The organism is Carboxylicivirga marina, from assembly GCF_016612505.1.
Classification (GTDB): Bacteria; Bacteroidota; Bacteroidia; order Bacteroidales; family Marinilabiliaceae; genus Carboxylicivirga; species Carboxylicivirga marina.
The window spans coordinates 1-57,671 of record NZ_JAENRR010000006.1 but is presented as its reverse complement, the minus strand read 5'-3'; the positions used below and the strand labels follow the sequence as shown (position 1 = coordinate 57,671).

51 protein-coding genes (1 of these 51 running past the window's edge) are annotated in these 57,671 nt (G+C 37.9%); 26 read left to right on the top strand and 25 right to left on the bottom strand.

The annotated features are described in order from the left end of the window. The 15 genes from JIV24_RS03880 to JIV24_RS03810 form a co-directional block, all read left to right on the top strand. A protein-coding gene (locus tag JIV24_RS03880; protein ID WP_200463697.1) for a response regulator transcription factor crosses the window boundary here: on the top strand, positions 1-652 show its 3' portion. It extends 8 nt beyond the left edge of the window; the window shows 652 of its 660 coding nt (coding positions 9-660); its start codon lies off the left edge, out of view; it ends in the stop codon at positions 650-652. A gap of 599 nt (positions 653-1,251) precedes the next feature. Beyond that, a complete protein-coding gene (locus tag JIV24_RS03875; RefSeq protein WP_200463696.1) occupies positions 1,252-1,722 on the top strand; it encodes a division/cell wall cluster transcriptional repressor MraZ in 471 nt (156 codons plus the stop codon). A 5-nt stretch (positions 1,723-1,727) separates the two neighbouring features. Further along, a complete protein-coding gene (gene rsmH / locus JIV24_RS03870) occupies positions 1,728-2,636 on the top strand; it encodes a 16S rRNA (cytosine(1402)-N(4))-methyltransferase RsmH (protein WP_200463695.1) in 909 nt (302 codons plus the stop codon). An 8-nt stretch (positions 2,637-2,644) separates the two neighbouring features. Further along, entirely contained in the window at positions 2,645-3,013 is a 369-nt protein-coding gene (locus JIV24_RS03865; RefSeq protein WP_200463694.1) for an FtsL-like putative cell division protein, read from the top strand. Next, complete coding sequence (locus JIV24_RS03860; protein ID WP_200463693.1) at positions 3,014-5,116, top strand: penicillin-binding protein; 2,103 nt, start codon at positions 3,014-3,016, stop codon at positions 5,114-5,116. A gap of 3 nt (positions 5,117-5,119) precedes the next feature. Next, complete coding sequence (locus tag JIV24_RS03855) at positions 5,120-6,577, top strand: UDP-N-acetylmuramoyl-L-alanyl-D-glutamate--2,6-diaminopimelate ligase (protein ID WP_200463692.1); 1,458 nt, start codon at positions 5,120-5,122, stop codon at positions 6,575-6,577. Positions 6,578-6,587: 10 nt separating this feature from the next. Beyond that, positions 6,588-7,820, top strand: coding sequence for a phospho-N-acetylmuramoyl-pentapeptide-transferase (gene mraY / locus JIV24_RS03850; RefSeq protein WP_200463691.1), 1,233 nt, complete (start codon positions 6,588-6,590; stop codon positions 7,818-7,820). Between the two features lie 5 nt (positions 7,821-7,825). Then, a complete protein-coding gene (gene murD, locus JIV24_RS03845) occupies positions 7,826-9,163 on the top strand; it encodes a UDP-N-acetylmuramoyl-L-alanine--D-glutamate ligase (protein ID WP_200463690.1) in 1,338 nt (445 codons plus the stop codon). A gap of 15 nt (positions 9,164-9,178) precedes the next feature. Beyond that, positions 9,179-10,363 carry an FtsW/RodA/SpoVE family cell cycle protein gene (locus JIV24_RS03840; RefSeq protein WP_200463689.1) on the top strand — a complete coding sequence of 395 codons (1,185 nt, stop codon included), beginning with the start codon at positions 9,179-9,181 and terminating at the stop codon, positions 10,361-10,363. Between the two features lie 4 nt (positions 10,364-10,367). Next, positions 10,368-11,465, top strand: coding sequence for an undecaprenyldiphospho-muramoylpentapeptide beta-N-acetylglucosaminyltransferase (murG, locus tag JIV24_RS03835; RefSeq protein ID WP_200463688.1), 1,098 nt, complete (start codon positions 10,368-10,370; stop codon positions 11,463-11,465). 1 nt (position 11,466) lies between these two features. Next, the gene (gene murC, locus JIV24_RS03830) at positions 11,467-12,855 is read left to right on the top strand and encodes a UDP-N-acetylmuramate--L-alanine ligase (protein ID WP_200463687.1); all 1,389 of its coding nucleotides are present in this window, start codon (positions 11,467-11,469) and stop codon (positions 12,853-12,855) included. A 95-nt stretch (positions 12,856-12,950) separates the two neighbouring features. Next, positions 12,951-13,679, top strand: coding sequence for a cell division protein FtsQ/DivIB (locus JIV24_RS03825; RefSeq protein WP_200463686.1), 729 nt, complete (start codon positions 12,951-12,953; stop codon positions 13,677-13,679). A 5-nt stretch (positions 13,680-13,684) separates the two neighbouring features. Further along, positions 13,685-15,025, top strand: a complete 1,341-nt coding sequence (gene ftsA / locus JIV24_RS03820; protein ID WP_200463685.1) for a cell division protein FtsA — start codon at positions 13,685-13,687, stop codon at positions 15,023-15,025. A gap of 19 nt (positions 15,026-15,044) precedes the next feature. Then, positions 15,045-16,538, top strand: a complete 1,494-nt coding sequence (gene ftsZ, locus JIV24_RS03815) for a cell division protein FtsZ (protein ID WP_200463684.1) — start codon at positions 15,045-15,047, stop codon at positions 16,536-16,538. Between the two features lie 44 nt (positions 16,539-16,582). Beyond that, on the top strand, positions 16,583-17,032 hold the full coding sequence (locus tag JIV24_RS03810) for a GatB/YqeY domain-containing protein (protein WP_200463683.1): 450 nt from the start codon (positions 16,583-16,585) through the stop codon (positions 17,030-17,032). 186 nt (positions 17,033-17,218) lie between these two features. Here JIV24_RS03810 and JIV24_RS03805 read toward each other — a convergent pair whose 3' ends face one another. The 7 genes from JIV24_RS03805 to JIV24_RS03775 all read right to left on the bottom strand — a co-directional run bounded on the left by JIV24_RS03805 (position 17,219) and on the right by JIV24_RS03775 (position 22,765). After that, a complete protein-coding gene (locus JIV24_RS03805; protein WP_200463682.1) occupies positions 17,219-18,082 on the bottom strand; it encodes a protoheme IX farnesyltransferase in 864 nt (287 codons plus the stop codon). Next, entirely contained in the window at positions 18,079-19,032 is a 954-nt protein-coding gene (coxB, locus tag JIV24_RS03800) for a cytochrome c oxidase subunit II (protein WP_200463681.1), read from the bottom strand. The genes JIV24_RS03805 and coxB overlap by 4 nt, the downstream gene beginning before the upstream one ends. Before the next feature lie 2 nt (positions 19,033-19,034). Beyond that, positions 19,035-19,322 (bottom strand): cytochrome C oxidase subunit IV family protein, encoded by a 288-nt coding sequence (locus tag JIV24_RS22840; RefSeq protein WP_200463680.1) that lies wholly within the window; start codon positions 19,320-19,322, stop codon positions 19,035-19,037. 10 nt (positions 19,323-19,332) lie between these two features. Continuing rightward, positions 19,333-19,941, bottom strand: coding sequence for a cytochrome c oxidase subunit 3 (locus JIV24_RS03790; RefSeq protein WP_200463679.1), 609 nt, complete (start codon positions 19,939-19,941; stop codon positions 19,333-19,335). Further along, positions 19,938-21,551: a cytochrome c oxidase subunit I gene (locus tag JIV24_RS03785; RefSeq protein ID WP_200463678.1), complete on the bottom strand. Its 1,614-nt coding sequence runs from the start codon at positions 21,549-21,551 to the stop codon at positions 19,938-19,940. The genes JIV24_RS03790 and JIV24_RS03785 overlap by 4 nt, the downstream gene beginning before the upstream one ends. An 11-nt stretch (positions 21,552-21,562) precedes the next feature. Further along, entirely contained in the window at positions 21,563-22,327 is a 765-nt protein-coding gene (locus JIV24_RS03780; protein ID WP_200463677.1) for an SCO family protein, read from the bottom strand. Between the two features lie 165 nt (positions 22,328-22,492). Then, positions 22,493-22,765, bottom strand: a complete 273-nt coding sequence (locus JIV24_RS03775) for a DUF493 family protein (protein ID WP_200463676.1) — start codon at positions 22,763-22,765, stop codon at positions 22,493-22,495. A gap of 106 nt (positions 22,766-22,871) precedes the next feature. Here JIV24_RS03775 and JIV24_RS03770 point away from each other — a divergent pair, with 106 nt between their 5' ends. Next, positions 22,872-23,327, top strand: coding sequence for a nuclear transport factor 2 family protein (locus tag JIV24_RS03770; protein ID WP_200463675.1), 456 nt, complete (start codon positions 22,872-22,874; stop codon positions 23,325-23,327). Here JIV24_RS03770 and JIV24_RS03765 read toward each other — a convergent pair. The 6 genes from JIV24_RS03765 to JIV24_RS03740 all read right to left on the bottom strand — a co-directional run bounded on the left by JIV24_RS03765 (position 23,324) and on the right by JIV24_RS03740 (position 29,276). Continuing rightward, positions 23,324-23,713 (bottom strand): YchJ family protein, encoded by a 390-nt coding sequence (locus tag JIV24_RS03765; protein WP_200463674.1) that lies wholly within the window; start codon positions 23,711-23,713, stop codon positions 23,324-23,326. The two genes, JIV24_RS03770 and JIV24_RS03765, sit on opposite strands and share 4 nt — an antisense overlap. A 2-nt stretch (positions 23,714-23,715) precedes the next feature. Further along, positions 23,716-24,330: a DEAD/DEAH box helicase gene (locus tag JIV24_RS03760; protein ID WP_200463673.1), complete on the bottom strand. Its 615-nt coding sequence runs from the start codon at positions 24,328-24,330 to the stop codon at positions 23,716-23,718. Positions 24,331-24,451: 121 nt separating this feature from the next. Continuing rightward, positions 24,452-24,676, bottom strand: a complete 225-nt coding sequence (locus JIV24_RS03755) for a hypothetical protein (RefSeq protein ID WP_200463672.1) — start codon at positions 24,674-24,676, stop codon at positions 24,452-24,454. A 255-nt stretch (positions 24,677-24,931) separates the two neighbouring features. Further along, positions 24,932-26,548, bottom strand: coding sequence for a phosphoenolpyruvate carboxykinase (ATP) (gene pckA, locus JIV24_RS03750; protein WP_234445698.1), 1,617 nt, complete (start codon positions 26,546-26,548; stop codon positions 24,932-24,934). A gap of 479 nt (positions 26,549-27,027) precedes the next feature. Beyond that, positions 27,028-27,561 (bottom strand): methylated-DNA--[protein]-cysteine S-methyltransferase, encoded by a 534-nt coding sequence (locus JIV24_RS03745; RefSeq protein ID WP_200463671.1) that lies wholly within the window; start codon positions 27,559-27,561, stop codon positions 27,028-27,030. 110 nt (positions 27,562-27,671) lie between these two features. Next, on the bottom strand, positions 27,672-29,276 hold the full coding sequence (locus JIV24_RS03740; protein WP_200463670.1) for a fumarate hydratase: 1,605 nt from the start codon (positions 29,274-29,276) through the stop codon (positions 27,672-27,674). Between the two features lie 255 nt (positions 29,277-29,531). Between JIV24_RS03740 and JIV24_RS03735 the strand changes: the two genes are divergently transcribed. The 4 genes from JIV24_RS03735 to JIV24_RS03720 all read left to right on the top strand — a co-directional run bounded on the left by JIV24_RS03735 (position 29,532) and on the right by JIV24_RS03720 (position 35,610). Further along, the gene (locus tag JIV24_RS03735) at positions 29,532-30,890 is read left to right on the top strand and encodes an alanine/glycine:cation symporter family protein (RefSeq protein ID WP_234445697.1); all 1,359 of its coding nucleotides are present in this window, start codon (positions 29,532-29,534) and stop codon (positions 30,888-30,890) included. A gap of 63 nt (positions 30,891-30,953) precedes the next feature. Continuing rightward, positions 30,954-31,643: a head GIN domain-containing protein gene (locus JIV24_RS03730; RefSeq protein WP_200463669.1), complete on the top strand. Its 690-nt coding sequence runs from the start codon at positions 30,954-30,956 to the stop codon at positions 31,641-31,643. A gap of 170 nt (positions 31,644-31,813) precedes the next feature. Continuing rightward, positions 31,814-33,622 (top strand): DUF3857 domain-containing protein, encoded by a 1,809-nt coding sequence (locus tag JIV24_RS03725; protein WP_200463668.1) that lies wholly within the window; start codon positions 31,814-31,816, stop codon positions 33,620-33,622. 20 nt (positions 33,623-33,642) lie between these two features. Further along, positions 33,643-35,610 (top strand): DUF3857 domain-containing protein, encoded by a 1,968-nt coding sequence (locus JIV24_RS03720; protein ID WP_200463667.1) that lies wholly within the window; start codon positions 33,643-33,645, stop codon positions 35,608-35,610. Positions 35,611-35,891: 281 nt separating this feature from the next. Here the strand turns inward: JIV24_RS03720 and JIV24_RS03715 are convergent, their stop codons facing one another. Further along, entirely contained in the window at positions 35,892-36,704 is an 813-nt protein-coding gene (locus tag JIV24_RS03715) for a CPBP family intramembrane glutamic endopeptidase (protein ID WP_200463666.1), read from the bottom strand. A gap of 664 nt (positions 36,705-37,368) precedes the next feature. On the opposite strand from JIV24_RS03715, the gene JIV24_RS03710 reads away from it, so the two are divergent. Continuing rightward, positions 37,369-37,752, top strand: a complete 384-nt coding sequence (locus JIV24_RS03710; RefSeq protein WP_200463665.1) for a hypothetical protein — start codon at positions 37,369-37,371, stop codon at positions 37,750-37,752. 111 nt (positions 37,753-37,863) lie between these two features. On the opposite strand, the gene recG is transcribed toward JIV24_RS03710, so the two are convergent. The 8 genes from recG to JIV24_RS03670 form a co-directional block, all read right to left on the bottom strand. Next, entirely contained in the window at positions 37,864-39,963 is a 2,100-nt protein-coding gene (gene recG, locus JIV24_RS03705; protein WP_200463664.1) for an ATP-dependent DNA helicase RecG, read from the bottom strand. 69 nt (positions 39,964-40,032) lie between these two features. Next, positions 40,033-41,334, bottom strand: coding sequence for a BatD family protein (locus tag JIV24_RS03700; RefSeq protein ID WP_200463663.1), 1,302 nt, complete (start codon positions 41,332-41,334; stop codon positions 40,033-40,035). Positions 41,335-41,337: 3 nt separating this feature from the next. Further along, positions 41,338-43,077 (bottom strand): VWA domain-containing protein, encoded by a 1,740-nt coding sequence (locus JIV24_RS03695; RefSeq protein WP_200463662.1) that lies wholly within the window; start codon positions 43,075-43,077, stop codon positions 41,338-41,340. Then, positions 43,067-44,062, bottom strand: coding sequence for a VWA domain-containing protein (locus JIV24_RS03690; RefSeq protein ID WP_200463661.1), 996 nt, complete (start codon positions 44,060-44,062; stop codon positions 43,067-43,069). Before JIV24_RS03690 ends, JIV24_RS03695 begins: the two co-directional genes overlap by 11 nt. Continuing rightward, a complete protein-coding gene (locus JIV24_RS03685; protein ID WP_200463660.1) occupies positions 44,052-44,513 on the bottom strand; it encodes a DUF4381 domain-containing protein in 462 nt (153 codons plus the stop codon). The genes JIV24_RS03690 and JIV24_RS03685 overlap by 11 nt, the downstream gene beginning before the upstream one ends. A gap of 4 nt (positions 44,514-44,517) precedes the next feature. Next, positions 44,518-45,426 (bottom strand): DUF58 domain-containing protein, encoded by a 909-nt coding sequence (locus tag JIV24_RS03680; protein WP_200463659.1) that lies wholly within the window; start codon positions 45,424-45,426, stop codon positions 44,518-44,520. A gap of 7 nt (positions 45,427-45,433) precedes the next feature. Beyond that, positions 45,434-46,390, bottom strand: a complete 957-nt coding sequence (locus tag JIV24_RS03675; protein ID WP_200463658.1) for an AAA family ATPase — start codon at positions 46,388-46,390, stop codon at positions 45,434-45,436. Between the two features lie 159 nt (positions 46,391-46,549). Next, positions 46,550-48,124 carry an arylsulfatase gene (locus tag JIV24_RS03670; RefSeq protein WP_200463657.1) on the bottom strand — a complete coding sequence of 525 codons (1,575 nt, stop codon included), beginning with the start codon at positions 48,122-48,124 and terminating at the stop codon, positions 46,550-46,552. Between the two features lie 422 nt (positions 48,125-48,546). On the opposite strand from JIV24_RS03670, the gene JIV24_RS03665 reads away from it, so the two are divergent. Both JIV24_RS03665 and JIV24_RS03660 read left to right on the top strand, forming a co-directional pair. Next, a complete protein-coding gene (locus tag JIV24_RS03665; RefSeq protein ID WP_200463656.1) occupies positions 48,547-49,671 on the top strand; it encodes a hypothetical protein in 1,125 nt (374 codons plus the stop codon). Between the two features lie 10 nt (positions 49,672-49,681). Beyond that, positions 49,682-50,860 carry a tetratricopeptide repeat protein gene (locus JIV24_RS03660; protein WP_200463655.1) on the top strand — a complete coding sequence of 393 codons (1,179 nt, stop codon included), beginning with the start codon at positions 49,682-49,684 and terminating at the stop codon, positions 50,858-50,860. Positions 50,861-51,187: 327 nt separating this feature from the next. Here the strand turns inward: JIV24_RS03660 and JIV24_RS03655 are convergent, their stop codons facing one another. Together JIV24_RS03655 and JIV24_RS03650 are read right to left on the bottom strand one after the other, a co-directional pair. Beyond that, positions 51,188-52,450, bottom strand: a complete 1,263-nt coding sequence (locus JIV24_RS03655; protein ID WP_200463654.1) for a hypothetical protein — start codon at positions 52,448-52,450, stop codon at positions 51,188-51,190. A gap of 84 nt (positions 52,451-52,534) precedes the next feature. Beyond that, a complete protein-coding gene (locus JIV24_RS03650) occupies positions 52,535-52,969 on the bottom strand; it encodes an FKBP-type peptidyl-prolyl cis-trans isomerase (protein ID WP_200463653.1) in 435 nt (144 codons plus the stop codon). An 86-nt stretch (positions 52,970-53,055) separates the two neighbouring features. Between JIV24_RS03650 and JIV24_RS03645 the strand changes: the two genes are divergently transcribed. From JIV24_RS03645 to JIV24_RS03635, 3 genes are all read left to right on the top strand, one after another. Continuing rightward, on the top strand, positions 53,056-53,844 hold the full coding sequence (locus tag JIV24_RS03645; protein WP_200463652.1) for an O-methyltransferase: 789 nt from the start codon (positions 53,056-53,058) through the stop codon (positions 53,842-53,844). A 104-nt stretch (positions 53,845-53,948) separates the two neighbouring features. Further along, positions 53,949-54,653: an ABC transporter ATP-binding protein gene (locus tag JIV24_RS03640; RefSeq protein WP_200463651.1), complete on the top strand. Its 705-nt coding sequence runs from the start codon at positions 53,949-53,951 to the stop codon at positions 54,651-54,653. Positions 54,654-54,879: 226 nt separating this feature from the next. Then, on the top strand, positions 54,880-55,101 hold the full coding sequence (locus JIV24_RS03635) for a DUF2795 domain-containing protein (protein WP_143304314.1): 222 nt from the start codon (positions 54,880-54,882) through the stop codon (positions 55,099-55,101). Between the two features lie 35 nt (positions 55,102-55,136). Here JIV24_RS03635 and JIV24_RS03630 read toward each other — a convergent pair whose 3' ends face one another. Next, the gene (locus tag JIV24_RS03630; RefSeq protein ID WP_200463650.1) at positions 55,137-56,732 is read right to left on the bottom strand and encodes an OstA-like protein; all 1,596 of its coding nucleotides are present in this window, start codon (positions 56,730-56,732) and stop codon (positions 55,137-55,139) included. Positions 56,733-57,671: the final 939 nt, after the last annotated feature.

The following is a 57,671-nucleotide window of genomic DNA, read 5'->3' as shown; positions in this document are numbered from 1 at the left end:
CATAGTTATAGTAGAGGATTTACCCATGATTCAGGAAGGCATTAAATTACTGATTAATGCGGTAGGTGATTTTGAAATTGTGGCTGAATACAGCAATGGAAAAGAATTTACAGATGATGTGCGTAATTTAGATGTTGATATCGTTCTAATGGATATTGGAATGCCTGTTATGGACGGCATTGATGCTACAAAGCTTGCAGTTAGCCTTTGTCCGGATATCAAAATTATTGCACTGAGTGTTTATTCCGATCGAAAATACTATTACAGTATGGTTACTGCCGGAGCAAGAGGTTTTGTATTAAAGCAATCAACGCCTGAAGAATTAGAGGGGGCCATTCGTGAGGTGAATAATGATGGCAATTTCTTTTCACCTGATTTATTACACTCTATTATTGTGAATATACACGGACTGGAAGAAGAAATCACACAGGATAATCAAGCTAAGAAGGAGCTACTCAACCTAACCGACCATCAGGTGCGCTTACTTGAATTTATTTGCCAAGGTTTAACCAATCAAGAATTGGCAAAAAAAATGTTTGTAACCCTCGCTACAATCGAGTCCAATAAGAGAAGATTGATGCAAAAAACAAATACTAAAAACAATGCAGGTTTGATTATTTGGGCTATTAAGAATAAGGTTGTTGAGATATAATTCATAATAAAAAGCATCGAGTTATTGTACCTGTAACCTTTTACTTATATCTGGTGTAGTACTTCATCAAACTTATATTATCTATGACTAAAAGGTAAATTGATTAGCTTAATTATATTTTGAGTTTGGCTAATTCGCTATAGTTGTTTTTAGCATTACTACAAAGGTATATGCGATAATTAAATTTGATTTTTATTGATCAACAAAGAATAAAATCAATTTAAAGGATTTAGCACGCCTATAGTTTATTCAAACAATTTCTGATATTTCTTTACTGAAGACTTGTTGCCTCAAGAACGATAAAGGATTAAATTATTATCGTCCCTTATAGAGGTAGTATGATTAGTAATTAAACGATCGTTTTATTCGATAAAATATTATGCATAATTATGCGGTTTTATTTTTTTCAAAAAAATCGCATTTTAACTTCCAAAACATCTACAATTTAACTTACGGCCTACAACATAGTCTTCGCACATTATCCTCTTCTTAGTATCAAAATAATCAAAAAGTTATCAACAAGTGTCATAAAGTGGGTTAATGTGGTTGCAAGTGGTTTTAAAGTTTTATACTTTTACCATTGAAAATTATATTTTGTAATGGCCACATTTATAGGTGATTTTGCTTGTAAGCCCGACGCAAAAGGGCGGGTTGTCTTGCCTTCACTCTTCAAAAAAGAGATGAGTGATAAGGGGCAGACTGCTTTTGTGGTGCGCAAAAACCTCTTTGATAATTGTCTTGATTTAATTCCACAAAGTGAATGGCAAAAGGAGGTTCAGTTGATTGAGAGTAAACTGAGTAGTTTTCGTCAGAAAGATCAGCGATTGAAAAGAGCATTATTTCGTTCTACTGCTGAAGTGAATTTAGATGGCAATGGTCGATTTCTGGTGCCTAAACGCTTAATGGAAATGATTGCCATTAATAGCGAGGTGGTATTGTTAGGTGTTGGTGAGAAGATAGAAATGTGGAGTAAGCAACAGTTGGAGGATGATGGTTTGCCTGGCGATGAAGTTGGAGAGTTGGCAGAAGCGTTGCTAGGCACTAACTTTGGCGGTGAAGAAGAAAAGTAAAGGATATGGAACAAGGGTATCACATACCGGTATTGCTCAATGAATCAATTGATGGTTTAAATATAAGGCCCAATGGTGTTTATGTTGATTTGACCTTCGGAGGGGGAGGGCATTCTCGCGAAATATTGAGCCGTTTAGATGACGAAGGTAGGTTGGTTGTCTTTGATCAGGATGAGGATGCATATAAGAATCGACCTGAAGATGAACGTTTGTTGTTTGTTCGTCATAATTTTCAGTACCTGTCTCACTTCCTAAAGTATTTGAAAATCGATAAGGTAGATGGTATACTTGGCGATTTGGGAGTGTCGTCTCATCATTTTGATGCTGCAGAGCGTGGGTTCTCATTCCGTTTTGATGGGAAATTAGATATGCGAATGGGGCAAGGTCTAAAAATGACGGCAGCTGATTTGGTTAATACATACGCGTTAGATGATTTGAAGCGTATCTTTTGGCAGTATGGTGAAATAAAGTCATCGTATAAGCTGGCATCGGAAATTATTAATCAACGTGCAAGTCGGCCATTTGAAACCACAACGGATTTAAAAGAATTAGCTGAGAAAATTGGGCCAAAAAAAGAAAATTCAAAGTTTCTGGCACAAGTGTTTCAGGCGTTACGTATTGAAGTTAATAAGGAAATGGACGTGCTTAAGTCGGTACTAATGCAAAGTACTGATTCGATAAAGCAAGGAGGTCGATTGTCTGTTATTTCCTACCATAGCTTAGAAGATAGGTTGGTGAAGAATTTTATTCGCTCAGGAGATTGTGATAAAACGCAAGCTGACAAAGATATTTACGGACGATCAGATGTGCCGTTTAAAGCGGTGAATAGAAAAATTATCATTCCCGATGATGAAGAGATTGAGCGCAATAACAGGGCGCGAAGCGCAAAACTTAGAGTGGCAGAAAGATTATGAAGTGGCGAATGAAAAAAATACCCGAGTTTATCCTTTCTAAAGAGGATGTTGATGAACTGAAAAACATCTCAATGCGAGATGTGATTAACGGTCGTCTTTTTACTCGTTCTTTGATTGCCAATCAATTGCCATTTGCGTTGTTTTTGGCATTTTTTGCTTTTTTATATATCGGTAATCATTATCGCATGGAAGAGCAAATGCGCGAAATTGCTCTATTGAATAAAGAACTGAAATCATTACGTTATGAGGCTATTACAACATCTTCGGAGTTGATGTATATGAGTAAGCAAAGTGAAGTGCTGAAAAAGATCAGGTCCAAACAGTTGGATTTAGAGGAGTTGACTGAGCCGCCACGTCGATTAAAAGTGAAAAAATAAATGCAGATTAAGAAGAGCATCATACTACGTTTTGGCCTATTGTACATAGGTGTTGCAGCTTTGGCGGTTGTGATACTTGGTAAGGCCTTGTATTTGCGTATTGTTGATGGTGATAAGTGGGAAGAGGTTGTGGAGAAGCACAATAATAAAGACATAGTTATTGATGCAAACCGGGGTGATATTCTGGCTTCCGATTTCAGGAAACTGGCCTGTTCCGTTCCAACTTATCGCATTTATATGGATATGCGGGCGCACGGATTATCAGATGAAGTGTTTGATGGTAATATTGATAGTTTATCGTATTTATTGTCGCGTTTTTTTGGCGATCGCTCCAAGGCTTCTTTCAAAACAGGATTAACCAAAGCTCGTGCCCAAGGGAAAAGATATTATCGTGTGCATACACGCCGTATTTCTTTTACTGAATTAAAGAAGGTGAAAGAGTTTCCTTTATTTCGTTTAGGTGCCAATAAGGGAGGTTTTATTCCGAAGAAATATGAAAATAGGCGATTGCCATTTGGAGAGTTGGCGGCACGAACAGTTGGTAGTTTGTATGCAGAAAAAGATCTGGGTGGCCGATTTGGATTAGAGATGGCTTATAATAATAGTCTTAAAGGAATTTCAGGTGTGAGTACGCGCACGCGTGTGAGTGGTAATTGGGTGGTTGAAGAGCAGGTTGAGCCTGTAGATGGTCATGATATCGTAACTACAATAGATATTGGTTTGCAGGATGTAGCTGAATCGGCTTTGTTGCAACAACTGCAAAAGCATAAAGCAGATCATGGTTGCGCTGTATTGATGGAGGTTGAAACAGGGAAAATACGCGCCATTGCTAATCTTGGTCGCGCTTCAACTGGTAAGTACATCGAAAAATATAATTATGCCATTGGTGAAGCTACCGAGCCTGGTTCAACTTTTAAGCTTGCTTCCATGATTGTAGCACTCGAAGATGGTGTCGTTCAGTTGGGTGATAGCATTGAAACCGGAAAAGGGTATTGTTATTTCTATGATAGAAAAATGACGGATAGTCACCATGGTGGTTATGGGACTTTATCTGTGAGGGAAGTTTTTGAGAAATCGTCTAATGTTGGTGTTTCAAAAATTATCTTTGATAATTATCGCGATAATCCTCGTCGTTTTGTTGATCGATTGTATGCAATGGGTCTTAACAAACCATTAGGAATTGAAATAAAAGGAGAGGCAATTCCGAAGTTAAAGTATCCAGGCGAGAAAGACTGGTGGGGAACTACTTTGCCCTGGATGTCCATCGGGTATGAAATTCAGCAAACCCCGCTTCAGGTCTTAACATTTTATAATGCAGTAGCTAATAATGGGCGTATGGTTAAGCCAATGTTTGTTGAGTCTATTCAACATCATGGCGAGCTTATTAAAGAAATAACACCTACTGTTATTAATCCATCCATTTGTTCCTTAGAGACAATTGAAAAGGTGCACGAAATGATGGTGGGTGTTGTTGAAAGAGGAACAACTAAGAATATCAAAAACAATCGCTATCAAATTGCTGGTAAAACAGGTACGGCTCAAATATCTAACGAAACAACTTCATATAAAGATAAAAAGCATCAGGCTTCTTTTGTTGGTTACTTCCCGGCAGATAAGCCTTTGTACTCGTGTATTGTGGTGGTGCATGCTCCTTCAAATAATGTGTATTACGCTAACGTGGTAGCAGGATCGGTGTTTAAAGAAATTTCTGATAGAGTGTATGCACAAAGTTATCAGCACTCAGAAATAGAGACAGAATTTGAAGTGGAATTAGCTAAGCATCAGCCGTATTCTAAAGGAGGTAAAAAGGAGGATTTGGTAACTGTGCTCGAAGAAGTTGGCATTCTGTTTCAGGGCAAGGAGCTTGAGGCTGATTGGATTTCAACTTCGGCCCGTGAGCATGATATAAGCCTGAAGCGTAAAAATTTCCCGGCTGGTATTGTGCCAAATGTGAAGGGCTTGGGTGCTAAAGATGCGGTTGCCATTCTAGAGAATATGGGAATTAAAGTTGTGTTAAGCGGAGTTGGTCGTGTTAAGCAGCAATCAATGACCGCTGGTCAGAATTACCGAAAGGGTTCAACTATTTATTTGAAAATGGGCTAAGCAATGAAGAAATTATCCGATATAATTAAAGGTATAACAGTCGTAGAACGCATCAATGACAATGATTGTGAAGTTGAGCAAATTGTGTTTGATTCGAGAAAGGCTGCCAGAAATAATGTGTTTGTGGCAATGCCGGGGACGGTAGTTGATGGTCATCAATTTATACCTCAGGTAATTGAAGCAGGTTGTCGTTGTGTTGTATGCGAGGTGGTTCCTGTAGATTATCCTGATGATGTGGTCATTCTTAAAGTAGATGATGCTTCCCTTGTACTGGGGCAGATGGCTGCTGCTTTTTACAATCATCCATCACAAAAAATACAACTGGTTGGCGTAACCGGCACCAACGGTAAGACGACAACTGCAACCCTATTGTATCATTTAGTGATGAACATGGGCTATAAGGCCGGATTGTTTTCTACTGTTGCTAATTATATTGGTAAAACGAAGATTGATGCTACTCATACAACGCCTGATGCGCTAACATTGAATAAAACAATGGCTGAGATGGTGGAGGCTGGTTGTGAATATTGTTTTATGGAAGTTAGTTCACATGCCTTGGTTCAAAACCGAGTGGCTGGCTTGGATTTTAAAGGAGGCCTGTTTACGAATATTACACATGATCATCTTGATTATCATAAAACTTTTAAAGCCTACATTGACGCAAAAAAATCATTTTTCGATGGATTGAGTAAGTCATCATTTGCATTGACTAATGGAGATGACAAGAATGGACAGATCATGCTTCAAAATACGAAAGCTGAAAAATATAGCTATTCCTTACGGGGAATGGGTGATTTTAGAGGTCGCATCATTGAAAGTATGTTTGAAGGGATGCAATTAGATATTGATGGGCAGGAAATTTGGACACAGTTTGTGGGTGATTTTAATGCGCAAAACCTTCTGAATGTTTATGGTGCTGCATGTTTGCTTGGTTTTGAGAAGCAGGATGTACAGGTGGCTTTGAGTCAATTGAAGCCGGTTGACGGGCGTTTTGAGACGATTCGCTCGGCATCAGGAAAAACCGCCATTGTTGATTATGCGCACACACCAGATGCGCTTAAGAATGTGGTGGAAACAATTAACCTTGTACGTCAGGCTAAGCAACAATTGATAACCGTTGTAGGAGCAGGTGGCGATCGAGATCCTCTCAAGCGACCAGAAATGGCGAGAGAAGCTGTTTCAGGAAGTTCAAAAGTAATTCTAACATCGGATAATCCACGAAGTGAAGATCCTGAGGTAATTATTTCTCAAATGATGGAGGGAGTTTCTTTTAAGGAGCGAATTAAAGTTTTGTCTATTGTCAATCGTCGGGAGGCAATTCGTACGGCATGTATGGTTGCCGGACCGGGCGATATTATTTTAATAGCTGGAAAGGGGCACGAAACCTACCAGGAAATAAAAGGCGTGCGCAATCATTTTGATGATAGAGAAATTGTAAACGAAGTATTTAACGAAGAATAAAACCTAAATCATGTTGTATTATCTATTTGAATACCTTGAAAAAATGAATATTCCGGGAGCCGGGATGTTTCAATACATCACCTTTAGGGCTGGCTTGTCTGTGATTGTTGCGCTGGTTACGGCTACTATCTTTGGTAAGATGGCTATTCGTTTGTTGCAGCGACAGCAGATTGGTGAGGTAGTGCGTGATTTAGGGCTGGAAGGGCAGTACGAGAAAAAAGGAACGCCTACCATGGGAGGTGTTATTATTATTGCTTCTATTCTAATTCCGGTTTTGTTATTAACAAAGCTTGATAATATATATATCATTTTGATGATTGTATCAACCTTGTGGTTGGGTGCAATTGGTTTTATCGATGATTATATTAAGGTTTTTAAAAAGGATAAAGAGGGCTTGGCAGGTCGCTTTAAAATTGCAGGTCAGGTGGGTATCGGATTGATAGTAGCTATTACATTGTTTTCAAGTGGAGATGTCGTTATTCGAGAAAAGATACCTGGTGAAACGGTTAATGTGCAGCTAGATAATGGCGCTGAAGTTGAGCGTGCAGCAACGCGTGAAGTGAAATCAACAATCACCAATGTGCCTTTTCTAAAGAATCATCGCTTTGATTATTCATCGGTGCTATGGTTTTTAGGCGATCAGGCTAAGAAGTGGGGGTGGTTGATTTTTGCAATGGCTGTTATCTTTATTATAACGGCAGTGTCAAACGGGGCAAATATTACAGATGGATTGGATGGCTTGGCTACGGGTACATCTGCCATCATAGGTGTTACCTTAGGTATTTTTGCTTATCTGTCGAGTAATGTAATTTATGCTGATTATCTGAATATCATGTACATTCCGCATTCGCAGGAATTGGTGGTGTTTATGGCGGCTTTTATTGGAGCTACAGTTGGCTTTCTGTGGTACAATTCTTTTCCTGCTCAGGTTTTTATGGGCGATACGGGTAGTTTAACACTGGGCGGAATTATTGCAGTCTTCGCCATCTTGCTTCGTATTGAATTATTGATTCCAATATTGTGTGGAATCTTCCTCGTGGAGAATTTGTCGGTGATGATTCAGGTTTCGTGGTTTAAATACACCAAAAAAAGATATGGAGTTGGGCGCCGGGTGTTTAAGATGGCTCCGCTTCACCATCATTACCAAAAGATTGGATATACCGAATCTAAAATTGTGACGCGATTCTGGATTATTGGAATCATACTGGCTGTTTTAACAATAGTAACACTTAAAGTACGATAAGAGGTATGCAGAGACTGGTTGTATTAGGAGCAGGCGAAAGTGGTGTTGGGGCAGCTTTATTAGCAAAGCAGCAAGGCTGGGATGTGTTTGTATCTGATAGTGGCATTATTAAAGAAGGTTTTCAAAAGGAGCTTGACCAGGCTAATATAAAATGGGAGCAAGGTGTGCATACGCTCGATCTTATTTTTAATGCTGATGAAGTGGTGAAGAGCCCTGGTATTCCTGATGCAGTGCCGTTGATACAACAATTGCATTCACGCAGTATTCCTGTGATATCTGAGATTGAATTTGCCGGTCGTTATACACAGTCTAAAACTATTTGCATAACTGGTAGTAATGGTAAAACCACTACTACTATGTTAATTCATTATTTGCTAAAGCATTCGGGTGTTAATGTTGAGATGGCCGGTAATGTGGGTACAAGTTTAGCGCGTCAGATTGCTGATGGAAAAACGCCGGAGTGGTTTGTGATAGAGTTAAGCAGTTTTCAATTGGATGGTATGTATCAATTTAAAGCTGATATTGCTGTTCTGTTGAATATTACGCCTGATCATCTTGACCGCTACGAATACAAAATGCAAAAATACATCAATAGTAAGTTTAGGATTGTTCAAAATCAAACTGAAGAAGATGTTTTTGTGTATTGTCAGGATGATGATTTGATAGCAGGTGAGTTGCCAAAACGGATATTCAAATCTGAGCTGTTGCCGTTTACTCAAAATGATATATTAAAGCAGGGGGCATACTCTACGCTAGATGAGTTGATTATTAACTATAACGATGAAACTATGAGTATATTTTCACAAGACTTATCGTTGCAAGGACGTCATAATTTGTATAATTCAATGGCGGCCGGAATTGTTGCAAAAGTCTTAAAAATTCGGAAAAAGTTAATACGAGAAAGTCTGTCGAGTTTTAAAGGCGTGGCGCATCGATTAGAAAAAGTGGCTGCTGTACGTGGAATTGAGTTTATTAATGATTCAAAAGCCACAAATGTTAATGCAACATGGTATGCTCTTGAGTGCATGACGAAACCTGTCATTTGGATAGCCGGTGGTGTTGATAAGGGTAATGAATACGATGAATTAATGCCGTTAGTCGAGAAAAAAGTTAAGTCAATTATCTGTCTTGGCGTTGATAATGAAAAGTTATTGAAAGCGTTCGGTGGTAAGGTAAAATCTATTCGTGAAGTACAATCGATGGATGATGCTGTAGCGATAGCATACAATCAGGGGAAGAAGAACGAAGTCGTATTGCTGTCTCCGGCCTGTGCTAGTTTTGATTTGTTTGATAATTATATACAACGCGGAGAGCAATTTAAAGAAAGTGTGAGAAATTTGTAGTGCACAAACTAAATTATGAACGAATTAATTAAGAAATATATTAAAGGTGATCGTATTATTTGGTACGTCATATTACTGTTGTCAGTATTTTCCTGCCTGGTGGTTTATAGTGCTACGGGTAATTTGGCCTATAAGCATCAGGATGGTAATGCGGTATATTACCTTTTTCGCCATGCGAAATTCTTATTGGTTGGTCTCGCTATAATCATAGCCGTACATCACATTAATTACAAGTGGTTTGCGAGGTTTGCAACGGTATTTCTTTATATATCCATTGCTTTATTGATAGTAACTGCGGTATCAGGTGTAAGTCTCAACCAGGCCAGTAGGTGGTTAACTGTACCTGTTGTGGGTATTTCTTTTCAGCCATCTGAAATTGCTAAGTTGGCTTTAATGATGTACATCGCTAAGGTGTTGGCTCAATTTCAAGCGAATGATCGTACGGCAGATGAAGCGTTTAAGCCAATAATGATTCATGTTGCCATCGTTTGTGGATTGATATTTAAAGATGACTTCTCAACTGCGGCATTAATTGGATTTACCAGTTGGCTGGTAATGATGATAGGCCGAGTATCCATGAGATATCTGTTTGGAACGGTTGCTGCTGTTCTTATATTTGTGTCGGTTGTTATTTGGCTTTCCGATTATGTTCCTTTTTTACATCGTGCCAGTACCTGGAAAGCCCGTGTTGAGCGCTTTGTGGGAGGTGGTGATGATTCTGAAGATGGTAGTACTACGGTTGATTATCAATCGCAACGATCGCAGATGGCTATTGCAACAAGCGGCGTTTTTATGGGGCGTGGTCCTGGAAATAGTCAGCAACGATATTTCTTACCTCATCCATACAGTGATTTTGTTTATGCTATCATTATTGAGGAATGGGGGATACTGATAGGTGGCTTTCTAATTATGTTTGCGTATTTAATTTTATTATTTCGAGCAGGTGTGATCGTGAGAGCGAGTAGTCGCACTTTTCCGGCATTCTTAGTTGTAGGCTTATCTACTTTGTTAGTGGTGCAGGCCTTTATAAATATGGGCGTGGCGGTAGGTGTTATGCCTGTAACAGGGCAGCCATTGCCATTGGTGAGTATGGGTGGTACTTCCACTTTGTTTACGTGCCTGGCTTTTGGTGCCATTTTAAGTGTGAGTCGTAATAATATTGAAGAAAAAGAATTGGAAACCAATACTGAAAATCAATAAAGCTATGCGCTCAATTAAAGTGATAATTAGCGGAGGAGGAACTGGAGGTCATATTTTTCCTGCCATTTCAATTGCTAATGCGGTAAAATCAATACAGCCCGATGCCGAAATATTATTTGTTGGTGCTCAGGGTAAGATGGAAATGGAAAAAGTGCCTGCTGCAGGTTATGAAATTGTGGGATTACCTGTTGCTGGATTTCATCGCAAATTAACCCTTCGTAATCTGGCTTTTCCTTTTAAGTTGATCAGAAGTATGCTAAAGGCTCGTAGTGTTATTAAGTCATTTAAACCTGATGTGGCTGTTGGCGTAGGTGGTTATGCAAGTGGGCCTGTGTTGCGAATTGCTTCTCAGTCAGGGATTCCAAGTTTAATACAGGAACAAAATTCTTTTCCGGGTGTGACTAACCGAATATTGGCGAAGAAAGCACATAAGATATGTGTTGCTTACGAAAATATGCAGCGCTTCTTTCCTGAAGATAAGATTACCATAACTGGAAACCCGGTGCGTAACGATTTGTTGAATGATGTCAAGAAAGATGAGGCACTTAAGTTTTGGAATTTAGATATCGACAAGAAAACAATACTTGTTATTGGTGGGAGTTTAGGTGCTCGCTCTGTTAATAATGGGATTATTGAAACTCTTAATGAACTGCCTGATGGAGTTCAGATGATTTGGCAAACTGGTAAGTTTTATTTCGAAGAAATGAAAAAGAAGTTACCTGAACATTTAAAAGACCGAGTACTTGTGCTTGATTTTATAAGTCGTATGGATATGGCTTTTGCTGCTGCTGACCTAGTGGTTTCCCGGGCTGGTGCAAGTTCCATTTCGGAATTGGCAATTCTTGGAAAACCCACTGTTTTTGTACCATCTCCAAATGTGTCGGAAGATCATCAATCTAAAAACGCTATGGCCTTGGTTGAAAAAGAGGCAGCTGTTTTGGTGCGTGATGCTGAGGTGAATTGTCTTATTAAAGAAGCATCTGAACTCTTAAACGATGAAGCGAGGTTATTGAGCCTGGCAGAAAATGTGAAGGGCTTTGCTAAACCCAATGCTGCATTTGATATTGCTAATGAGGTAATTAAAATGGCTCAAAAGAACTAATATGTTGCAATTGAAAGATATCAAGAATGTATATTTTGTCGGTGTTGGCGGCATTGGTATGAGTGCTATCGCTCGTTTCTTTAAATATGAGGGTTTAAATGTTGCTGGCTATGATCGGGTATCGACCGTACTAACGAAGGAATTGGAGTCCGAAGGAATTGATATTCATTATGATGACGATATAAAGCAAATTGCACTGAATTATCAACATAAAGAATCGACTTTAGTGGTTTATACGCCTGCCATTCCTCAAGAGCATTCTGAATTAAAATATTTTATAGGCAAGGGCTTCGATGTTAGAAAAAGAGCTGCTGTTCTTGGGTTGATTTCACAAGGAATGCAAAGTGTTTGTGTGGCAGGTACGCATGGTAAAACTACCATTTCATCAATGACTGCACATCTATATAAGCAATCGGCTGTTGGATGTAATGCTTTTTTAGGTGGAATAGTTAATAACTATAAAACTAATTTTCTGCACGATGCACATTCGCGAGTTGTGGTGCTGGAAGCAGATGAATTCGATCGATCGTTTTTACACTTGAAGCCCCACTTGGCGCTCTTGTCTGCGATGGACGCCGATCACCTCGATATATATGGAGATGCTGAAACTATAAATGATGCGTTTTTGGAGTTTGTAGATAAAATCGAAGCTGGAGGAGTGTTGCTTCATAAGCTTGGGTTGCCCGTAGGTGAGGTAAGTGATGAGATTGAAGTGTTTACATATTCAATTACTGACAATGCTGATTTTTCTGCTCATAATATCAGATTAGTTGATGGTTTGTATCATTTCGACTTACGTTCGCCTTTTGGAATTATAAAAGGCTTGAAAATGGGGGTGCCTGCTTTGGTGAATGTCGAAAATGCCGTTGGGGCGATTGGTTTAGCACTTTTGGGTGGTGTTGAAGGGGATGAGATTAAAGCATCTTTACCCACTTTTGAAGGGATTCGTCGCCGTTTTCAATATCGAATTAAATCAGATGATTTGGTATTTATTGACGATTATGCGCATCATCCTGAAGAGATAAATGCAACCTTAAACTCTGTCAAAGCCATATATCCAGATAGTCATATAACTGTGATTTTTCAGCCGCATTTATATACTCGGACGCGTGATTTTGCTGAAGGATTTGCAGCATCGCTTGATGTGTGTGATCGGGTTTTGCTGCTTGATATTTATCCGGCACGAGAAATGCCGATTGCAGGTGTTGATTCTTCTCTGATTGTAAAATATATGAAGAATAGAGAAGTCGAATTGGTTTCTAAAGCTGATATATTTAAGGTGTTAATCGGTCGAAAAATGGAGGTTGTTTTAACGCTTGGAGCCGGTGATATTGATAAGGAGGTGCCTCTTTTAGAAGAGGAATTGAATGTGTTTATCAGCAATAAATAGCCGTTTGGCAAATTGTTAATAAATAATAATAAATACTCAATAGTTAGAGCTCGGAAAAAGTTATATTTAAGCGGATTTATGAGGAATTTGTACAAATGAAACGTTGGAAAAACATATTGTTTTTAATAATTATTGGAATGTATTTTCCGGTAACAATCTCGTTTGTGTCGGTTTATAAGAGTAATGTTGTTTGCGGTGAAATAACAACATCAATTACTGATAGTTTAGATAATCAGTTTGTTACTGCAGATGAGTTGACCGAAATTGCTTTAGATAAATATCCTGCTTTACTGGGTAGTAAGATGCAAGATGTCGATTGTCATCAAATGGAAACTTTTTTTCAGAAACATCCTGCTATCGAAAAGTGCGAGGTGTATTTGACATATGGTGGAGCTTTACATTTGGATGTTAAACAACGTGAACCTTTGGTTCGTGTTTTTGATAATAATGATACGTATTATCTCGATATGAATGGCGATAAAATGCCATTGTTTAAAAATCATGCAGCTCATGTATTAGTGGCTAGCGGATTTATTAAGCGTTTGAGTTCATTTGAGGATTTGCTTTGTATATCAAAAATGATTTATGAAGATAGCTTTTGGAAAGCGCAAATTGAACAGATATACGTTAGCGAAAAAGGAGAATTGACTTTAGTGCCAAGAGTTGGTGATCATATCATTGAATTTGGAAAAGTTGAAGATTCAGAAATGAAATTTCGAAACCTAAAGGCTCTTTACACGCAAGGGTGGGATGCCCGCGAATGGAATTTGTATAAAAAAGTAAGTTTAAAATATAAAGGACAAGTCGTTTGTACAAAAGGATAGATGCTATGAACCACGAACCTAACCTAATAGCCGCGATTGATATAGGCACAACCAAAATTGTTGCCATTGTTGGTCGTAAAATGGAAAATGGAAAATTACAACTTCTCGGTATGGAGAAGGTACCTTCAATTGGCGTAAAAAGGGGGGTAGTCTTAAATATTGATGAAACAGTAGCTTCTATTCAGCAAGCTATTGCTCGCATTGAAGAGAAACTAGATATTAAATTAAAAGATGTGTATGTTGGCATCGCTGGTCAGCATATTAAGAGTCTTAGAAATAGAGGGTATCGATTCATCGAAAGTGGTTTGGAAATCACTCAGGAAGATGTAGATAATCTATTTGATGATAATTATAAAATCCCAGTTGAGGCAGGCGAAAAAATCATGCATGTGATTCCACAGGATTACATTGTGGATAATGAAATGGGAGTTAAGAATCCTGTTGGAATGTCAGGACGCCGTTTAGAAGGGAACTTTCATATTGTACTTGGTCGTATTGCTTCAGTTAAAAACATAGAGAAGTGTATCAGGCGCGTCGCTTTGCAATTAAATGACTTAATTCTTGAACCATTAGCTTCGTCTAAAAGTGTATTAACTGAAGAGGAAAAAGAAGCTGGGGTAGTATTAGTTGATATAGGTGGTGGTACAACTGATGTAGCTGTCTTTTATGACGGTATCATTCGTCATACAGCAGTTATTCCTTTTGGAGGTAATGTGGTTACCTCTGATATCAAAGAGGGTTGTTCAGTGCTTTATAAGCAGGCCGAATCCTTAAAGGTACAATTTGGTTCAGCAATGGGTGATGCTGCTCGTGAAGATATGGTGGTTACAATTCCGGGCATAGCAGGATGGGAACCTAAAGAAATTTCTTTTAAAAGTCTGGCATATATTATTCAGGCTCGTATGGAAGAAATTATCGATTACGTCATGTACCAAATTGAAAATTCAGGTTGTTATGATAAAGTTGGGGCTGGTATTGTTTTAACTGGTGGTGGTGCTTTGTTGAAGAACTTGCCTCAGTTGATTAAATTCAGAACGGGCATGGATGTTAGAATTGGTTTGCCTGATCAGAGTTTGGTCGGCGATTTACCTCCTGAAGCCCATTTGCCAAATTACTCAACAAGTATAGGATTGGTTTTAAGTGCAATGGAGCGTCCAAAGCGTGCCATTGTAGAGCCTGAATTATTTGGTGAAGTAGAGCCGCAATGGGATGAACAGCCACGTCGAACTAATGCTAAGCGTGATAAGGTTAAGAAAGAAAAGTCAAGCTATAAAACAGGCAACCTGTTTAGTGGAATTAAAAATGGGCTTGTGAATATCTTCGATGAGAAAGATGTTGAAATGTAGATGGTAAAACTGGACGGAAATGAGTGAAGAATTGATGAACTTTGATATGCCGGAATCTGAATCTTCAATAATAAAAGTAATTGGAGTTGGTGGAGGTGGAAGTAACGCCGTCAATTACATGTATGGCCTTGGTATTAAAGATGTCAACTTTGTTGTTTGTAATACTGATGCACAAGCTTTGGCAAGTAGTCCGGTTCCTGTGAAAATACAACTTGGAGAATCATTGACCGAAGGTCGTGGAGCAGGAAATAAACCTGACAAAGGCCGCGAATCTGCGATTGAAAACCTGGAAGATGTTGTTAATGTTTTAAAACAAAATACGCGAATGGTATTCGTAACTGCCGGAATGGGTGGTGGAACGGGTACTGGAGCAGCCCCTATAATAGCCAAAACAGCTAAGGAGATGGGGATTCTTACAGTGGGAATTGTTACCATCCCTTTTAAGTTTGAAGGAAAGCTGCGTATCAATCAGGCTTTAGATGGAATCGCTGAGATGGAGAAAAACGTTGATTCATTGTTAATTATCAACAATGAGCGTCTTCGTGAGATGTTTGGTGATTTGAAGTTATCAAATGCCTTCTCAAGGGCTGATGATGTCTTAGCCACTGCTGCCAAGGGAATTGCAGAAATTATTACTGTACACGGATATATAAACGTCGATTTTGCAGATGTTGAAACGGTAATGAAAGATAGTGGTGTTGCTATTATGGGATCAGCCTATGCTGAAGGTGAAAAACGGGCGATTGACGCCATACAGGCATCATTAGAGTCGCCATTATTAAACAATAACGAAATTCGAGGAGCTCGGAATATATTATTAAATATCACCTCCGGCACCGAAGAGGTAACGATGGACGAAGTCGGAGATATTACTGACTATGTTCAGGATGTGGTGGGTGAAGATGCTTCCATTATTTGGGGAACAGGTAATGATGAGGAACTGAAAAAACAAGTTTGCGTTACTATTATTGCTACTGGTTTTGTGTCAGAGCAGTTAATTGAACATCGTGTAAAGAAGAGTCAGGATAAAGTCACACGTTTTTCATTGGATGAAGAAGGTGGAATGACTTCTGTTTCTGAGCCAGAAGAGCCTTTGGAGTTGGCTATTGAATCAGATGAAGAGTCTGGCAGAATTGTAGATTTTGAAGCTGTTGATAGAAAGAAACAAGAACGTATTGATTCGTTTTATCAGCCGGTCGTTCCGCAAAGTAGAAAGTCGGAAGTTGACCATTATAACCCATCTAATGATAATTTTATTGATGAAGGTTTCGAGACTGCAGGTGCCAGCTATTATAAAGCACAGATGAGTCAGGAAGAAATGGAAGATGAGCGCTTCATTGAGCAGATTGAGAATGTTCCGGCTTATAAACGTCGTCAAATGCCAATTGAAAATCAATCGAATAAAAGGATAAGTCAGGAAAAGAAGGTGAGTCGTTTTTCACTGTCTGATGATCCGAAAAAAGGACCACAAATAAGTAAGGATAATCCTTACTTACATGATAATGTGGATTAGCCTTTTTTTATAGTTGAATTAAATGAATTATTAAGATAGGAATTATGAGTTTAGAGGCACAAATAAATAACGATATTAAAGAGGCTATGAAAGCTAAAGATCGTATTCGATTAGAAGCTTTGCGTGGTATTAAAAAAGAAATAATTGAGGCGAAGACTTCTAAGGGAGCTGCTGATGAAGTATCTGATGCAGACGTTATGAAGATTGTGCAGAAAATGGTGAAGCAACGTAAAGATGCCGCTGAATTATTTAAGTCTCAGAATAGAGAGGACTTAGCCGAAAAAGAATTGGCCGAAATTGAAGCTATCAATGTATACCTGCCAAAGCAATTGACGCAGAAAGAATTAACGCCTATTGTTAAAGAGATTATTGAAAAAGTTGGCGCTTCTTCAATGAAAGAAATGGGTAAAGTGATGGGTATTGCATCAAAAGAATTGGCTGGAAAGGCCGATGGAAAAGATATATCGATCGTGGTTAAGCAACTGCTTGCTTAGTAACTACAAGTCAATAAAATATGGGTCGGTACTTTTGTAAGTGCCGACCTTTTTTATGCGTAATTTTATAGTTATACCAAATGTATAACATAATGATAGATAAAGCATTTTGCTTATTACATGGGTTAATGCCGAAACAGAATCACAGATTGATTTTTTATGAATCGTTTTGATTCGTAATCGGTATTAGAGCTGATCTGCCAACATTAGAAGCATTACCCATAAATAAAAAGAATTGAAGTAGATGAATTGCTTCCTAAGGTGATTGTTCGAGTTTGTTTTAATGAATTGTTGTGTGCTGTTAATGCTCCAAGCTATCATAAGGATGGCAGAAATAAGGGCGATCCAACTAACAATGTTATTTGAAAGTATTTTTAGGATTGGTAAAAATAAAACTGATATAAATGTGGCTATAAACCAAACTAAGTTTATTCGAATAACTTGTTTGCTTTTTAAATAGTCCGTTATTAAGGGGAAGCCAGCTTCTTTATATTGTTTTCTGTATTTTAAAACGAGTAACCAAAAGTGTGGCATTTGTCCAAGAAAGAAAAAGAATGCAATAAAATGAATCTGGTAATCAAGCCAGGAGCCACCAGCAGCTACCCAACCAGCAATAGGCGGAATAGCACCAACCATTGCACCGGGAAAAACGGAAAAAGCTGTTCTGGTCTTAAGTGGTGTGTATATGAGGTTGTACCATATCACGCCCATCCAACCCCATAGTACGGTATTCATTCCAAAGGAATATAGTACAAGAGAGCCCACAATCAAAAACAATGAAATAATTGCTATGGCCTGTGTTTTGTTAATTGCACCTATCGGGATAGGTCGTTGTCGTGTTCGGTTCATCAAGGTATCTCTTCTAAATTCCTGAAGTTGATTAAGCGCCGATGCCCCGGCAGACATGCAGAAAATGCCAATTGCGGCATATGCTCCCAACCAGGAAAGCTGATTGTCGAATAGAACATACGCAATGTAACATGTGAGTGCTATTGGTAAAGAAATGGTGAATTTACCTAATGTTGCCATTCTTCTAAATGCAAAAGTCATTGTCCTGATAAGTATTTAAAGTAATCCATTAATTGCATAAATTCTTCTTCTGTAACCTGGTCTTTGTATGAAAGCATTAGTCCTTTTTCGTATCCTTTTACTACTTCAATATTTGGCTCGTATATTGAGCGCCTGATATAGTCCTCATCAGCAATTACTTCAATTTCTTCATCATCCTGAATAACAACCCGACTTCGTCCCAATATGTTTTTGTATGACGGTCCAACCAGTTTTGAGCCGTCGGCAGTATGACAGGCATTACACCCATACTTTCTGGTAACGCTAATGCCTGCTTGCCTCGCATCAACAACTGTATTGTTATTAACTAATGCTGTTGAGTCAATTTGTGTCATTTTTTCAAAATCAATAAGTGGAATCACTTTTACAGTAGATGTCATGTACGAATGGCGCAAACCACAATATTCGGCACAGAAAATCTCGTATTCACCTTCTTTTTCTGATTCAAACCAGATATCTGTTTTTTTACCAGGGACCATGTCTTGCTTTACACGAAATGCCGGAATATATAAGCTATGTAATACATCAAGTGCTACCAAATCCAGCTTTACAGCCTGGTCTTTGGGGACGTACAATGTGTCTGTTATCAAGCCATTTTCATACTGAAAGGTGAAACTCCACATTCGGGCAATGGTTTTGATTGGAATGGCATCGTCCGGAATTTCAGTTTGACTCTTCCATCCCGACCAACCATAGTAGAACATTGATAAAACCAATATCGTTGGAATTACTGTCCATATAATTTCTAAAGTATTGCTTCCTTCTATATGCGTTGCTTCTGCATTTTTGCTTTTTCTGTATTTAAGAATGTAATACACCATAAAGGCAGTTATTCCTACCAGAAACAAGATGGAAATTCCGAAGATGAAGACAAAAGCTCCATCGACTTGCGATACAAAGGTTGAAGCGTCTTTGGTTGTTTGTTCTATCATAGCTATCGGTAATTATAATCTAGAAAAGTGATAAAAAGTACAAGTGCGACTAGAATGAATACAGCGGTAACAAGAATCTGTAAAATCCTATTGTCGAACTTGAGGTGCATAAAAAACACAAGCACTAAGCAGGACTTGATCGATGCCAGTAAAATTGCTGTAAAAACCGTTAGATTTGCCAATTCGATATGAGTGACCCCTACAGATAGCATTGTAAGCAGTAGGAGGCCTGCTAATACATAAATGTATAGGCTGTAAGGTACAACGTGATTTTCTGTATGTTTATTCATTATGCTCGCTTTAGGTAATAAGGTAAAATAATGGAAATAGGAATATCCATATTAAATCAACCAGGTGCCAATAAAGGCCTGAGTTATCAAGTAGAACTGGGTTCTCGTTTGTTAATGTGTTGTTGTTGACTCGATAGCATACGATTGTTATCAGTACAAAGCCAACGATAATGTGTAAAGCATGAAGGCCAGTCATGAAAAAGTATAATCCGAAAAATAGGGTATCGCCATGTCCTAATCGTAATAAATCCTCACTTCCGGGAAAAATACCGTGTTCAAACTTACCTTTCCACTCAAAGTATTTATTGGTCATAAACATAAAGGCCATAAATAAGGTGGCCAATAATAGAAGTATGGTCAGTTGTTTGTTTTTTAGTCTTATAGCTGTACTCGCCATGGCCATTGTGGCACTACTCACTAGTAGAATAATTGTATTGACAGTACCAACGGTTACACTTAATTCTTCTGCTGCCAGATGAAAAGCAACCGGGTTAAGGTAGCGATAGATGCCATAAACGATGAATAAACCCGCAAATAGTAAGAGTTCAGTGAATATGAACAGCCACATGCCTAGTTTAGAAGCTTCGTCATCGCGATGTAGATGAATTGCATCACTCATGATTCTAGGTTTTTACGATAGTCGTATGGACTACGATTAACTACTGGTATTTCATCAAAATTCTCCAACGTTGGTGGAGAGTCTACTGTCCATTCAAGGGTGCGTCCACCCCAAGGGTTTTTATCTGCTTTTTCGCCTTTGTAGGCCGAACGAATCAGGTTATAAATGATTATGATTAAACCAAGTATTAGCACCCAGGAGCCAATGGTTGATACGATATTCGGGCCATGGAATTTTTCTACATAATCGTAGTAACGCCGTGGCATACCTGTAACGCCTAAAAAGAACATTGGCAGGTAGAGTGTGCAGAAGCCAATGAAGAATATAATCCAGCCCGATGTTGCCAGTTTGCTATTGTACATTCGACCCCATATTTTTGGAAACCAATAATGAATGGCTCCCATAAAGGCAAAGCCAACACCACCAAATACAATAAAGTGAAAATGGGCTACTACAAAGGCTGTATCATGCAAATGCACATTGGTGGCTAATGCACCAAGTGCCAGTCCTGATAATCCGCCTATCATAAAAACAAAAAGGAACGATGCAGCCCAAAAGAAAGGTGTTTCCAATTGGATTGATGCCTTGTGAAGCGTGCCAACCCAATTAAATACCTTGATAGCACTTGGTATAGCGACCAGAAATGTTAATAACGAAAAAGTGTAAAGAGCTGTTCCGCTCATGCCTGAAGTAAACATGTGGTGACCCCAAACAAAATAGCCAACAAATGCAATGGCTAAAGTTGAAATGACGATGGCTTTGTATCCAAAAATTGATTTATTGGCAAATGTTGGTATTATCTCCGAAATTGCCCCCATGGCTGGCAATATCATTATATATACAGCTGGATGTGAGTATATCCAGAATAAATGTTGATAAAGAATAGGATCGCCTCCAAGTGCTGGGTCGAAAAAGCCAATGTTTAATACCCGTTCACCAACTATCATCAATAATGTAATGCCAACAATTGGTGTGGCCAGTATTTGTATCCAGCCGGTTCCATATAATGTCCAAGGAAATAGTGGCATTTTAAACCAGGTCATTCCAGGTGCTCTTAGCCTGTGTATCGTAACAATAAAGTTAATCCCTGTTAGTATAGAAGAGAAGCCTAAAATGAAAGCTCCTAATACTGCTGGTAGCATATTAGTGTTCGTTTTAAAGGCATATGGGGCATAAAAGGTCCAGCCGGTATCAGGCGGCCCACCGCCCATAAATAATGAGGATAGGGCGATAATGGCTCCAAAAACGTATATCCACCATGAGAGTAGATTTAATTTTGGAAAGGCTACATCTTTTGCGCCTATCATTATGGGTAGTAAAAAATTGCCAAATACGGCAGGTAGGCCAGGTACAACAACTAAGAAAATCATGATAACACCATGAAGGGTGAATATGGCGTTATAGGTTGCCGGATCGATAACTGTTTTACCTGGAGCCATTAATTCTAATTTCATAAGGGCACCCAGGAGTACACCGATTAAAAAGAAGCTGACAATGGCATATAGATAGAGTAGCCCGATGCGTTTATGATCGGTCGAGAATATCCAGGCAAATACGCCTTTGTACGAACCATTTTCTTCTCTAAAGCTTTTGTGTTTATGCTCTGACATATGAGTGAGATTTAGGTTTTTGCGGTTTTTTTAGGTTTGATGGTTAATACCAATAGGGCCAAACCTGCTATAACGATTATTAATATACCAGCCACTTTTGTGATATTGAGTACGTATGCTTGTCCTGCGGGGTCGTAACTGTAGCAAAATTGAAGGATGCGATTAACTGTAGGGCCCGGAATGCCTTTCGAAGCTTCTATGACTGCTAGCTTAAACTCAAAAGGGAGAAAATATGTACCATTAAGGTAGCGCGTTATTTTTCCCTCCGGACTTAAGAGTATCAAACCTGCAGTATGAATGAAGTCATTGCCTGTTTTTTTATAGCTAAAGCCAGTTGCGTTGGTGAGGCGCGATACATTCAAGCTGTCGGCAGTAAAAAAAAGCCAGCCTTCTTCCATGTCTTCTGCTTCAACTACCATTGAATAGTTGTTTCTTTTCTTTAATGCAAGTTCAGTGTTTTCGGTATAGTCAAAGCTAATGGTGATAATCTGGTACTCTTCTCCAAGTTTCATGTCAGAGAGATTAACTACTTCGGTAATTCCATCCATTAAAGGCGTGCAGATGCCGGGGCATCGATAGTACACAAAATTTAGTACGGTTGGTTTATTTTTAACGACTGACCTTAGGAGGACTGTATCTCCTTTTGTGTTGATAACTTTTATGTCGTTTGGCAAGTACTCATCCAAATGCTCTATAATGCCAATTTTATTTTCTTGTGCTGCGAGGCTTAATATCACAACAAGTGAGCAAAGAATTGTTGATGTTAATTGTTTCATATTGGCGATAATGGGGTGATAAAGTATAAAAATACCTCATTATCTGATAAAAGGCAATGGTAAAGTGTCAGGAAAGAGATAATTATTTTCGGGGTGAATAATTATCTTGCTCTCAAAGGTTTAATAAAGACGGCCCGCTAATAGCTGAAGGGAGGCTTCTGTTGCTTATAAACTCATGACGCCATCAATCTTTGCCACTTTACTGGTAATTTCTATAATGGCATCGGCACTTTTCATGCTCACACGACAAGTTACCGAAACGTATTTAAGATTTTTAGTGTGGTTGTATGTAACGTTGCCATGTTTAGGTAATAATTCAACTACTTGCTGAACTCTTCCTTCTACATTTGGTACAATGAATTTAAACATATAAGGCATTGGCCATTTCTTGTTATTTGCCAATAATTCTTTCAGTTTATCGTATTCCTGCATCGCCATCTTGATTGTTTTACGCTACAAAAATAGTTTAAAATCTGCAGGTCGAGAAGTAAAAGTGAATTGTTGTATCTTTAAATCTTTACAAACCCAATTAAGATACGTGATTATGAAAGTTGTACAGTTGTTTCTGTTATTGACGAGTTTAACATTGTTGACCAATGCACAAAATGCAAGTGAAGAGGTCGAGGTTATTAAAAAAGTTATACAAAGTGCTTATGTTGAGGGGATTCAGAATGAAGGAGACATTGAAAAAATTGATGCTGGTATTCATCCGGATTTTAACCTTCTGGGCATAGGAGAAAATGGAACCATCTGGAAATTGCCAATTTCAGAGTGGAAGGAAAGAGTAATAAAGCGAAAAAAGGAAGGTAAATTGCCAAGAACAGGAGATAATCTTGTTAGTGTGAAGTTTTTATCTGTTGATGTGACAGGTATGGCCGCAGTTGCTAAATTTGAATTTTATGTGGGAGAGGAGTTAAAATATGTTGATTATATATCACTGTACAAGTTTAGTGATAACTGGAAATTAGTTAGTAAAATTTATTACCAATTTGAAGACTAAATGTGTTCACCAGAAACATAATACCACTTCCCTTTTTCTTTTCGAAAGAGGGATTTTTCATGTATGGCCTGAAGTACTCCCTGTTCAATGTAAAGGGCTTTAAATTCGACTTTACCCATGGTATCTGTTGCAAGTCCTGCAGATGTATTCATTACTGTTAATCCCATCCATTGTACTGATGAAGCCCATTGTTTCATCTCAGCTTTGTCGTTAATTGCTCTGGTGTTTTGGTGGTGGGTTTTCATCAGGTAATCAACATTAGCGAGCGTAAATGCAGTGTATCTCGAACGCATTAGTTTCTCAGCAGTTGGAGCATTCTCTTTGCTGTTGATATACGGTTGGCAGCATTGCGAATAAAGTTGGTTCGATGCACAAGGACAGTTCATAATTATTCTACCTCAATGATATGTGGGTTCTTCATGATTCTATCTTCAACTGTATCGAAGCTTTTATGCCATTTGTTTGCAAAAAATAATACCTGCGGATTTTTAATACCGTCGGCAATGCGGTAAATAATCGCATGGTGACTATTGATGATAACCGTTTCGGCATTATCAACAACAAGCATTTTTACTTTTGTCATTGGTACTCCGTTGATGTTTACCAGCTCCATAAGTCTTTTGGGAGTGCAGAAAAGAACATCCAGTCCATCGTAAATTTCATCTTTCTGGTATTGTAAGATGCCTTGGTCAAAAGCTACGAAAGAGCGTAGTTTTGTGTTTTTGGCCAATTCTTTAAACTGCTCTTCCAGTTCAAAGGCTTTTTCGCGTGTGGAGGTGATGATTATTGCGCGTGGGGCTTCTTCAAATGCTTCTTTTAGTTGTTGGATAACCCCAATAAGAATGGCTGTTGATTTGCCTTCCTTTTCGGGTGCAATCGCGAATATATCGGCACCTGATTTTATCTTTGGTAAGCAAAGCGATTGAATTTCTTTAGGCTCTTCATTAAAGCCAAGGTCAGTGATTGCAGATGCAAGAGGTGGAATTAGTTTTTTGAGTTTCATGCTTCCAAATTTGAAAGTGCAAAGATGGTGAAAAGTATACAAACAAAAATGGCCCTTTGTGATAAAGAGCCATTAATTCCATTAAAAAGCAAGTAATTGTTCCCTGCTGTATTATTTTGTTTTATGCATAATAAGCAATAAGGCTTTTGCCAGCGTACATTTCAACACTGTTGTCAACTTCCTTAACTTTAAGGCTGAAATCAGGATTTCGTTTTTCAAGAAACTGATTAAGACGTTGCATTAACAATGATGCTTTATTGTTATTTCGCTTGGTGATGAAATTATCTAATGCAATTAAAAATGAAATTTGCTTATTCTTTGCTTTTGATGTTATACGAAGATTCATAGCTTACATTTTTAAAGTTATTTTGACAAGTGTACAGTTTTAATTGATTAAGGTTGCATTTTTAACAATTAATAACGTTCTGTCGTTTTGTGTGTATCAGTTGTTAATTATACTTAATCCATTGAAAACCAATCCTGCAATTTCAGTTACAATTTGCGTGCCAAAAATAATTTAAAGGGATCTTACGCATTGTCTAAATAATAAAGGGTGCTAACAGTTTGTCAGACACCCTTTTGTATGAAAGTATTAGGAGTTTTATAATGAGGGGCCGGCCTGTTCAAGTTCTTGTCCCTGAGGTGTATCGGTGTATTTTTTAAAATTGTTAATGAATTTTGTTCCTAAGTCTTTCGCTTTCTGTTCCCACTCAGAAGGATTCGCATATGTATTGCGAGGATCCATTATTGCGGGGTCGACATCATGAAGTTGTTTTGGTACTTCTAACTTAAAGATTGGAATTGTTGTTGTTTCGGCCTGTTCAATTGAGCCATCCAATATGGCATCTATTATCGCTCTGGTATCTTTTATAGATATGCGTTTGCCGGTGCCATTCCATCCAGTATTAACTAAATAAGCTTTTGCACCGTGTTCTTCCATTTTTTTCACTAGTTCGGCACCATATTGAGTTGGATGAAGAGATAAGAATGCTTCTCCAAAACAAGCTGAAAAAGTGGGGCGTGGTTCGGTGACGCCTAGTTCTGTTCCTGCCAACTTGGCTGTGAAACCTGATAGGAAATGGTATTGGGTTTGCTCGGGTGTTAGCTTTGAAACAGGTGGCATTACACCAAAAGCATCGGCCGTTAAAAAGATCACCTTTGTGGCATGGCCTGCTTTCGAAACCGGTTTAACAATGTTGTTAATGTGGTATATCGGGTATGAAACACGTGTGTTTTCAGTTACTGTATTATCAGTGAAATCTATAATGCCATTTGAATCAACAGTTACGTTTTCAAGCAATGCATCTCTTTTGATGGCGTTATAAATGTCTGGTTCACTTGTTTTGTCAAGATTTATGGTTTTAGCATAGCAGCCACCTTCAAAATTAAACACGCCTTCATCATCCCAGCCGTGTTCGTCATCTCCTATTAATTCTCTTTTAGGGTCGGTTGATAGGGTGGTTTTTCCTGTTCCGGATAATCCAAAGAAAACAGCAACATCACCATCTTTACCTTTGTTAGCAGAACAGTGCATCGAAGCCATTCCTTGCAACGGAAGGTAATAGTTCATCATCGCAAAAATACCCTTCTTCATCTCGCCGCCGTACCATGTTCCACCTATAATCTGCATCTTCTCAGTTAGGTTGAACATTGTAAATACTTCGGAGTTTAACCCTTGTTCTTTCCAGTTGTTGTTGGATGTTTTTGAGGCATTTAGTACAACAAAATCAGGCTCGCCGTATGTGTCTAATTCGTGTTCGTTGGGGCGAATAAACATATTTTTAACAAAGTGAGCCTGCCATGCTACTTCTGTAATGAATCTAACCTTTAATCGACTGTTTTTATTGGCGCCGCAATGTGTGTCAATAACATATAGCTTCTTGTTTGATAAGTGAGCGCATACGTTGGATTTGATATCTGTCCAGACTTCCTGACTAACTGGTTTGTTGTCGTTTTTTGAATGTTCAGACGTCCACCAGATTGTGTCTTTTGTAATTTCATCATGTACGATGTATTTATCTTTAGGGGAGCGACCGGTAAATTTTCCTGTCATAACATTGATGGCTCCGGATTCGGTTATTTGGCCTTTTTCATATCCTTTTAATTCCGTGCTTAGCTCATCTAAATATAAATCTTCATACGATGGGTTGTAGATAATTGTTTTGGGATTAACAATTCCATACTTAGTTAGGTTAACCATAGATTTTACTGCTTCCATTTTGTTTGTTGTTAATTGGGTTGCTTACAAATTGAAATTAATATTGGTTTTTGTGTGATTTAATTGTGATATAAATATGCTAATATCTTTGAAAAATTAACTAAACAATACGAAAAATAACAAATTAGTACAAATAAAAATACTGAAATAGTTCTTTATTATCAGTTAATTAAGAAGTATATCAGTAAGTGCTGTGAATTGAAGTGCTAAGATTTGTTATTTGTTATAAAATAAACAAATATATTTACTACTTTGTTTTTGTAACCGGTGTAAAGAGCAGTAAATGAGGAAGAAAAAATTAATTAAAGAAAATAATAGGCAATGAAGCTTCTAAATCGTAATTGGTGTTGGAAATATTGCTGAAAAATATCTTTTATGTGATGTTTTGACTGTTATAAAAGGCTGCTTTTTAAATAACTGATAGTTTTGGTATCTTTTGTGTAGATTGAGCATTATTGTGTCAAGCAGCCTTAACTGACTTAGAAAATTGTCAATTGTGAAGCTTGTTTCGAATAGCCTTCAAGAGTTAATAATTTCTGCTTAGCTGCTAAGCCACCAGCATAGCCAGTTAATTTACCGTCGCTTCCAATTATTCGATGACAAGGAACAATAATTGAGATGGCATTTGCACCATTGGCTGATGCAACAGCACGAATAGCCTTTTCATTTCCTAATTGTTGTGAGAGTTGCAGGTATGTGTTCGTTTGACCATATGGTATCATTAACAATGCTTGCCATACTTTCTTCTGAAATTCAGTTCCGACAAAAAGTAATGGAATATCGAAGGAGTAGTGCTTTTTTTGTGAATAAGCATCGAGTTGTTGGATGGTTTCTTTAATGATTGGAGTTGTCTCTTCTTTATATTGAGCATTTAAGCCTTTTTGCAGGCGCTTGTCAATTACTTCTCTCATTTTTCGGTAGCGCCAGTCGCAGAGGCATAGCTTATTTTCATATGAGCCAATTATTAATTCGCCAAATGTACTTTTGTAGTACTGGAAGAAGATGTGTGGCATTGGATATATTGCTAATGGTAGTTGTGCAATATATAAAAAGAAAAGATGCGATAATCCCAATGAAGGAAAAATCGCATCTCGTAATATTATAAGTTTATAATGTGAACTAATTATAGTTTTGCAAAGAAATCGTTGCCTTTATCATCAACAATTATAAATGCCGGGAAATTTTCTATTCTGATTTTGCGAACAGCTTCCATACCTAGTTCTTCAAAATCCACCACTTCAACGGATTTGATACTGTTTTTAGCCAATATTGCAGCCGGGCCTCCGATTGAGCCTAGATAAAAACCACCATTGTTCTTACATGCATCGGTTACGGCTTGCGAACGGTTACCCTTAGCCACCATAATCATTGAACCACCTTGTTTTTGGAAAACATCCACATATGGGTCCATACGACCGGCAGTTGTAGGTCCAAAGCTACCAGAAGCCATGCCTTTGGGGGTTTTAGCAGGTCCTGCGTAGTAAACCGGGTGATTCTTAAAGTACTCAGGCATTGGTTTGCCTTCATCTAGCATTTGCTTAATTTGAGCATGGGCAATGTCGCGTGCTACAATTAAGGTTCCTGAAAGGTTAAGGCGCGTTTTAATCGGATACTTGCTTAATTCCTTCAATACATCTTCCATGGGTTGATCTAAATCGATATCAACTGCTGGTGCCATGTGTGGTGCTTCTTTAGGTACAAAGCGCGAAGGATTCTTTTCCAGTTGCTCAACAAAAATGCCTTCTTCGGTAATTTTACCTTTAATATTTCGGTCGGCACTACAACTAACGCCTAAGCCAACCGGGCAAGATGCTGCATGGCGTGGCATTCTAATCACACGTACATCGTGTACAAAATATTTACCACCAAATTGAGCTCCCACAGTACTGTCTTGGCAAATTTTCTGAACCTTGGCTTCCCATTCAAGATCACGAAAAGCCTGGCCACCATCATTTCCTTCAGTAGGTAAGTGGTCGAAATAACCGGCGGATGCTTTTTTTACTGTAGCTAATGTAGCTTCGGCGGATGTACCACCAATCACCAATGCTAAGTGGTAAGGAGGGCAGGCTGATGTGCCCAGATCTTTAATTTTATCCTGAACAAACTTGCTTAGGTTTTCTTCTGTAAGAAGTGCTTTTGTTTGTTGGTACAAGAATGTTTTGTTACCTGAACCCCCACCTTTAGTCATAAACAAGAAATCGTACTGAATGCCTTGCTCAGCATAAATATCAATCTGAGCTGGTAGGTTAGAACCTGTATTTTTCTCTTCAAACATTGAGAAAGGGACAACCTGTGAGTAACGAAGGTTTCTGTCGCGATAGGTTTCGTACACACCTCTTGACAAGTGCTCGGCATCATTGGCTCCGGTGAAAACATTCTCGCCCTTTTTACCCATTACAATAGCTGTTCCGGTATCCTGACAGGTTGGTAATTCGCCCTCGGCAGTTACTACCTGGTTCATTAGCATGGTGTGAGCAACAAAACGATCGTTATCTGAAGCCTCTTCATCCTGTAGAATGTGTGCTAGTTTTTCAAGATGAGTAGGTCGTAAATAGAACGACACATCAGCAAAAGCTTCTTTGGATAATACTTCCAAACCTTTAGGGTCTACTTTAAGAATTTTTCGTCCATCCACTTCAATGGTCGAAACATAGTCTTTAGTAATTAATCTGTAAGGCGTTGTATCCTTTTGAATCGGAAAGGGTTTTTGATATTTAAAATCAGCCATAATAGAAGTTGGTTATTAAGCAGAAGTCAATAATTGTCATCGATTGAATGTTATTCCAGACGATTGACTTAAGCTGTAATTGTTTATGTATTTATAATTAATCAGAATGCTAAAGTGAACTATTTATCACCGAATTGCAAATCTAAAATTATATCACAACTCATTAAAGAAATATTGCAATATTTAGCGTTAAAAAAATATAAACTGCTGTTGTTTGGACTTTTAAAAGGCAATCAGATTTTCTATCTTTCCATTATGGAAAAAATCGAAAACCTAATCATCGAATTTAGTGAGTTCATTTGGGGAACTCCTTTGCTTATACTACTCCTTGGAGGAGGTTTCTTTTTTATGATTTATAGTAAGTTAATGCCCTTTCAATACATTGGTCATGCTGTAGATATCTTAAGGGGGAAATATGATGATCCGAATGAAGCCGGGCAAATCAATCATTTTCAGGCCTTATCAACGGCACTTGCAGCAACCGTAGGAATGGGTAATATAAGCGGAGTTGCTGTAGCAATTACGGCAGGAGGGCCCGGTGCTATTTTCTGGATGTGGGTGAGTGCTGTTCTGGGTGTCTCTACCAAATTTTTCACGGGTACACTAGCTGTGATGTTCAGAGCAAAAGACGATAAAGGGGAAATACAAGGCGGACCGATGTATATTATTACCGAAGGTTTAGGAAAAAAGTGGAAGCCAATGGCTGTGTTTTTTGCCATTGCTGCTATGTTTGCCGTCTTTCCGGTTTTTCAGAGTAATCAGTTAACACAGGTGTTTCGCGATATCGTACTCCAACCCAATGGTGTTGAAACGGGATTCACTTCCGATTTAATTACTGGTGTTGTAATTGCACTGACAATGTCCGTAGTGATTTTTGGAGGCATTAAACGTATTGGTAAAGTAACTGCCAGTGTTGTGCCCTTTATGGTATTGTTATATGTCGCTATTGTGTTGTTTATTATCTTTTCTCACCCCGATGAATTAGTTGGTGCTGTAGCCATAATATTTAAAGATGCATTTAGTGCACAATCGGTGTTGGGTGGAGCAGTTGGTATCATCATCATTACGGGAATTAAACGAGCCGCATTTTCAAATGAAGCAGGCATTGGTACGGCGCCATTGGCACATGGTGCAGCTAAAACGAACGAGCCTGTGCGTGAAGGATTGGTTGCTATGCTTGGTCCGATTGTGGATACGCTTATTGTTTGTACCATGACTGCTTTGGCAATATTAGTAACCGGAGTGTGGCAAACCAGTGATGCTGATGGTATAACCTTAACAGCACTGGCTTTTGATAAGGCTATACCAACTTACGGGCCATATTTATTGATACTTTGTGTTATGTTTTTTGCTTTGTCAACCTTGTTTGCATTTCCATATTATGGCAACAAATGTTCGTCTTATCTTTTCGGAACCAAGTCGAAAAATATATACAATGTCGTAAGTGTTATCAGTGCAGTAATTGCAGCGGTGGTTTCCATTGATGTTGTTATTGCTTTTATTGACTCGGCTTATGCCCTAATGGCATTTCCTAACATGATAGCAGCCATTTTGCTGGCACCGCATGTTAAAAGAGCTACGGTTGATTATTTTAAACGATTAAAAAATAATTAGAAATAACTGTAACTACCAGCATGGTTTAGGCGTCATACTTTCTAAACGCATAATCTTTAGACTATGAGAAAAACAATATTATTGGCATTGGTGGTGTTATCAGCCTCAATAGCCACAGCCCAAGAAAAGGAAACACGTCAGGTTGATGATTTTTCAGGCATAAGTGTTTCATCAGGTATTGACTTATACCTAACGCAATCGAGCGAAAATTCACTGGAGGTGGAGTGTCGAAAAGGGGATATCCATAAATTAATAACTGAAGTTGAAGGTTCGACCCTTAAAATATACATGAAGGGCAATAGTAGCTGGAATTGGAATAGTAAAACGGTTCCGAAAGTATATGTGTCATTTAAGCAAGTAGAAAAACTGATGGCTAGCGGTGGTTCGGATGTATATGGTCAGAACGTGATTAAACAGGACTATTTGAAACTTAGTACCAGTGGTGGTGCTGATGTGTATGTTGAGGTTAATACCAAGGTATTAAAAATGACCACTTCGGGAGGTTCTGATATAAAAATTAAAGGTACAACTGACAAGTTAACGGCCTCTTCAAGTGGTGGTTCAGATATTAGCGCCCGTGAGCTTAAAGCCCAAACAGTCAAAGTGACTACCTCGGGTGGATCTGATGCAATTGTGTGGGCCGAAAAAGAAATCGTTGCTAACGCAAGTGGTGGAAGTGATATTACCTATCTTGGTAATCCTGAGATTAAACAATTAAACGAATCGGGAGCCGGAGATATTAGTCATCGTTAAGTATATATTCAATAATATTTGTAAAGCCGTATCATTTTTTGTGATGCGGCTTTTTGTTTTATTAAGATGCTTTACAAATAGATATTAGTTTTATTGTGTTTAACTAAAAATACTATCTTCATAAAAAAAAGATAATGCGCCTACCCCTCATGCTTTTATTGTTTTTGGCAATGACTGTGACTGCATATACACAATTGCCAGATTGTCAGATAAACGATTATCGAACATATGTAAAGTTTAATGGCAACAAACTTGTTGAACGAACAGAGATTTCACTTCAGATAAATTCGGCTAAAGGAACTGATTATGCCGAAATAGAAATCCCCTATACCAAAGGGAATAGCATTAAAGAGTTGGAGGCTGGAATTTATGATTTGTTAGGTAATGAAATCAGGAGCTTAAAACGAAAGGATATCACCCATGCCAATGCTTTTTCATATGACCAGTTTCATAGTGATGACATGGTGCTTTCATTTGAATTAATACATAATCGTTATCCCTATGTATTAAAATACAGTTATCAGGAAGAAGTGAATGATTTTTTGTATTTGGCCTATTGGGTACCTCGCAGATATGAGAAAGTACCTGTTAAGAGTGCATCACTTGAGCTTGAATTACCGAAGGGAATAGATGCACAAGTGTATGAGCAAGGAGTCGATTCAGCTAATGTGCAGCATTTTTCAGATAAAGATGTTTATAAATGGGAGGTTGAAGATGCGAGTTATGTTGAACGCGAGAGGTTTGGCCCACAATATCGCGAGTTGCAAAATAAGGTCGTTATTATACCTGAGCATTTTTGTTATGGGCTGGATGGAAGTTCACATTCGTGGAAAAGTTTTGGCGAGTGGTTATCTCGACTAAAAGCCTATCAAGGAAATTTATCTGAGACAGAGAAAACAAAAGTAAGGCAGCTCACAAGTAATTGTAAAAGCGAGCTTGAGAAAATTGACGTTTTATATAAATACATGCAAGATAACACTCGCTATATCAATGTTTCGTTGGATATTGGGGGATTACAGCCTGAATCGGCGCAATCCGTATGTACTAACAAATATGGCGATTGTAAAGCCTTAAGTAATTACATGCAATCCATGTTGAATGAAGTTGGCATTCCATCGATTTACACAGCTGTATTTGCAGGTAGGAATCCAGTTAAAGTAAAAGAAGCCTATCCATCGCAGCAGTTTAACCATGTCATATTATGCGTGCCTATGGCAAACGATACCATCTGGCTCGAATGCACTGATAACACATCGCCCTTTAATCATTTGGGAACGTTTACTCAAAACCGAAAAGTACTATTAATTGATGATGAAAACAGTAAGCTCGCAATTACGCCTGCTTTAAAAATTGATGATGTATTAAATGAGTATAACACACATGTTAATGTGGCGAAAGATGGCGAGGTAACAATGTATTCAACAGCCAGGCTGCAAGGTTATTATTTTGATTACCTCAAAGGTCTTGATGACGGGCTTGCAGAAAGAGAGAAGCTGGATTATCTGGAAGAACTTGAAATGTTCGAGCAGGCCGATATTCAGGATTACGAGATTAATCGTCTTCATCGCGATTCAAGCTATTTAAACCTATCTGTTGATGCTAAGCTTAATGGTATCATCGAACCAATAGGTAGCCGTGTATTGCTTAAACCATTGCGCCCCTTCTACATAAAGCTCGACAAGCCAGAGAAGCGAACACAAGAGCTTCGTTTTAATTATCCATATAATGTAAAGGACTCTATCGCAATTGAGTTACCGCGTAATATTAAAAATGTTTCGGGTATAAAAAGTATTCATATCGAATCTGATTACGGATCTTATAAAAGAGTAATTTCCACTGAGGAAAATAAGCTAAGCATTTATCGACATATCATTATTAATGCCGGCAGTTATCAGATGGATGACTACGAAAAGGTATATCAATTCATCAAAAGCTGCTCGAATGCTGAATTACAAAAAGGCATGATCACATATCAATAACTATATCTAATCCCTCAAAAATGAAATCAATTGTTTTTACCTTACTCATTTTATGGATGGTTCCTTCTTATATGGGAGCTCAAAAAGCAGAATTCGGAGTGTTACTTCCTTCTGATATTCAACTCAAAGAGTGTAGCTTTGAGAAGGATGCTGCAGCTGTTGTAATTTTCGACAAAGGAAATTCGTGGTTTGTTAATACCGATGATGGATTTGAACTGCGCTTTGACCGACATATAAGAATTAAAATTTTTAATGAAGCAGCCTTTGACCAAGGTGAATTTGAAATACCATTGTTCCAAGATGATGATGATAAAGAAAAGGTAGGTGAAATTGAAGGCTATACGTTTAACTTTGAAGATGGGCGACTTATGCAGATTCCACTCGAGCGCAAAAATGTGTTTGAAGAGAAAATAAATAAAAACTGGTATACCAAGAAGTTTGCAATGCCCAATATTAAAAGAGGTTCTGTTATAGAAATTAAATACTCGGTTTATTCGCCTTATTATATGCATTTAAAAGATTGGGAGTTTCAAACAGATATACCAACCATGTATAGTGAGTATACGGTTAATATGATACCGTTTTATTCATATCGTTACCGTATACAGGGAGCAAGTCGTATGGATCATTTTAAGTCTTATGAGAAGAGTGGTTTCGGGAGAAAGTTTTCTGGTATTCCTTTTAACGATATGGTTTATGAATTTGGATTAAAAAATGTGCCATCTTTTAAAGATGAAAGTTTTATATCATCGCGCAACGACTATATTAAAAAGATTGATTTTCAGCTGTCTGAAATTAATTATCCACAAGGTTATTCAAAGCAGTTTATGAATACCTGGCCTGATATGGCTGAAGAGCTACTTGATTATACAAATTTTGGAAGATACCTGAGAAAAGCTGAGAAGTGGGGTGTAAAAACCTTTGCATATTTATTAGAAAAGTCAGAGGAAGACAGATTAGATGCTGTATTAAATTATATGAAAGAGGCTTATAAGTGGAACGGCTACTCTGGTAAATCTGCTCGCTCCTCTTTTAAAGAGTTTAACCAGAAGTTAGCAGGTAATTCAGGAAATATAAACCTGAGTACAATTGGTGCATTGCGTGCTGTGGGATTGAAGGCTTCTCCCGTTATTATCAGTACGCGTGATAATGGCAAGGTGAGTGATGATTTTCCTTATTCAAACCTGTTTAACTATGTATTGGCATTGGTTGAAGCAGATGGCAAAATGCGACTAGTGGATGCCACTGAAGATATGTGCCCAAATAACTTAATACCATCGCGCTGTATCAATGGTAAGGGTTTTATTGTTGAAGAGGATAGTGAGAGCTGGGTAACTATTTCTAATAGTGCAATTTCTATTGAAGAATATAATCTGGCGATAGAAATTAACTTGAAAGAAGATAAATTACAAGGTCGTTTAATGGCGAAAAGTACTGGTTATTTAGCGCTAAATGAACGTGGAGAATATCACAATGATAAGGGAAAATTGGAAAAAGAATTTATGCAAAAGGGCTTCAATCTTATAGAAAATATAAATGTTGTGAACCTGTACGAAATGGCATTGCCTTTTAAATACAACTTTGAATTTACGCATTCGTATGATCGGATAGATAATCAGTTAGTTATATCTCCTTTTATAAATTTAGCTGAACAAGAGAATCCTTTTAAACAAGAAAAGCGTGCGTTGCCTATTGATTTAATTTACCTGAAAGGTAATAGGTACATATCAACTATAAACATTCCTGAGGGCTATGAAATAGAAGAGCTGCCATCGTCACATAGCATTACCAATGAGAATGTCATGTTCAGTTATATAGCTGCGGTCAAGGGGGATCAAATTCAAATTATATCGAGTTACAGCTTTAAAAAAGCGAACTATTCGGCTGAGCAGTACAAAGACTTGAAGAACTTTATGAATACCGTGACCTCAAAAACGAACTCGAAAATTATATTAACCAAGGTTGCCGAAGAAGTAGTAGCGCTTTAGTATTTAACTGCAAAGGTTGCAGAGCAAACAGAATATTACCAGACTGTTTTTAACGAATGTATATCCATCTTCCCCTTTCAGGGGAAGTGCCGAAGGCGATGGGGGATAGTGTATGACGCTACGTTATCTAGTAAAAAAAACATCTCACCTAAATCCTCTCCTTGAAGAAGAGGAAGTGCTCAATCTGATAGATTCACACGCTATCGAACTGGTTCTCTCATGTAGTAACAAGTTTTTTTATCACGCGAAAGGAATTCACACAATAGTTGTTAGTTATTACATCAAACATGTTCTTCAAGCAGCTGAGCCTTGCTTTTAAAATGCCTGTGCAGATAAAAAAGACAAACTGCTGCGATTAAAATGGCACTGCCGGTAATGAGAATCATATTGGTCCTGCCACCATATGACTCCACCAACGATTGGTCGAGCATGGCTTCTTCATCAACTATAAACCGTAAGGAGAAACCACATGCATTAACTGCCGCATGAATAATAATGCTTATTGAAAGGCTTCGTGTGTGGTAATATACCCAGCCAATAAAGCCGCCGATTACCATGCCGGTAACAAATTGCCAGGGGTTGAGATGCACAAAAGCAAAGAGAAAGGCAGACCAGAAGATGGCCTTTCGTGCTGAATATTTTTTGAGCATGCCATCCAATATTATGCCTCTGAAAATGATTTCCTCAAATAAGGGTGCTGCAATAACCATTGTTACAAAAGCGCCAAAGCCATTCATTTCGGCCAGCTCCTTAAATAACTCCTTAAACATATCGGGCATGGGAATTAGATTACCCACTGGCGAAACGATGCCAATCAATAGTCCAATGGCTGCTAAAATGATGAATGGTAATAGTTGTGGCGATTCAATTTTGCAGTTATAGCCCCTTAAATTCGTTTCATTTTTTCTAATAAAATGGCCCATAACAAAGGCAGCGGCCATCATCACAATGTAATACACCATCATGGCATATTCTTTACCGATAATTGGTAAAAGTACCATGTTAAGAGGTGTGAAAACCAACATGCAGCCAATTACAATGCCAGTAAGTCCCCAGCTTTGTGCCAGGCTTGGGTATGATTTAGTCATATTCATTATTACGTTTTTTCTGAAGGGATTAAAGATATAATTATTCCTCAATCGCCTTGGTTGTTACTGATAAATATTAAGCTTCAATGAGTAATGCGTATTAACATGTGAGCTTTACTATTTCATCTTTTTTTTCTACTCTTCACTCTTAACTTATATGTCAGGGCTTTAATCTATAATATTTAATTAACAGAAGCCCGCTACGTTCAGGATTCTGTTTTTTTGATGATTATTCAAATAGCAGTAAATGTGAAACACGCTCGCTCGGCTTATCGCAAAACTACAAAAAGCTGAGCGAGGGTGTTTCTGCCTTTCGCAGCTCTGCAAAACACAGAAACTGACTCGCTCAGTTAATTGCAGACCTGCGAAAGACTAAAACGAGCTCGTTTCTGCTTATAACAGAGCTGCAATTTCTTGAGCGAGCGTGTTTCGAGGTTTCGCATCTTTGCAATAAGGTGAAACGAGCTCGTTTCACAACACTGTTTATCAATGGGTGGTTTTAACTAAACAACTTTACTCATGCCACTGTCAGCTTATTATTAGTAAATTTGACAAGCGAGCGTTAAAAAATGGTGGTTGAGTCTAAAAAGATATAGTTTGATAAATGACTTATAGGATTTTTTTTATTAGTGTAGATTGAGGAATATCAGTTAATTATAAACGAAAAGTTATGTTTGAACTTGAGTACATCGAGAAAGATAAAATCGCCTATCTAAAAACTAAAAGCAGTTATTCTAAGGCTGATGTTGAAGGTTTTCTTTTAAAAGCTACTGAGTTTGCCAAGAAATTTAACTGTTATAGGATTCTATTGGATCATAGAGATTGTAAATTTGAAGCCAAAATTATTGATATTCATCTTATTGCAAAATACCTCGATAAATATGGGTTCAATAAAAAATATAAAGGAGCCGTTGTTTATAACCAAGACTCTGAAAAATATGGATTTGCTAATACCGTTGCTTATAACTGGTCTTTTGGAATCATGAGATTCTTCGATGATTATGAGATGGCGAAAGAATGGTTGCTTGAGAACCAAATGGAAACTGAAGACTGATAAGAAAAGCCTGATTTGATAGAATACATATCGATTGATTGGGCAAGGATATATTTAGGATTCACTTAGTTTATAATGATTGACTATATTTTTTTTGACAGCTTATCATCACTAGCTAATCATGCTCCAGTTCATTTTTTCGCGTGCCAGTTTCTTTAGCTGTTTAATCAGTATGTAGTTCTCATCTTTTTCTAAAACCGGATCGTCGGCCAATATAGCTTCGGCTACCTGGCGGGCAAATTGCAGTATCTGACCATCGCGTCCCAGGTTGGCAATTTTAAGTGAGAAAGGCAATCCCGACTGTTGGGTACCTTCCAAATCGCCCGGACCACGCAACTTCAGATCTGCTTCGGCAATTTCAAAGCCATCGGTTGAGCGTGTCATAATATCCATACGCTTGCGGGTTTCTTCCGATAGTTTGTAGCCGGTCATTAGTATACAAAAGCTTTGGTCGGCACCACGGCCAACACGGCCTCGTAGCTGGTGCAATTGCGATAAGCCAAAGCGTTCGGCACTCTCGATGACCATCACCGATGCATTCGGCACATTTACACCTACTTCAATTACAGTGGTCGACACCAGTATCTGTGAGCGATTGGCAGCAAATTCCTGCATTTCGGCTTCTTTTTCGGCCGGCTTCATTTTACCATGTACCATGCTCACTTTATAATCCGAAAACACCTTTTGCATATAATCGTAACCCTCCGCCAGGTTTTTAAAATCCATTTTCTCCGATTCTTCAATCAGTGGATAAACCACATACACCTGACGACCTTTTTCGAGTTCACCCTTGATAAATTTGTTGAGGTTGTTTCGACGATTGTGGAAATAATGAGCTGTTTCAATAGGCTTTCGTCCGGGTGGTAACTCATCAATTATCGATACTTCCAGGTCGCCATAAATAGTCATGGCCAGCGTACGCGGAATTGGAGTTGCAGTCATCACCAATATGTGTGGTGGTTGCGTATTCTTTCGCCACAATTTAGCTCTTTGTGCTACTCCAAAACGATGCTGCTCATCAACCACTACAAGGCCTAGGTTGTTAAATATTACCTTGTTTTCGAGCAAAGCATGGGTGCCGATCAATATTTGCAATTCACCACTTTGTAAATCCTGGTCTATAATTGCACGTTCTTTCTTTTTTGATGAGCCGGTTAAGAGTGCCACTTTAATATTCAATCCTTCCACCATCTCGCTGATGGTTTCGAAATGTTGCGTAGCTAATATTTCAGTTGGTGCCATCAGGCAAGTCTGAAAGTTATTATCCAGGGCAATCAGCATCACCATTAATGCCACAAGCGTTTTGCCCGAGCCCACATCGCCTTGCAACAAGCGATTCATTTGCTTGCCTGAGCCCATGTCGCGACGTATTTCTTTAATCACGCGCTTTTGAGCATTGGTTAGTTCAAAGGGTATCTTTTGCGAATAGAATTCATTTAAATAATCACCTACAGTACCAAACAGGTAGCCTTTAATAGCTTTTGTTCGCTGATTGCGCTGCCGTAAAATGTTGAGCTGAATGTAAAACAGTTCTTCAAACTTAAGGCGAAGCTGTGCTTTTTCCAACAGCTGTGCATTGGGCGGAAAATGAATGGCCTTTAGCGATTCATGTAAGTTCAGAAACTTGTACTTTTCAATGATGCTGGCAGGCAGGCTCTCGGTAATCTTTCCCTGAAACGATAAAAAGATATTCTGCTGTAGTTTTTGAATGGTCTTGGAATTCAAAAAGCCCTTCTTCATCTTTTCGGTGGTATTGTAAAAAGCCTGAAGCGATGCACTTATCTTTGCTTGCCCCTCATTCACCTTTTCCAATTCGGGGTGCACAATGTTTATCTTTCCGTTAAAGGCCGATGGCTTGCCAAATACGATGTATTCAGCCTCTGAGTTAATGCCTTCTTTTACATATTTTTGCCCTTTAAACCACACAAGTTCAAGCACGCCCGAGCCATCTGTAAAAGTAGCAGTCAATCGGCTTTGTCGACCCGAACCCACGGTTTTGAGCGATGTAAAACGTCCCTTAACTTGTATATAGGGTAATTTAGCATTCACTTCTCTAATCTGATAAAACTTACTTCGGTCGATGTATTTATACGGAAAATAGAAGAGTAAATCTTCGTATGATGCTATTTTGAGTTCTTGTTTTAAGAGCTCAGCACGCTTTGAACCTACGCCTGGCAGGTAGGTAATATTTTGCATCGACAAATCAGACATAGATGCAAAAATAATATTTATAGCTAATAAACAGAGTTCGATAAAAATTTTAAAACTCAGGTTTATAGATTAAGGATTGAGAGGCGGGAAGAAGTGGTCTGCTTGACTGGCTTCATCTTTAAGCAGCTTTTTAATTTCCTTTATTTCCTTTTTAGAGAGTGGTTTATTGTTTTGCGATTGATAGTAATCCGCAATCAGTTCCTGAAGGTTATCTGATGATATGTTTTTTGTAGAATACTGCTTTTTGTGCTTGTTCAGCAGCCAGCTGTACATTGAATTAATTTGTTCTTTAGAAGATTTGGATGAAGTTTTTACCAGTTGATCGAAATAATATTGCTCACTACCGAGATAATGCTCACGCTTTAGTTTTATCTGCTTCATTATTTGTCGAATGGTGATAAGCATCATCCACAAACAAATTAGTATGAAGCATGTAAGCAGTATGAATTGTTTGAGGCTCAAGCCCATAATTAATAAAGGTTCTTCGGCTTCTATTTCAGAGTTTTCTACAGTGTTTGTGTTTAAAGAATCGCGCATACTTGTTAGCATACCCAAATCGGGATTAGCTTTTATGGTAATGGTTCTTGCCTTGCTTGAACGTTCATATTGTTTGTTTAAATAGGGATTCCACCAGGTAACAGTTAAAGGCTCTATCTCAAACTCACCTTCCTTTTCGAGCAGGTAGCGATATTTTTCAATTCGAAGTCCGTTGGCATCCTGACTGGTTCGTGTATCCTTTAGTTGCGCCTGACGTGGGTAAATGCTCGACCAGTTATTAGCCTCCATGGATGTTTCTGGAATAAAGGCTGGTAAGGTGCCCAGAGCCCTAATGGTGACAGTACGTTCAATTACTTCTCCCACTTTCACATCATCCAAGGAGCTGTTCCATGTATCACTGATATAGGCATTTTTTGACACCAGCCATTCCTTGCCCTTGAATTCAGCAGGTGCTTCTTTGACCCTGATGCTAAGCGGTTTTGTTTTTAATTGACGAATGACTCCTTTGTAATCTCCTTCGGGCGGTGTGGCGATGCTAATATGCATTTCTGGTATGATGATTTCGCCGCTTTCAAAAGGAAATATGAGGTAGAAGAGTTCAAGGCTTGCATATTGTTTGTTGTTAATGTACTGAATGCCGCTCACAGTTCGCTTAAAAGGCAGAACAAATGCGTTTGGAATACTCACATTGCCTAAATCAGGCGAATCGGTAAACCAGGTAGAGGTATATACTGTAACAGTTGCTTTAATGGGCTGCTGCATGTATACATTGTGTGTATTGACTTTTAAAGTAGCAAAGTATTGCGCATGAAGACTCAGGCTTAACAAACTTAGGCTGATGATATGAATGCTATGTTTAAGAAATACCTTCATTATTTAAATATCACTTGTTTCTTTAGTGTATGGATAATGCTTTTCCTTCTGGAATTTAAAACGACGCCTGAGAAATTCACTAGGATCAGCCGATATTTTTTTGAGCATAATGTTTTTGGCATCTTTTTGAGTAGCTTGTTCTTCCAGACTTTCGTCTGGCCGTTCCAGTTCTTCAGCCTTCGATATTTGAGTTTCTACTTCATCTGTTATGCGTTTACCATCTTTAGGCAATTCATCTACTTCTGTATCGGAGCTTAGTTCTTTATCTTTTGTTTTGGCTTGAAACTCTTTCAATGGCTCACTTTTTTTATTTTGGTCGAGTTGCGTTACCTGTTCTAATGGTACAGTAATCGAATCTCGCTGGAGTATCATCTGTTGAGTACGTTTAAGGTTTTGCCTGGCGACTTCCATTTCCGGATTTAAAGCTATTACTTCGTTAAATGCTTCTTGTGCTTCTTCCAGACGCCCCATTTGAATGAGCGTTATAGCTTTATTGTAATACCCTGTTTCGGTGCTGTCATGAGAGAATACTTCCAGGGCAGCTTCATAGTTTTGTGCCTTAAAATAGGCTGTGCCTTTGTGTTGCAGTGACTCAAAGGTTAGCGCGGCTTCCTCAAATAATGAATCCTTCATCATGGATTGAGCCCGATAGTCGTTGTTATACCACCACCTGGCATTTTTATCAGTAGGAGAACATGATTGTATAAGGAAAATACCCATCCACATCCAAAAGATTGACCACCCTTTTCGGAACCATGTCAGTATAAGTAATAAAACTGGCAAAATAAGCCACCAACCTTTATTGTCCCACTCTTCATCATCGACTTTATCTTTTAAAGTAAATGATTTGTTATCCCTAACTAATTTGGCAATACTCTCTACATCTGATTTATCCAGGGTGAGATGCGTGATGCTTACTTTATTGTTTAAGCCGGTATTTTGAAAAACTGACATATCGGGTTTGGCGATACGTTCTTTTCCATTTTTATCTTTTAAAGTAAGGCGTTTGTTTTTAAAAGAAGGCATGCTTCCGCCATCGGCTGTTGCTGCCGGAATGATATTAACCTTATGGATGCTATTATTACAAAAGGTCTCGATGTAAGTCGCATCCTCATTCGATAATTCATCAGTTATGAGCAACAAGGTACTAGGTGCATCGTATTTTCGTAATAGAGAATCGACAAGTTCTATCGCCAGTTGCAAGTTAGTTCCTCTTACGGGCATCATGGCTGGGTGCAGATTCTCGATATGATGCCTAATAATACTATAATCGTTACAAAATGGCACTACAATATGGGGTGTGCCAGAATAAGCAAAAAGGCCAATGTCTGTTTCTGGATTGGCATCCAGAAGGTCGCTGATTTTTAATTTCATCCGCTCTAGACGATTGGGAGAAATATCTTCGGCCAACATGCTGTGTGACAGGTCTAAACCAATTAATAAGCTTGCTGCTGCATTGCCTTGCGGAATATCTTTCATTTTCCATGCCGGACCAGCCAATGCTATAATGATGGAGCTGCAGCAGAGTACAAAGTCGAGTATGGGCAGCCAAAAAGCACTTTTTGAACCTTTTACAAACATATAAGGCCTCAGATGGGGAGCGACTAATTTTTGCCATTTCTTATTCTCCCGATTGGAAATATACACTAAAATGAGAATGGCCAACAAGGGTACAAATGCCCAAAACCAAAGTGGCTGGATAAAATGAATATGCTGAATGATATATTCGAATTTATTGAACATTCCTGTTTATTAATGATGAACTCAGTTTAATAATGGCCAATAGTAATTGGTGAATTAATGCCAGAACCAACGCTAGTATAAGTGGATAATGGTACAAGGTAATTGTTGGTTTATATTGCATTTCTTCCCATTCAATAGGTTCTAATTCGTTTAAGGCATCGTATGCTTTGCGTAGCTCTACTGGGTCAATGGCAGCAAAATATTGTCCGCCGGTTGATTCTGCTATATGTGTTAAAGTGCTTTCATCCAGATCTGAACCAGTGGCTTTAGTATCGCCAATGCCTAAAGTATAAATGGTGATGGAATCTTTTTTAGCCATATTGGCTGCGTCAATGGGAGAGATGTCACTTCCGCTATCTACGCCATCGGTCAATAGGAGCAATACTTTATTTTCGATAGTATCTTTCTCAAAAAGCTCAGAAGCATAACCAATGGCATTGCCAATGCCGGTCATTTGTCCAGCCATGCCCACGTCGGTTTCTTCAAGTTGCCATTTGATAAAATTTAAATCGGTGGTGAGTGGACTTTGCAAATAGGCATTGGAGCCAAAGAATATAAGGCCTAAGCGGTCGCCTTCGCGCTCTTCAATAAACTCGGCCATAATGAATTTAATAGCTTCCCAACGTGATAGGCGCTGCTCATTTATTACCCAATCGCGCGTATCCATGCTAAAGGAGATATCAGCCGCAATAAAAAAACTACGCGAATTTTTCACTTGCATTTCAGGTTCACCACTCAGTTGCGGATGCGCAGCAGCCCCTATTAATAAGGCCCAGGTTAGCCAAATAATCAATTCGTTAAAGATTCCTCGTCGCGATACCCAGGCAGCTTTTTTTGCTTTTAAGCCAGTTAATTCAGATTTATGCTCAAAGCGTGGGTGCAACATGGCGGTTCTCCTTTTCTTGAAAGACGGTAGTAACCATCGAACGATTAGTGGCAACGGAAGCAACAGAAAGAACCATATGTGAGCAAATTCAAACGACATGTTTATCTATCCAGGTGATACTTTGAGCGATAAAGCAATTAATAATTTCGGGTTTTAATTGTGAGTTTTTATAAAGGCCTTTTTGAAAAGATTCAAATGTTAGCATATCGAAACATGGTTTCCTCATATGAAAATTTAGAAACCCAAACCATTCTATGTCATCTAAAGAAGCTATTTCTTTTCGCGGGAATTTATGTAGGCATACTTGTTTTAGAGTATTATTGGTGAGATTTGCTTTTTGAGCCATTGATAGTGTTGTACTGTTTTTAATATCAAGTAATCGATTGATGGCAATCCTTCTGTATTTATTGCGATGGTATTGAACCAATTTATATATTAAAAAACTAATTATTAGAGCAAAGATGAGGTATAGTGATACTATCCATCCGATAGTGTCGAAGCTAAATGGAATATTTTCTGGTTCAATTAGTGTATTTAAGGTATCGTCCATTTTTCTATCTGCTCTTAAAAATGCTTTTTATTTGATCTTCTAATGTCTGTTGTGTGTTTAAATAAATAACTGGTATTCGGTATTTTCGTTGAAGCGTATTGAGTTTGTCTTTTAGTCCATCATTATCCTGTTTTTCAGATTGGATGACTTTTGACTTCGATTTCTTCCAGAACAACTGTTTTTCTCCGTCAGAAATAATCATGTTGTTTTTGTCAGTAATTAGATCTAATTCATCTTCAATGTGTACGCAAATTACATCGTTATGCTGGGCTATTTTTCTAATGAGTTTATAGCCATTTACGGTACATTGCGAAAAATCGCTGATGATTGAAAGAATATAATCGTGAGTGATGTAATTGGCTATACGTTTGAGTGAGTGCTCAAGTTGTAAACCATTATTTTTAATGTGTTTCTGATTTAATAGTATGGCATTGTGTTCACTTACTGATTTTAATAATTGGAGGACAGCTTGCCTGCTTCTTCTAGGTGAAAACCAATCCATTGTATCATCATTAAAAACCAGGCCGCCACAGCGATCACCCTTCTTAATGGTTCTAAATGCTGCTAATGCTGCAGCCTCAGCAGCAATAACAGACTTCAGGTAGTTCTGAGAGCCAAATCGCATATAAGATGATTGGTCAACAAGTACCAATGCCGGACGCTCCTTTTCTTCATTAAATACTTTAGTATGGGTTTTCTTGGTTCGGGCGGTTACTTTCCAATCAATGTTTCGAATATCATCGCCTGGTACATAGTTACGTACTTCCTCAAAATCCAATCCTCGTCCACGCATCATGCTATAATGCCTACCAGCTAATATTGAGCTCACTCGTTGCCTGGGCAATATATCAGTGCCAAGAATCAGGTGTTCCCATTTTAATAATGCTCGAAGTGTAACCGATACCTTATTCATGAAATCATTAGATAGCAACTGTTTTTAATAACTCATCAATCACCTGGTCAGGTGTGATTCCGTCCGCATTTGCTTCGTAGCTAAGTATAAGGCGGTGGCGCAATACATCATGAATCACCTCTCTGATATCATCGGAAGTAATATAATCGCGACCGTTAATCCAGGCTAAAACTCGACTGCATTTGTCCAGGGCAATCGTACCGCGAGGACTAGCTCCAAAGGCCAGCCACTCTGTGAGTTTGTTACTATACTCAGATGGGAATCGAGTCGCATTAATGAGGTCTACAATGTATTGTTCAGCTTTTTCTGATACTTCAATACCCTTAATTTCTTCACGAGCTTTAAAAATTATATCGGTATCAATGTTGGTTAAGTTTGCTGTGTTACGTTTTGATTCTTCACGAACTAAACGTAGAATGGCTTTTTCGGCATTTACATCAGGATAATCAATGAGTACCTTCATCAGGAAACGATCCATTTGTGCCTCTGGTAGTGGATAGGTTCCTTCTTGCTCAACTGGATTTTGAGTGGCCAAAACCATAAACAAAGGCGCCATCCTGTGAGTTTTGCCAGCAACAGAAATTTGTCGTTCTTCCATAGCTTCAAGCAAGGCAGACTGCACTTTAGCTGGTGCCCGGTTGATCTCATCTGCAAGAATCAGATTGCTAAATATGGGGCCTTTTTGGAATAAGAATTTTTCGTCACTGTCTGGTTGGTATATCTCTGTGCCTGTTATGTCAGATGGCAATAGGTCCGGTGTAAACTGAATTCGACTAAGTTCAGTATTAAGTTCTTTGGCCAGGCTTCTAACTGCCCGGGTTTTTGCTAACCCAGGCAAGCCTTCTAACAATATGTTGCCATCTGCCAATAAGCCAATAATTAATCGGTCGGTCAATTTTTCCTGCCCGATAATGGATTGGTTAATGCGCTCTTTTAGTTCTTGAACGACTTGGTTCGTTTCCATACAAAGAATTTTTGTGCGATCTAGAGGTAGAATATGCAGACTGTAGAATATGGCTAATTCATTAAGTTAAATGAATCGTCTCAATGACATTATGCCAGTGTCTAATGATAAAACAATAAAAGTGATGCCTGGTAAGTTAGGCATCACTTTTATCGATTATTACTTTGAACCAGAACCTGCCTGGAGTTTTTCCATTACCTGGTCAAGAGAGAAGCTTGCTGCTTTTTGACGAGGAGGATACTTTTGAAAAGTCATTAAGAAATTTCCGACATATGTTTGAGCAGGAACCAGTAGGTAGGCCCTGTCAATTAACCAATCGTAGTATGTGTTGGATGTAACAGGTGCTCTTTCATATGGGTCTCTTCTTAAGTTCAGAATAATAGGAACTCTTAAAGGAACAAACGGTTCCATCCAGGCTTGAAAAGTTGCTTCAACACGTTGTTCCATAAATATCAATTTCCACTGATCGTAGCGTAGGGCAGTTAAGTCACCATCATCTGAGAAATAGAAAATTTCTTTACGTGGACTAGGAACGTTTTGAGGATTCTTCAAGTGTTCAGTCAAATCATAACCATCCAGATGAACCTTATATTCTCTGTTTAATGTTTTTGACTTGTGCCCCTTAAGTAGTTTGTTTTTGATGTCAGTCTCCCCACCTGCAGCCAGGAATGTTGGTAACCAATCCATGTGGTGTACAATTTCGTTACTAATTGAACCTGGTTTAACTACACCAGGCCATCTTACCATACACGGAACACGCCATCCGCCTTCCCAGTTGGTGTTCTTTTCGCCTCTAAATGGAGTTGCAGCTGCGTCAGGCCATGTGTTGTAATGAGGGCCATTGTCAGTTGAATAATGAATGATTGTATTATCAGCAATGCCTAACTCATCCAGTAAATCAAGGAATTGACCAATGTGCATATCATGTTCAAGCATACCGCATGTGTATTCATCAGCATCAGGGTATTCTTTTTTGATTTGAGCCATTTTTGCATCACTCACATGTGTTCTGAAGTGCATTCGTGTGCCACTCCACCAAACAAACCATGGTATTCCGGCCTTCTCTTGTCGACGAATAAAATCCATTGCAGCAGCAACCGTTTCATCGTCAATTGACTCCATTCGTTTTTTTGTTAGAGGGCCTGTGTCCTTTATAGGGCCATCAGCGCTAGATTTTATGACACCACGTGGACCAAATTTTTCGCGAAAAGTTGTACCATCAGCAAGTACCATATCTCCAGGATAATCTTCATTTTCTGGTTCTTCCTCGGCATTCAGATGGTATAAATTACCCAGGAACTCGTCAAAGCCATGATTGGTAGGAAGGTGTTTGTCCTGATCGCCAAGGTGATTTTTACCAAATTGTCCTGTGGCATAGCCTTCATCTTTTAATAAACCTGCTATGGTTGGATCTTCTACTTGCATACCAAGTTCAGCACCTGGCAATCCTACTTTAGATAGACCGGTACGATATACACTTTGGCCCATGATGAAACTTGATCGGCCGGCAGTACAGGATTGTTCACCATAATAATCAGTGAAAATAATTCCTTCATCAGCAATGCGATCAAGGTTAGGAGTTGTATACCCCATCATTCCCATGGTGTAAGCGCTAATATTAGAACGGCCAACATCATCACCCCAAATTACCAATATGTTGGGTTTTTTGTTTTTTTGAGCACTTAATGCAATAGTAAGCATTAAAATAGCACTCATTAAAGAAAGTTTTCTCATAAGTGTTAAGTTAATTAATAATTACGTTTATGTTTGTTTGTATTTAATAGTAAACATATCCGAAATGGAATTGTTTTATTGTAAATCATTTCTTTAGGTAAAAGAGCAAGCTTCAATTTCCATTAATTTCCTGATTAATTCAAATCAAAATGGAAAGGGTTTAGAACATTCTTTTAAATAATACATGTTAAACATGCGGAGAGCATATTTTGGAAAGTTAATTTAAGGAAGTATTTAATAAAGAATTGAAGCGTAATCGTTTAAAAAGAAAACATATAGTTTTATTGTCTAAGAGTATTTATAATTTAGTGTTTAATTAAAATTGAAGTGGCTATTTTTTTATGAAATCATTTTTATATATGGGTTTCAGATTTGAAGAGTCATAGCTCAAAAAAATATTTTGAATTACCTAATGTGTATTTATGAGAAAAATAGGATTGATAAATGCGTTGTTGCTAATGTTTGTATTCAATGCTTCGGCCCAAATATTTAGCAATAAAGTAGTTGGGGAGAAAAAGCTCGAAGAACGAGATAGCCTCAAACAGGCAGTGTATCCTTATATGTTACCAATATGGGGTGAGAAAGTGACAAAACTTGGGTTTGACTTACCGTATTCGGCAGGTTTTAGTACACAGTATTTTTATCAGGAATCAGATATCTTAATCAATAATTTGTTTGTTGGTTTTAATGATGGTACCATGTACGATTTGGATGAGATTGTTCGATTTAATAAGGCCACGGCAAGAACTAACAGTATTAGCGTAAGGCCTGATGTTTGGTTGTTTCCATTCCTTAATGTTTATGGAATTTTTGCCCGTTCAAACAATGATACCAATGTTGATTTTGGTGTTTATGTACCTGGAGAATTTCATCTCGATCCGGATTTAGGTTTTCAGTGGAATTGGGTGAAAGCAATGGATTTTAAAACAGAAGCAAATTTTGAAGCAAGTACTTACGGATTTGGTTTGACGCCAACAATGGGAGTAGGTGGTGGTTTTATTGCCTTAGATATGAATTGGAGTTGGAGTGATATTCCGGAATTAAGTGAGCCAGCTCGAATTTTTGTTTTCGGACCACGCTTTGGTAAAAATTTTCAATTTGGAAAGCCAGGTCAAAGTTTAGCCGTTTGGGTAGGCGGATTTAGAGTGAAAATGAACACTGGTACGAGTGGTTCTCTGAGTATAGATGAAGTGTTACCAGGATTTGATGATCAGATTACTGGAGCCTACGAGAAGATAGAAAAAAGCCAAATGGCAGTAGATGATTGGTGGAGTGGTTTGACAATTCAAGAAAAAGCAGACCCAATTAACATTGCAAAGAGGACAGCGGCAAATAAAGGTCTATCTGTTGCAGGTTCTGTCGTTGATGCAGCATCAAGAGCTGAAACCGTCCAGTATTCGCTGGATAAACGACAGGCAAAAATGTGGAACTTTATAGTGGGCTCGCAATATCAATTGAATAAAAGCTGGGCTTTGCGTGCCGAGGTTGGTTTCTTAGGTACTAGAACTCATGTCATTTCAGGTTTGCAATATCGCTTTGGATTATAACTCGCCATATATGATAAAAGGAATGGGCTGGTTGCTACTGCTAACATTGCTGTTTTCAGTGGATGTAACTGCGCAATCTAAAATTGATTCATTGATTTTTAATGGTCAATATTTGTCAGCTTATGAGTATGTAAATAATGTTGACTCATTAAGTATTGATATGGCATTAAAAAAAGTAGATATTGCCATAAACTATCATCTCAATTGTCAATATTTTAGAGAATTTTCCTTCGTGAATTTACGAAAGGGAGAAAGCTTAAGTAATCTAAGATTGAAAGCTGGCTATGGCGCTACGCCTATCAAGTTTGATGTTGATAGCTTTTTACAACGATTGCATTCGGATTATCCAACAGATCATAGGGTGTCGAAAGTACTGGGTGATTTTTATAACAAGGTGTATTACGACTTTGGTGATAGTTGGGGAGAGCGCTCTGAAGTATTGTTAGAGAAAAGTAATAGCTACTACTTACAGGCTTTTGAAAATGGTGTTTACGATTATTATAGCTTGTATGCATTAGGATATTATCAGTCATTGAATGAAAACTATTTTGATGCGCAACGATGGTTATTGAAATCTTTAAAGCTTAAGCCAGATGAAGATTTAACAAATTATAGTTTAGCGGTTACTTATCTGTTTGATGGCTTGCCACAGAAAGGAATTCGGTATGCTGAACGTGCATATGAGCTTTATAGTGATTCATTGAGTAAATCTGATGCTGCCCGAATAACTGGTATCCTTCACTTGAAAACGCAACAATTAAATGAGGCAAAAGTTTTCTTTGAGAAAGCTAATGAGCTGCATCCACAGTACCGTCCAAATCAGATGTACTTATTAAAGGTTGCTACTGAATTAGGTGATGATTCCTTATCTGTAAAATTGGCAAAAGAGGTTTTGATGGCTGAAAAATACTCCCCGGAGTTAGCAGAAGAAATGAATAGCCTGTTTCTACAAGTTGATAAAATTGAATGGTTGTGTCAGGTTTATGATGAGGTCTTAGAAATTTATTCGGTTGATTCTGAAGTGTGTGGTAATATTCGTTTTCATTATGGTAAGTTGCTTTATAAAAATGGACAAAAACGTGAAGCCAGGAAGATGGTGAAACAATCCAGAAAAGATTTTGAGATGGTTTTTGAAAGTAATCATCAGGTTTTTGATGCCATTGAGCAAACACTGGCACGTATAAAATAATGACTTGTTTTCCGCGAATAAGTAGGGTTTAGACCTAAAGCATGATAAGTATCATGAAAAATTAAGGATTTTACACAAAAAAATACATTCTTATTATTGAACTCTCAAATAAATTAATAGTTTTACGTCGGTTAAAAAATAACCAAAACCAATGATGTCATTGGGTTACCTACAACGGAAGGTAATTTTTCGCATTGTTTTTTTGCGATAATATCTGAGAGATGCACATTAGAATTTATTCGTAATTCTTAAATTTTCCACAGAAGCTTCTCTCAGATTTTTTTATGCATATCCTTTAATCTGGTATTTGTTTTTAATGAGTTGAATTTAAAAATTCGTTTCATCAAACCCAGGTCGAACAAAAGTTCTTGCTTCAGGCACAAACTTCTCTAATTCACTTCTAAGTTTTGAAAGGTGCCTAAGTAAATTCAGAATGCTATCTTCTTTATTAGGTATAAACTTTAGAATGTTTTCCCACGCTATAAGACTTTCATCAATAGCTAATAATGCAATTTTAGCTGAGCCATGAGCATCATATGTATCTAAGTCTGAATGTTCAACTTTTGATAAGCCATTTACAGCCCTGTTTATTTTGGCTGGAATAAAAAGCTGAAACCAGGTAATCGTTTCGGTATCTTCGTTTATTTTCAAATTAGGTTGAGCTACAATCCGGCTTTCTAACTCCATTTGATTGGATTCTAACCAACGCTTTACTTTTTCGGCATATGACTCTGCTTGTTTCTCAAGCGAATGCTTCACTTTTTGCTCAGGTTCTTCATTCTCAATTTCCGAAAGTGCATCATCCATAGCGATGCCTTTTTTAGAAAGCTCTTCTTCAATCAATTCTGTAGTAGCCTTAAGAATGACTTTTATTTGCTTATCATCCTGGGGTGCTTCTGTTTTGTTGAAGCTCTCTAATTCTGAATTAAGCGAGAATGAGCTGCACTTGTCAGTAAATTCACATCTCTTGCATCTACCATCGCAATAATTGTGGATGCCGGCAATATGATGCGTATTCTTTGGTTCTTTTATTAGCTTCTTAAATTTATCAATGTCATCCCTTAAAGTTTCATCATCCTCTTCAGTGAAATCAGGTAAGAGATTTGAAAAATCAATGAGGCCTTTGTCTAGGTGATGGCTCGAATCGTTGTCACATTTGAAACTATGGCAAACATTGCAATGACCAGGAAAAGGGCAGTCGTTCTCGTCGAACTTACATGTCTCAATCTGGACCATACTTTGTTCACAATGCACATGTTCTGAGTCCCAATGGTCAATTATAAATTGATATTTGACTTTAGAGGTCACCTTCTCGGGAAACATAAACTCCCAGTTATAAGCCTCTAAAAGGCTTTCCAGTGAAGTTAGTAAGCTGGTTAGTTGTCCCGATTCTAATTTGTCACATGCAGGAAAGTTATACTTGTCAATACCAGTTATTGCCGAAATTTTACCTGGTTTTCCTTGTAAAAACTCCTCGGCAAAACACGATTCTACTTCAGCATCGTATTCGTCGGTATCGGTATTTTTTTTAGGTGCTTTTGTAATAGCATCCTCAATAAGTTCAATTAACTGCTTTATATATGTGTTCATTCAGGTTGTTCTCTTGGAAGTTTATTTATTAGCTAAACAACCGCATTCATAAAGTGTTTAATTTTACTGCAAAAAGAATTACTTCTACGATATAATCTCAATCAATGCCACATCAAATATTGTAAGGGCATATGGACCAATTCGACCACCAGAACCTTTCTTACCCCAACCTAACTCAGGAGGGATATAGAATTTATACCTGCTTCCTACTGACATCATTTTTAAACCTTCGGTATATCCTTCAATGGTATCATTTAGTGAAAATTCAAGTGGAGTAGCATCTTTGTATGTATCATCCAGGATTTTACCACCTAAGAGCATGGCTCTTTGATGTACTTTAACTGTTGAGTTTTCATTTGGTTTTACCCCCTTAGCCTCCTTTATAATTTCATACTGAAGGCCCGTTGCTGTTTCTAAAATGCCCACTTTGTTTTTATTTTGTAATAGAAACTCCTCTGTTTTTTTTCTGTTTTGACCTGAAGAACCACTATTTTGCTTCTTACCTTTGCCTTTTGCCATATAATATATAGTTTGGCACAAATATAAACGCTTTCACACTTTGATTAAATTGTGAAACGTTTTTTACACTCAATAAGCATGAATTAATGAATTGGTTTCAGGTTAAAAGTTACTCTAAATATTTACTATCGGCCAGATATAAAATGGGACATGGCTTGCACAGTCCTTTTGTGTTTAATTTAGTTAGGGAAGTTATCAATTGTCGACATCAGTATTATGCATTTCAAACAATTGATGAGCTTAGGCGCAAGCTTTCTGCATCAGAAGATGAAATTGAGGTGCTTGATTATGGCGCAGGGAGTGTTTCTTTAAATAAGAAACGCCGGAAGGTGGCTGCTTTAGTGAAGAGGTCGTCCATCTCCAAGCGATATGCTGAAATTTTATTTCGTTTAATTGCTGAAATTAAGCCTGATAATATTATCGAATTAGGTACTTCAATTGGAATAAGTACATCATATCTTGCTTTAAGTGACAAAAGGCGCGATGTGTACACAATTGAAGGGTGTCCGCAAACAGCGCAAGTGGCCAAGTCAACTATTGAACATTTGAGATGCGATAATGTAAATCACTTAGTAGGTCAGTTTAAAGATGTATTGCCTGACCTCGCGGGGAAATTACAGAAGCTTGATTTTGTGTTTTTCGATGGTCACCATACAAAAGAAGCTACCATAGATTATTTTAATGTTTGCTTACCGTATGCTGGAAATGATACCGTTTTCGTGTTTGATGATATTCACTGGTCAAAAGGTATGGAGGAAGCCTGGGATATTATATGTGCTCATCCTAAAGTGACTGTGTCAATGGATTTATTTCAGTTGGGTATCATCTTTTTTAAACGAGAATGCCAAAAGCAACACTTCATTGTACGTCTATAATTTAATAGTGAGCGAAAAGATTATATTTGTATTCAAGTGATTAAGAAAAACAATCAACTAATCATAAAAGTTTTTGAGAAACCTGAGCCATAAAAACCTGAACTATGCATAATGAAGTTATTCAAATTACTGATATAAAAAAGTTTTATCATGTAGGAACCGAAGTTGTAAAAGCTTTGCAAGGGGTTTCTTTAAGTATAAATAAAGGTGAGTATGTTGCCATAATGGGACCTTCAGGTTCTGGTAAATCTACCTTGATGAATATCATCGGAGCATTGGATACTCCAACAGGAGGTACTTATGTGCTCAATGGAACTGATGTAAGTCGCCTTACCGATGATAACCTTGCTGAAATTCGAAACAAAGAAATAGGCTTTGTTTTTCAGACTTTTAATTTGTTACCACGATATACAGCTCTAGAAAATGCCATCTTACCACTTATTTATGCTGGTGTTTCAAAAAACGATCGTGTCGCCAAAGGAAAAAAGGTTATGGAGAGTGTTGGCTTAACCGACAGGATGCAGCATAGGCCTAATGAAATGTCGGGTGGGCAACGCCAGAGAGTAGCTGTAGCCCGTGCGTTGGTTAATGATCCCTCAATTATATTAGCCGATGAACCAACCGGTAATCTGGATTCCAAAACATCGGTTGATATCATGCGCTTGTTTGATGAGATACATAAACAGGGGAATACAATCATATTAGTGACACATGAAGAGGATATTGCTATGCATGCACATCGTATTATTAGATTGCGCGATGGTTTAATTGAATCTGATTTGGTGAATAAAAAGATTGAAACACTTTAAAAACATCGCCCTTGTAATATTAGGCTTGTCTCGTTTGATCATAGCTTATTTTCTCTACTTTAAATATGAGATTGATTGACTTCATTTTTCAGTTCGTTTGTCAAACAATTAAATGGAATGAAAAATTCGATGAGATCCGAAGTTGTAAGAATGGAATTTTTTTTTATATTCGCAGATAAGTAAAATAAGAAATAACACAATTATATTAATGTTAAATTGAGTTGCTATGTATTGGACACTCGAACTTGCCTCTAAACTAGAAGATGCACCGTGGCCGGCCTCAAAAGACGAATTGATAGATTTTGCAATTCGTTCAGGTGCGCCTCTTGAAGTAATTGAGAACCTTCAGGAAATTGAGGATGAAGGAGAAGTCTTTGAAAGTATTGAAGATATCTGGCCGGATTATCCGAGTAAAGAAGATTTCTTTTTTAATGAAGATGAATATTAAGAGAGCAAAAAAGGGGCGAAAGCCCCTTTTTTATTTTATAGATTTTCTGAGTCCTCGAATTGGTAATCATCGTAATCATTCGCCATTTCTTCCATTTTAGGCAAAGGTACATGCTTAAATATATCTAATCTGCTCTTTGGTCGTATCGATTCGAGCCATATAAACCCTTGTAGTCTCACATCATCATTGGGTAATATGTATGGTGGATTAAGGTTGCCATTCGGGTCTGTTTTAAGCTTTATTCCTGTTATTTTTCTGTTGCTTAAAAATAGTGATAGCGAACTGCTTTCAGCCCTGTTGACCCCAATAACCATTTCTTTATCCTTGGGGTAATAAATAGTTTGCCCATTACCATCAACATCAATGCGATATATTTCATTATTTCGAATATGCCCAACCATGTTTCGTCCTTTAATTTGATTGTAGCTTAAACTGTCTTCAGGAGCAATGATGAAGGCATTATTGGTTAATTCAGCTTTATACAAAGTGTTGTTTCTGCTAAATAGTTTTATTGTTTGAGCTGTCATCTGGTTTTCTTGGGCCCAAATGATTGGTGTTTTGTAAAAAGTGTTCGTCGAGTCCCTCATGTCATACACCATGGAGTCACAACGACCCTGCATATCAGTTCTGAAAAATTTGACATTATAATAGGCTTTCACTAATCGACTTTGTTCTTCAACGAGGGGAATAGCCTGTAATGTGTCAGCGTGAAGAAAAAGTGTGTCTTTCTGATAAATCTGAAGCAACTGAGCTCTCTTGGTCGCCAAGGCATATTTACTAATTTCATTGTAATAACCATAGTTGCCTGCAATAATCATATTATTGGTCGTATCATGCAATTCAAAGTTATTGAATGCTTCACCTAAACCTTTTTGTCGATCGTAATAAATAGTATCACCCTTTAACAGGTTCTCGGTACCTTGCACATAACTTTGTGTTTCGCCTTTATACAACCTGGCTTTGTCGTTCATGGTGTCGTAAATACCATTCTCGCTATATATCAGGTTGTTGTCGCTATTGATGAAGGTGGGGCCTAGTATACTTGCCACTTCAGTTACAGTATGGTATTTTAATGTGTCTGAAAATATAGTGTACTTTGGATTGTGAACTACTACCGAATCTTTAAAATGGACCTCACTTAAATCTGGATAATAGTAACCCCAATCGCTTATTAGTGTATTCTGACCACTTAAAACTTCGCCGCCATTATAATAATAGCCGAAGTTTCTTACCCGATCATAATCAAGAAACTCAGTATGTACTGTAATATCTTGTTTTACGATTTTAACATTTTCACGAACTTTTGCGATACCATCAGAACTATCGTAGGTTAAGTAGTCTCCGTATAGGTGTATCGAATCATTTTGAATGATATGAATGTGGTTAAATGCCTCGATGTACTTTTTGCCTTTAAGCTCATGGATGTAAGCACTATCGCAATACATCAAGGTATTCTGATGCCTAAGTCTTACACTGCCTTTAAGAAGTTTAATGTTAGGGCCAAGATTTGATCGTTGATTAAATGAATTCGCATGTTCAATCTGAACGCGTCCTTTCTTCTGTGCGAGTAGAATACTTGGAGCTCCAATAATGAAAAATAGTATGATAAGTGAGGATATTCTAATTTGCATTTTTTGTCTTCATTGTTAGATTGCAAAGTTGCTAAAAAATATGCGTTATATAAAAGATGTCATTTAAAGTCTATGTCTTTTACTTTTAATTAGACCATTTGAGAAGCCGCTACACGTATAATTACATCGTTAATGATTGATATCGCATTGAAATGCATATATAACCTGTTTTGTTGGTTTCTATATTACTAATATTTAGCGCTTCCACTCATATCCATATCTTATAGCTAGCTTTAAACTTCATATAAAAGTTGTAATAAATAGATAAGTTACTATTATTAAGAGGTATTATTCGATGCTAAATTCAAATTCGGTCGATTTTAATAAGATTTGATATTGAATAAAGCTCGAATTTATCTGGTTTCATATATATTAATAATTGCCTCCAATATTATTTAGAAGGTCTAAGGTCACCATCGATAGTCTATCTTTCGAAAATATCTAAAAAACTTTCCACCACCAACCCCCACCAAATCAATTCTTAAGCCATACTCTTCCAAGCTGCCTCATAAATTTTTCGTTTTTTAATTTGGAGATACGAAAAATACTCCCTTATTTTGCACCCGCTTTTGAGAACAATGGTTCACATGAAAGGCAGAGTTGGTAAGGGTTTAGGCCGATTACTGATGTGTATTGAAAGGTAAAACCAAGGGTGATATTGACAAGGGCGGTTAGAGTTTATATCTTAGCTATCCTGTCAAAAAAAAGAGTTTAAAATTTTCGAAAAATACTTTTGGAAATTAGAAATAAAAGTCTTTATCTTTGCAGCCGCAAAAACAACAATGGTTGTTTGAGTTTGCAAGGTGTTGAAGGGTTTAAAAAGGGGAGGAGATAGTAAGTTTTAACTCGTCAATCTTTTTCAAAAAAAAACTCAAAAAAACATTTGGTTTGTAACTAATAAAGTTGTTACCTTTGCAGCCGCTTCTCAAACGAGAGATG

Excerpts from the sequence above, each read along its gene's own strand:
- JIV24_RS03755 (WP_200463672.1), bottom strand. The coding sequence starts at position 24,676 with ATGAATCTTCGTATAACATCAAAAGCAAAGAATAAGCAAATTTCATTT.
- murC (WP_200463687.1), top strand. The coding sequence starts at position 11,467 with ATGTTGCAATTGAAAGATATCAAGAATGTATATTTTGTCGGTGTTGGC.
- JIV24_RS03640 (WP_200463651.1), top strand. The coding sequence starts at position 53,949 with ATGCATAATGAAGTTATTCAAATTACTGATATAAAAAAGTTTTATCAT.
- JIV24_RS03715 (WP_200463666.1), bottom strand. The coding sequence starts at position 36,704 with ATGAATATGACTAAATCATACCCAAGCCTGGCACAAAGCTGGGGACTT.
- coxB (WP_200463681.1), bottom strand. The coding sequence starts at position 19,032 with ATGATAGAACAAACAACCAAAGACGCTTCAACCTTTGTATCGCAAGTC.
- ftsA (WP_200463685.1), top strand. The coding sequence starts at position 13,685 with ATGAACCACGAACCTAACCTAATAGCCGCGATTGATATAGGCACAACC.
- JIV24_RS03785 (WP_200463678.1), bottom strand. The coding sequence starts at position 21,551 with ATGTCAGAGCATAAACACAAAAGCTTTAGAGAAGAAAATGGTTCGTAC.
- JIV24_RS03685 (WP_200463660.1), bottom strand. The coding sequence starts at position 44,513 with ATGGACGATACCTTAAATACACTAATTGAACCAGAAAATATTCCATTT.
- JIV24_RS03655 (WP_200463654.1), bottom strand. The coding sequence starts at position 52,450 with ATGAACACATATATAAAGCAGTTAATTGAACTTATTGAGGATGCTATT.
- JIV24_RS03730 (WP_200463669.1), top strand. The coding sequence starts at position 30,954 with ATGAGAAAAACAATATTATTGGCATTGGTGGTGTTATCAGCCTCAATA.
- JIV24_RS03630 (WP_200463650.1), bottom strand. The coding sequence starts at position 56,732 with ATGCAAATTAGAATATCCTCACTTATCATACTATTTTTCATTATTGGA.
- JIV24_RS03780 (WP_200463677.1), bottom strand. The coding sequence starts at position 22,327 with ATGAAACAATTAACATCAACAATTCTTTGCTCACTTGTTGTGATATTA.
- JIV24_RS03675 (WP_200463658.1), bottom strand. The coding sequence starts at position 46,390 with ATGGAAACGAACCAAGTCGTTCAAGAACTAAAAGAGCGCATTAACCAA.
- JIV24_RS03645 (WP_200463652.1), top strand. The coding sequence starts at position 53,056 with ATGAATTGGTTTCAGGTTAAAAGTTACTCTAAATATTTACTATCGGCC.
- JIV24_RS03840 (WP_200463689.1), top strand. The coding sequence starts at position 9,179 with ATGAACGAATTAATTAAGAAATATATTAAAGGTGATCGTATTATTTGG.
- JIV24_RS03810 (WP_200463683.1), top strand. The coding sequence starts at position 16,583 with ATGAGTTTAGAGGCACAAATAAATAACGATATTAAAGAGGCTATGAAA.
- JIV24_RS03770 (WP_200463675.1), top strand. The coding sequence starts at position 22,872 with ATGAAAGTTGTACAGTTGTTTCTGTTATTGACGAGTTTAACATTGTTG.
- JIV24_RS03725 (WP_200463668.1), top strand. The coding sequence starts at position 31,814 with ATGACTGTGACTGCATATACACAATTGCCAGATTGTCAGATAAACGAT.
- JIV24_RS03700 (WP_200463663.1), bottom strand. The coding sequence starts at position 41,334 with ATGAAGGTATTTCTTAAACATAGCATTCATATCATCAGCCTAAGTTTG.
- recG (WP_200463664.1), bottom strand. The coding sequence starts at position 39,963 with ATGTCTGATTTGTCGATGCAAAATATTACCTACCTGCCAGGCGTAGGT.
- JIV24_RS03745 (WP_200463671.1), bottom strand. The coding sequence starts at position 27,561 with ATGCCACACATCTTCTTCCAGTACTACAAAAGTACATTTGGCGAATTA.
- murD (WP_200463690.1), top strand. The coding sequence starts at position 7,826 with ATGCAGAGACTGGTTGTATTAGGAGCAGGCGAAAGTGGTGTTGGGGCA.
- ftsZ (WP_200463684.1), top strand. The coding sequence starts at position 15,045 with ATGAGTGAAGAATTGATGAACTTTGATATGCCGGAATCTGAATCTTCA.
- JIV24_RS03855 (WP_200463692.1), top strand. The coding sequence starts at position 5,120 with ATGAAGAAATTATCCGATATAATTAAAGGTATAACAGTCGTAGAACGC.
- JIV24_RS03735 (WP_234445697.1), top strand. The coding sequence starts at position 29,532 with ATGGAAAAAATCGAAAACCTAATCATCGAATTTAGTGAGTTCATTTGG.
- JIV24_RS03790 (WP_200463679.1), bottom strand. The coding sequence starts at position 19,941 with ATGAGTGATGCAATTCATCTACATCGCGATGACGAAGCTTCTAAACTA.
- JIV24_RS03710 (WP_200463665.1), top strand. The coding sequence starts at position 37,369 with ATGTTTGAACTTGAGTACATCGAGAAAGATAAAATCGCCTATCTAAAA.
- JIV24_RS03660 (WP_200463655.1), top strand. The coding sequence starts at position 49,682 with ATGATAAAAGGAATGGGCTGGTTGCTACTGCTAACATTGCTGTTTTCA.
- JIV24_RS03635 (WP_143304314.1), top strand. The coding sequence starts at position 54,880 with ATGTATTGGACACTCGAACTTGCCTCTAAACTAGAAGATGCACCGTGG.
- JIV24_RS03665 (WP_200463656.1), top strand. The coding sequence starts at position 48,547 with ATGAGAAAAATAGGATTGATAAATGCGTTGTTGCTAATGTTTGTATTC.
- JIV24_RS03690 (WP_200463661.1), bottom strand. The coding sequence starts at position 44,062 with ATGTCGTTTGAATTTGCTCACATATGGTTCTTTCTGTTGCTTCCGTTG.
- JIV24_RS03805 (WP_200463682.1), bottom strand. The coding sequence starts at position 18,082 with ATGACTTTTGCATTTAGAAGAATGGCAACATTAGGTAAATTCACCATT.
- JIV24_RS03775 (WP_200463676.1), bottom strand. The coding sequence starts at position 22,765 with ATGGCGATGCAGGAATACGATAAACTGAAAGAATTATTGGCAAATAAC.
- JIV24_RS03680 (WP_200463659.1), bottom strand. The coding sequence starts at position 45,426 with ATGAATAAGGTATCGGTTACACTTCGAGCATTATTAAAATGGGAACAC.
- JIV24_RS03875 (WP_200463696.1), top strand. The coding sequence starts at position 1,252 with ATGGCCACATTTATAGGTGATTTTGCTTGTAAGCCCGACGCAAAAGGG.
- mraY (WP_200463691.1), top strand. The coding sequence starts at position 6,588 with ATGTTGTATTATCTATTTGAATACCTTGAAAAAATGAATATTCCGGGA.
- JIV24_RS03760 (WP_200463673.1), bottom strand. The coding sequence starts at position 24,330 with ATGAAACTCAAAAAACTAATTCCACCTCTTGCATCTGCAATCACTGAC.
- JIV24_RS03740 (WP_200463670.1), bottom strand. The coding sequence starts at position 29,276 with ATGGCTGATTTTAAATATCAAAAACCCTTTCCGATTCAAAAGGATACA.
- JIV24_RS03765 (WP_200463674.1), bottom strand. The coding sequence starts at position 23,713 with ATGAACTGTCCTTGTGCATCGAACCAACTTTATTCGCAATGCTGCCAA.
- rsmH (WP_200463695.1), top strand. The coding sequence starts at position 1,728 with ATGGAACAAGGGTATCACATACCGGTATTGCTCAATGAATCAATTGAT.
- JIV24_RS03720 (WP_200463667.1), top strand. The coding sequence starts at position 33,643 with ATGAAATCAATTGTTTTTACCTTACTCATTTTATGGATGGTTCCTTCT.
- JIV24_RS22840 (WP_200463680.1), bottom strand. The coding sequence starts at position 19,322 with ATGAATAAACATACAGAAAATCACGTTGTACCTTACAGCCTATACATT.
- JIV24_RS03860 (WP_200463693.1), top strand. The coding sequence starts at position 3,014 with ATGCAGATTAAGAAGAGCATCATACTACGTTTTGGCCTATTGTACATA.
- pckA (WP_234445698.1), bottom strand. The coding sequence starts at position 26,548 with ATGGAAGCAGTAAAATCTATGGTTAACCTAACTAAGTATGGAATTGTT.
- JIV24_RS03650 (WP_200463653.1), bottom strand. The coding sequence starts at position 52,969 with ATGGCAAAAGGCAAAGGTAAGAAGCAAAATAGTGGTTCTTCAGGTCAA.
- murG (WP_200463688.1), top strand. The coding sequence starts at position 10,368 with ATGCGCTCAATTAAAGTGATAATTAGCGGAGGAGGAACTGGAGGTCAT.
- JIV24_RS03670 (WP_200463657.1), bottom strand. The coding sequence starts at position 48,124 with ATGAGAAAACTTTCTTTAATGAGTGCTATTTTAATGCTTACTATTGCA.
- JIV24_RS03825 (WP_200463686.1), top strand. The coding sequence starts at position 12,951 with ATGAAACGTTGGAAAAACATATTGTTTTTAATAATTATTGGAATGTAT.
- JIV24_RS03865 (WP_200463694.1), top strand. The coding sequence starts at position 2,645 with ATGAAAAAAATACCCGAGTTTATCCTTTCTAAAGAGGATGTTGATGAA.
- JIV24_RS03695 (WP_200463662.1), bottom strand. The coding sequence starts at position 43,077 with ATGTTCAATAAATTCGAATATATCATTCAGCATATTCATTTTATCCAG.